General features: G+C 42.7%; 52 protein-coding genes (2 of these 52 running past the window's edge). 28 read left to right on the forward strand and 24 right to left on the reverse strand.

Translation table 11 applies throughout. The features are described from left to right. The 9 genes from ACO067_RS21630 to ACO067_RS21670 all read left to right on the forward strand — a co-directional run. Window positions 1-1,173, forward strand: the end of a protein-coding gene (locus ACO067_RS21630) for an efflux RND transporter permease subunit (RefSeq protein WP_421878112.1). The gene continues 2,220 nt to the left of window position 1, outside the view; only the last 1,173 of its 3,393 coding nucleotides appear in the window; its start codon lies beyond the left edge, outside the window; it ends in the stop codon at window positions 1,171-1,173. Window positions 1,174-1,215: 42 nt separating this feature from the next. After that, complete coding sequence (locus ACO067_RS21635; RefSeq protein ID WP_421878114.1) at window positions 1,216-2,451, forward strand: metallophosphoesterase; 1,236 nt, start codon at window positions 1,216-1,218, stop codon at window positions 2,449-2,451. A gap of 471 nt (window positions 2,452-2,922) precedes the next feature. After that, on the forward strand, window positions 2,923-3,504 hold the full coding sequence (locus tag ACO067_RS21640) for a TetR/AcrR family transcriptional regulator (protein WP_421878116.1): 582 nt from the start codon (window positions 2,923-2,925) through the stop codon (window positions 3,502-3,504). Window positions 3,505-3,515: 11 nt separating this feature from the next. Then, on the forward strand, window positions 3,516-4,256 hold the full coding sequence (locus ACO067_RS21645) for an outer membrane lipoprotein-sorting protein (RefSeq protein ID WP_421878118.1): 741 nt from the start codon (window positions 3,516-3,518) through the stop codon (window positions 4,254-4,256). Beyond that, complete coding sequence (locus tag ACO067_RS21650) at window positions 4,256-5,479, forward strand: ABC transporter permease (RefSeq protein ID WP_421878120.1); 1,224 nt, start codon at window positions 4,256-4,258, stop codon at window positions 5,477-5,479. Before ACO067_RS21645 ends, ACO067_RS21650 begins: the two co-directional genes overlap by 1 nt. A gap of 19 nt (window positions 5,480-5,498) precedes the next feature. After that, the gene (locus ACO067_RS21655; RefSeq protein WP_421878122.1) at window positions 5,499-6,710 is read left to right on the forward strand and encodes an ABC transporter permease; all 1,212 of its coding nucleotides are present in this window, start codon (window positions 5,499-5,501) and stop codon (window positions 6,708-6,710) included. 21 nt (window positions 6,711-6,731) lie between these two features. After that, the gene (locus ACO067_RS21660) at window positions 6,732-7,415 is read left to right on the forward strand and encodes an ABC transporter ATP-binding protein (RefSeq protein WP_421878124.1); all 684 of its coding nucleotides are present in this window, start codon (window positions 6,732-6,734) and stop codon (window positions 7,413-7,415) included. Continuing rightward, window positions 7,412-8,536 carry a hypothetical protein gene (locus ACO067_RS21665; protein WP_421878126.1) on the forward strand — a complete coding sequence of 375 codons (1,125 nt, stop codon included), beginning with the start codon at window positions 7,412-7,414 and terminating at the stop codon, window positions 8,534-8,536. The genes ACO067_RS21660 and ACO067_RS21665 overlap by 4 nt, the downstream gene beginning before the upstream one ends. A gap of 85 nt (window positions 8,537-8,621) precedes the next feature. Continuing rightward, on the forward strand, window positions 8,622-9,953 hold the full coding sequence (locus ACO067_RS21670) for a YihY/virulence factor BrkB family protein (RefSeq protein WP_421878128.1): 1,332 nt from the start codon (window positions 8,622-8,624) through the stop codon (window positions 9,951-9,953). Between the two features lie 2 nt (window positions 9,954-9,955). Here the strand turns inward: ACO067_RS21670 and ACO067_RS21675 are convergent, their stop codons facing one another. The 5 genes from ACO067_RS21675 to ACO067_RS21695 all read right to left on the reverse strand — a co-directional run bounded on the left by ACO067_RS21675 (window position 9,956) and on the right by ACO067_RS21695 (window position 13,761). Then, a complete protein-coding gene (locus ACO067_RS21675) occupies window positions 9,956-10,453 on the reverse strand; it encodes a hypothetical protein (RefSeq protein ID WP_421878130.1) in 498 nt (165 codons plus the stop codon). A 3-nt stretch (window positions 10,454-10,456) separates the two neighbouring features. Beyond that, the gene (locus tag ACO067_RS21680) at window positions 10,457-12,070 is read right to left on the reverse strand and encodes a sodium/sugar symporter (protein ID WP_421878132.1); all 1,614 of its coding nucleotides are present in this window, start codon (window positions 12,068-12,070) and stop codon (window positions 10,457-10,459) included. Window positions 12,071-12,204: 134 nt separating this feature from the next. Then, a complete protein-coding gene (locus tag ACO067_RS21685) occupies window positions 12,205-12,765 on the reverse strand; it encodes a hypothetical protein (RefSeq protein WP_421878134.1) in 561 nt (186 codons plus the stop codon). An 18-nt stretch (window positions 12,766-12,783) separates the two neighbouring features. Further along, on the reverse strand, window positions 12,784-13,167 hold the full coding sequence (locus ACO067_RS21690; protein ID WP_421878136.1) for a DUF1987 domain-containing protein: 384 nt from the start codon (window positions 13,165-13,167) through the stop codon (window positions 12,784-12,786). 33 nt (window positions 13,168-13,200) lie between these two features. Further along, the gene (locus ACO067_RS21695; protein ID WP_421878138.1) at window positions 13,201-13,761 is read right to left on the reverse strand and encodes a SiaB family protein kinase; all 561 of its coding nucleotides are present in this window, start codon (window positions 13,759-13,761) and stop codon (window positions 13,201-13,203) included. 463 nt (window positions 13,762-14,224) lie between these two features. On the opposite strand from ACO067_RS21695, the gene ACO067_RS21700 reads away from it, so the two are divergent. Together ACO067_RS21700 and ACO067_RS21705 are read left to right on the forward strand one after the other, a co-directional pair. Further along, entirely contained in the window at window positions 14,225-16,129 is a 1,905-nt protein-coding gene (locus ACO067_RS21700; RefSeq protein ID WP_421878140.1) for an ATP-binding protein, read from the forward strand. Window positions 16,130-16,179: 50 nt separating this feature from the next. Beyond that, a complete protein-coding gene (locus tag ACO067_RS21705) occupies window positions 16,180-17,427 on the forward strand; it encodes a response regulator (RefSeq protein WP_421878142.1) in 1,248 nt (415 codons plus the stop codon). Window positions 17,428-17,760: 333 nt separating this feature from the next. Here the strand turns inward: ACO067_RS21705 and ACO067_RS21710 are convergent, their stop codons facing one another. Continuing rightward, a complete protein-coding gene (locus ACO067_RS21710) occupies window positions 17,761-18,480 on the reverse strand; it encodes a PP2C family protein-serine/threonine phosphatase (RefSeq protein WP_421878144.1) in 720 nt (239 codons plus the stop codon). 80 nt (window positions 18,481-18,560) lie between these two features. Continuing rightward, complete coding sequence (locus ACO067_RS21715) at window positions 18,561-19,037, reverse strand: HAMP domain-containing protein (protein WP_421878146.1); 477 nt, start codon at window positions 19,035-19,037, stop codon at window positions 18,561-18,563. Between the two features lie 200 nt (window positions 19,038-19,237). Between ACO067_RS21715 and ACO067_RS21720 the strand changes: the two genes are divergently transcribed. Further along, a complete protein-coding gene (locus ACO067_RS21720; RefSeq protein WP_421878147.1) occupies window positions 19,238-19,690 on the forward strand; it encodes a DUF302 domain-containing protein in 453 nt (150 codons plus the stop codon). On the opposite strand, the gene ACO067_RS21725 is transcribed toward ACO067_RS21720, so the two are convergent. Beyond that, window positions 19,685-20,209 carry a DUF2911 domain-containing protein gene (locus tag ACO067_RS21725; protein WP_421878148.1) on the reverse strand — a complete coding sequence of 175 codons (525 nt, stop codon included), beginning with the start codon at window positions 20,207-20,209 and terminating at the stop codon, window positions 19,685-19,687. The two genes, ACO067_RS21720 and ACO067_RS21725, sit on opposite strands and share 6 nt — an antisense overlap. Before the next feature lie 120 nt (window positions 20,210-20,329). Here ACO067_RS21725 and ACO067_RS21730 point away from each other — a divergent pair, with 120 nt between their 5' ends. Continuing rightward, the gene (locus ACO067_RS21730) at window positions 20,330-20,593 is read left to right on the forward strand and encodes a hypothetical protein (RefSeq protein ID WP_421878150.1); all 264 of its coding nucleotides are present in this window, start codon (window positions 20,330-20,332) and stop codon (window positions 20,591-20,593) included. Here ACO067_RS21730 and ACO067_RS21735 read toward each other — a convergent pair. Then, window positions 20,590-20,961: a DUF3127 domain-containing protein gene (locus ACO067_RS21735; protein ID WP_421878152.1), complete on the reverse strand. Its 372-nt coding sequence runs from the start codon at window positions 20,959-20,961 to the stop codon at window positions 20,590-20,592. The genes ACO067_RS21730 and ACO067_RS21735 overlap by 4 nt on opposite strands. Window positions 20,962-21,100: 139 nt before the next feature. Between ACO067_RS21735 and ACO067_RS21740 the strand changes: the two genes are divergently transcribed. From ACO067_RS21740 to ACO067_RS21750, 3 genes are read left to right on the forward strand one after another with little or no spacing between them, the layout of a single operon-like run. Further along, window positions 21,101-21,601, forward strand: coding sequence for a DUF2452 domain-containing protein (locus ACO067_RS21740; RefSeq protein WP_421878154.1), 501 nt, complete (start codon window positions 21,101-21,103; stop codon window positions 21,599-21,601). Between the two features lie 4 nt (window positions 21,602-21,605). Continuing rightward, on the forward strand, window positions 21,606-22,448 hold the full coding sequence (locus tag ACO067_RS21745; RefSeq protein WP_421878156.1) for a hypothetical protein: 843 nt from the start codon (window positions 21,606-21,608) through the stop codon (window positions 22,446-22,448). A gap of 9 nt (window positions 22,449-22,457) precedes the next feature. Continuing rightward, window positions 22,458-23,423 (forward strand): YheT family hydrolase, encoded by a 966-nt coding sequence (locus ACO067_RS21750; protein WP_421878158.1) that lies wholly within the window; start codon window positions 22,458-22,460, stop codon window positions 23,421-23,423. Here the strand turns inward: ACO067_RS21750 and msrB (ACO067_RS21755) are convergent, their stop codons facing one another. The 4 genes from msrB (ACO067_RS21755) to msrB (ACO067_RS21770) form a co-directional block, all read right to left on the reverse strand. Further along, a complete protein-coding gene (gene msrB, locus ACO067_RS21755) occupies window positions 23,424-23,924 on the reverse strand; it encodes a peptide-methionine (R)-S-oxide reductase MsrB (protein ID WP_421878160.1) in 501 nt (166 codons plus the stop codon). Window positions 23,925-24,035: 111 nt separating this feature from the next. Then, complete coding sequence (gene lhgO / locus ACO067_RS21760) at window positions 24,036-25,235, reverse strand: L-2-hydroxyglutarate oxidase (protein WP_421878162.1); 1,200 nt, start codon at window positions 25,233-25,235, stop codon at window positions 24,036-24,038. 41 nt (window positions 25,236-25,276) lie between these two features. After that, the gene (locus ACO067_RS21765) at window positions 25,277-28,396 is read right to left on the reverse strand and encodes a WD40/YVTN/BNR-like repeat-containing protein (protein ID WP_421878164.1); all 3,120 of its coding nucleotides are present in this window, start codon (window positions 28,394-28,396) and stop codon (window positions 25,277-25,279) included. Between the two features lie 68 nt (window positions 28,397-28,464). Next, window positions 28,465-28,869, reverse strand: coding sequence for a peptide-methionine (R)-S-oxide reductase MsrB (msrB, locus tag ACO067_RS21770; protein ID WP_421878166.1), 405 nt, complete (start codon window positions 28,867-28,869; stop codon window positions 28,465-28,467). Between the two features lie 148 nt (window positions 28,870-29,017). On the opposite strand from msrB (ACO067_RS21770), the gene ACO067_RS21775 reads away from it, so the two are divergent. From ACO067_RS21775 to ACO067_RS21785, 3 genes are read left to right on the forward strand one after another with little or no spacing between them, the layout of a single operon-like run. Then, window positions 29,018-30,187 (forward strand): efflux RND transporter periplasmic adaptor subunit, encoded by a 1,170-nt coding sequence (locus ACO067_RS21775; RefSeq protein ID WP_421878168.1) that lies wholly within the window; start codon window positions 29,018-29,020, stop codon window positions 30,185-30,187. Window positions 30,188-30,198: 11 nt separating this feature from the next. Then, complete coding sequence (locus ACO067_RS21780) at window positions 30,199-33,408, forward strand: efflux RND transporter permease subunit (protein ID WP_421878170.1); 3,210 nt, start codon at window positions 30,199-30,201, stop codon at window positions 33,406-33,408. Further along, window positions 33,344-34,828 carry a TolC family protein gene (locus ACO067_RS21785; protein ID WP_421878172.1) on the forward strand — a complete coding sequence of 495 codons (1,485 nt, stop codon included), beginning with the start codon at window positions 33,344-33,346 and terminating at the stop codon, window positions 34,826-34,828. Before ACO067_RS21780 ends, ACO067_RS21785 begins: the two co-directional genes overlap by 65 nt. Here ACO067_RS21785 and ACO067_RS21790 read toward each other — a convergent pair. Beyond that, complete coding sequence (locus ACO067_RS21790) at window positions 34,822-36,120, reverse strand: D-alanyl-D-alanine carboxypeptidase (protein WP_421878174.1); 1,299 nt, start codon at window positions 36,118-36,120, stop codon at window positions 34,822-34,824. The two genes, ACO067_RS21785 and ACO067_RS21790, sit on opposite strands and share 7 nt — an antisense overlap. A gap of 157 nt (window positions 36,121-36,277) precedes the next feature. Here ACO067_RS21790 and ACO067_RS21795 point away from each other — a divergent pair, with 157 nt between their 5' ends. Together ACO067_RS21795 and ACO067_RS21800 are read left to right on the forward strand one after the other, a co-directional pair. After that, the gene (locus ACO067_RS21795) at window positions 36,278-37,570 is read left to right on the forward strand and encodes a cation:proton antiporter (RefSeq protein ID WP_421878176.1); all 1,293 of its coding nucleotides are present in this window, start codon (window positions 36,278-36,280) and stop codon (window positions 37,568-37,570) included. Window positions 37,571-37,597: 27 nt separating this feature from the next. Beyond that, window positions 37,598-38,227 carry a GOLPH3/VPS74 family protein gene (locus tag ACO067_RS21800; RefSeq protein ID WP_421878178.1) on the forward strand — a complete coding sequence of 210 codons (630 nt, stop codon included), beginning with the start codon at window positions 37,598-37,600 and terminating at the stop codon, window positions 38,225-38,227. Here the strand turns inward: ACO067_RS21800 and ACO067_RS21805 are convergent, their stop codons facing one another. Together ACO067_RS21805 and ACO067_RS21810 are read right to left on the reverse strand one after the other, a co-directional pair. Next, entirely contained in the window at window positions 38,228-38,683 is a 456-nt protein-coding gene (locus ACO067_RS21805) for a hypothetical protein (protein ID WP_421878180.1), read from the reverse strand. Then, the gene (locus ACO067_RS21810; protein WP_421878182.1) at window positions 38,680-39,777 is read right to left on the reverse strand and encodes a potassium channel family protein; all 1,098 of its coding nucleotides are present in this window, start codon (window positions 39,775-39,777) and stop codon (window positions 38,680-38,682) included. Before ACO067_RS21810 ends, ACO067_RS21805 begins: the two co-directional genes overlap by 4 nt. A gap of 296 nt (window positions 39,778-40,073) precedes the next feature. On the opposite strand from ACO067_RS21810, the gene ACO067_RS21815 reads away from it, so the two are divergent. Continuing rightward, complete coding sequence (locus ACO067_RS21815) at window positions 40,074-41,855, forward strand: glycoside hydrolase family 15 protein (protein ID WP_421878184.1); 1,782 nt, start codon at window positions 40,074-40,076, stop codon at window positions 41,853-41,855. 87 nt (window positions 41,856-41,942) lie between these two features. On the opposite strand, the gene ACO067_RS21820 is transcribed toward ACO067_RS21815, so the two are convergent. From ACO067_RS21820 to ACO067_RS21830, 3 genes are all read right to left on the reverse strand, one after another. Continuing rightward, window positions 41,943-44,117, reverse strand: coding sequence for a bifunctional alpha,alpha-trehalose-phosphate synthase (UDP-forming)/trehalose-phosphatase (locus tag ACO067_RS21820; protein WP_421878186.1), 2,175 nt, complete (start codon window positions 44,115-44,117; stop codon window positions 41,943-41,945). Between the two features lie 92 nt (window positions 44,118-44,209). Continuing rightward, complete coding sequence (locus ACO067_RS21825; RefSeq protein ID WP_421878188.1) at window positions 44,210-45,013, reverse strand: exonuclease domain-containing protein; 804 nt, start codon at window positions 45,011-45,013, stop codon at window positions 44,210-44,212. Then, on the reverse strand, window positions 45,010-45,612 hold the full coding sequence (locus ACO067_RS21830; protein WP_421878190.1) for a hypothetical protein: 603 nt from the start codon (window positions 45,610-45,612) through the stop codon (window positions 45,010-45,012). Before ACO067_RS21830 ends, ACO067_RS21825 begins: the two co-directional genes overlap by 4 nt. A 176-nt stretch (window positions 45,613-45,788) precedes the next feature. Here ACO067_RS21830 and dnaB point away from each other — a divergent pair, with 176 nt between their 5' ends. Both dnaB and ACO067_RS21840 read left to right on the forward strand, forming a co-directional pair. Beyond that, the gene (dnaB, locus tag ACO067_RS21835; RefSeq protein ID WP_421878192.1) at window positions 45,789-47,336 is read left to right on the forward strand and encodes a replicative DNA helicase; all 1,548 of its coding nucleotides are present in this window, start codon (window positions 45,789-45,791) and stop codon (window positions 47,334-47,336) included. A gap of 33 nt (window positions 47,337-47,369) precedes the next feature. After that, window positions 47,370-48,359, forward strand: a complete 990-nt coding sequence (locus ACO067_RS21840) for a zinc-binding dehydrogenase (RefSeq protein WP_421878194.1) — start codon at window positions 47,370-47,372, stop codon at window positions 48,357-48,359. On the opposite strand, the gene ACO067_RS21845 is transcribed toward ACO067_RS21840, so the two are convergent. The 3 genes from ACO067_RS21845 to ACO067_RS21855 all read right to left on the reverse strand — a co-directional run bounded on the left by ACO067_RS21845 (window position 48,356) and on the right by ACO067_RS21855 (window position 52,621). Further along, entirely contained in the window at window positions 48,356-49,663 is a 1,308-nt protein-coding gene (locus tag ACO067_RS21845; protein ID WP_421878196.1) for an ATP-binding protein, read from the reverse strand. The two genes, ACO067_RS21840 and ACO067_RS21845, sit on opposite strands and share 4 nt — an antisense overlap. Window positions 49,664-49,840: 177 nt before the next feature. After that, window positions 49,841-52,072: an ammonium transporter gene (gene amt / locus ACO067_RS21850; RefSeq protein ID WP_421878198.1), complete on the reverse strand. Its 2,232-nt coding sequence runs from the start codon at window positions 52,070-52,072 to the stop codon at window positions 49,841-49,843. A 225-nt stretch (window positions 52,073-52,297) separates the two neighbouring features. Beyond that, window positions 52,298-52,621 carry a tetratricopeptide repeat protein gene (locus ACO067_RS21855; protein WP_421878200.1) on the reverse strand — a complete coding sequence of 108 codons (324 nt, stop codon included), beginning with the start codon at window positions 52,619-52,621 and terminating at the stop codon, window positions 52,298-52,300. 77 nt (window positions 52,622-52,698) lie between these two features. On the opposite strand from ACO067_RS21855, the gene ACO067_RS21860 reads away from it, so the two are divergent. The 4 genes from ACO067_RS21860 to ACO067_RS21875 are packed head-to-tail and all read left to right on the forward strand — an operon-like array spanning window position 52,699 to window position 56,286. Continuing rightward, window positions 52,699-53,436: an electron transfer flavoprotein subunit beta/FixA family protein gene (locus tag ACO067_RS21860; protein ID WP_421878202.1), complete on the forward strand. Its 738-nt coding sequence runs from the start codon at window positions 52,699-52,701 to the stop codon at window positions 53,434-53,436. A 1-nt stretch (window position 53,437) separates the two neighbouring features. Continuing rightward, on the forward strand, window positions 53,438-54,394 hold the full coding sequence (locus ACO067_RS21865; protein ID WP_421878204.1) for an electron transfer flavoprotein subunit alpha/FixB family protein: 957 nt from the start codon (window positions 53,438-53,440) through the stop codon (window positions 54,392-54,394). Next, window positions 54,394-54,990, forward strand: coding sequence for a bifunctional nuclease domain-containing protein (locus ACO067_RS21870; RefSeq protein WP_421878206.1), 597 nt, complete (start codon window positions 54,394-54,396; stop codon window positions 54,988-54,990). The genes ACO067_RS21865 and ACO067_RS21870 overlap by 1 nt, the downstream gene beginning before the upstream one ends. A gap of 9 nt (window positions 54,991-54,999) precedes the next feature. Beyond that, window positions 55,000-56,286, forward strand: a complete 1,287-nt coding sequence (locus ACO067_RS21875; protein WP_421878208.1) for a NupC/NupG family nucleoside CNT transporter — start codon at window positions 55,000-55,002, stop codon at window positions 56,284-56,286. A 44-nt stretch (window positions 56,287-56,330) separates the two neighbouring features. Here ACO067_RS21875 and ACO067_RS21880 read toward each other — a convergent pair whose 3' ends face one another. Continuing rightward, entirely contained in the window at window positions 56,331-56,699 is a 369-nt protein-coding gene (locus ACO067_RS21880; RefSeq protein WP_421878210.1) for a methylglyoxal synthase, read from the reverse strand. 74 nt (window positions 56,700-56,773) lie between these two features. After that, window positions 56,774-57,671, reverse strand: partial view of a phosphoenolpyruvate carboxykinase (ATP) gene (pckA, locus tag ACO067_RS21885; protein WP_421878338.1) — the 3' portion only. Its footprint extends 737 nt past the window's final position; 898 of the gene's 1,635 nt are visible here — the last part of the coding sequence; the start codon falls outside the window, past its right edge — the gene reads right to left on this strand; its stop codon occupies window positions 56,774-56,776.

Here is a 57,671-nt window from a genome sequence, read left to right on the forward strand (position 1 = left end):
GTTTCTGGTGATCAATTTGCACAGCTCATTGATATTACCGAAGACATCAAGAAGACTATCAATGAATCGGGAATAGAAGGGATCGAAAAGCTGAAAACCGACCTGGAAACTGGTAAGCCTGAGATGATCGTAAACATTGATAGAGAAAAGGCAAGACGTTTTGGTTTGTCTACTAACTCAATTGCCATGGAGATAAGAACCGCTCTTTTTGGTAAAGAGATTTCCAAATACAAAGAGGGCGAAGACGACTATGAGGTACAGTTACGAATGATGGAGAAGTATCGAAACGATCCAGATGCACTGATGAGTAAGAGCATAGTCTTTAGAGATCAATCTTCTGGGCGTATAAAAAGTGTACCTATTTCGTCTGTTGCCTCTACTGAGTTGAGCTCTACTTATGGTTCAGTGAAGCGGAAGGACCTAAACCGTGTCATCACGATTAGCTCCAATGTGGAGGCCGGTTATAATGCCACCGCCATCAACAATGAGATAAAGGAATTACTCGCTGACTATGAAATGCCGGATGGATATGAATACAAATTTGGCGGTGAGCAAGAAAAGCAAGCGGAAGAAATGGCTTTCTTGAGCACTGCTTTGGGGATTGCCGTGAGCTTGATCTTTTTGATCATTGTTGCCCAGTTCAACAAGGTGACTACTCCATTTATCATCATGATGTCGGTACTATTGAGTACGATCGGGGTGTTCCTTGGTCTGGTAGTTTTTCAGATGAACTTCGTGGTAATCATGACCATGATTGGTATCATCTCGCTGGCGGGTATTGTAGTAAACAATGCCATCGTACTCATCGACTTTATTGAGTTAAGTAGAGAGCGGAGAAGGCAGGAAATGGGTGTAGATAAGCTCCCGTTTGATGAAATTGTTAGGTCCATTGCTGATGCAGGTACCACTCGTTTGAGACCTGTGATTTTGACGGCTATTACCACGGTGCTTGGATTGATTCCATTGGCACTTGGTATTAACATTGATTTCATCAAATTCCTCGGTAATTACAATGCCGACTTTTATCTAGGTGGTGACAATGTGGCTTTCTGGGGGCCAATGTCCTGGACGATCATATTCGGTTTGACGTTCGCGACATTCCTCACCTTGATCATTGTACCAGTGATGTACCTGTTCTTTGCTAAAATCAATAGAAAACTAGGAATTAGTTAAAATTCAAAACCCCGACCGTAGCGTCGGGGTTATTCTTTTCATATGAGTAGAATTTACTTTCTGGCCTTTATAGCAGTACTGTATGTTGCCTTTGATATTTACATATTTCAGGCGGTTAAAGTAGTAATTGGTGACTACTCGCTGATGACCAGAAGGAGTCTTACAGTGCTCTATTTTGGTTTGTCTGCAGTATTGTTTGTGGGTATACTGATGTACAATCAGCTGGACCCGAAGCAATTCGCCGATCTAAGGCTGTTTATCACCACCGCTTTTTTCATCACACTCATCGGTAAACTGATTGCAGCTCTTTTTGTACTCTTTGACGATGGGAGACGATTCATTACCTGGGTTGCACAGTTTATTCCTTCGAAGACAGAAGAAACGCCAGATCTTTCCCGATCAGAGTTTATTTCCAAATCGGCTTTGATTGCCGGTACCGTGCCAATCGCTGTGTTCAGCTTTGGAATCATCTCAGGTGCCCACGATTACCGTGTTCGAAAAAGAGTTATCACCTCACCGAAGTTGCCAAAGGCATTTCATGGAATGCGACTGGCTCAATTATCAGATATTCATACCGGTAGTTTTTTCAATAAGACGGCTGTGGCGGGAGGAGTGGATATGCTCCGAGCAGAAAAGCCTGATATAGTATTTTTCACCGGTGATTTGGTGAACAATCAAAGCGATGAGGCCAAACCTTATTTGGATATTTTTAATAGAGTAGCTGCACCATTGGGTGTTTACTCCACCATGGGAAATCATGACTATGGAGATTATCGCAGTTGGGCTAGTCAGGAAGCGAAGCAGGCAGATATCAAACAACTGCATGAAATGCACCGCTACATGGGCTGGGATATCTTGCTGAATGAGAATCGGATTCTTACCCAAAACGGCGAACAGTTGGCAATACTCGGATTAGAGAACTGGGGTGCCGGCCGATTTTCTAAATATGGAGATTTGGCCAAAACGTATGCGGGGACAGAAGAAGCTCCTTTCAAGATATTACTTTCTCATGACCCAAGCCACTGGGATGCTCAGGTAAGGCCTGAATTCCCAGATATCAACCTACAGCTTGCAGGTCATACACATGGCATGCAGTTTGGAATCGAAATAGGCGACTTCCGATGGAGTCCGTCTAAGTGGATGTACAAGCAATGGGCCGATATGTACCAGGCTGGTGATCAGTACTTGTACGTCAATCGGGGGTATGGCTACCTGGGATATCCGGGTAGAGTAGGGATACTGCCTGAAATTACCATTATAGAGCTAAGACACGGATAGTTCTAAGGGTCAAGCAATATTTCTGTGGGTTACGCCTTTTGAACACAATTGTGCTTGAAACAATTAGGTCATTTGATTTTAGAATATTGCATAATTCTTTAGCATTATCTTCGAGTCTAGCTCAGTACTCATAAATTCTTTAATCTTACTTTTCCATCGATGAAAAGTAAGCAAAAATCTAGGCTGCGCGCCCCGGGGCTGAGTTCATTTCTTTACGCTTTTCCAATCCAAAAATTGGCAAATAAAAGAAACTCGCCATTTCATTTCTTATCTAAATATGGTGAAGCCCAGCCTCAGACAGTCTTTTATTCGTAAATCCAATTTTATTCTCGAAAACCTAAAATGAACGAATGCCCGTCCTCAACAAATACTATTCCCCACAGGTTTTCGGATTGATCCAGTTTCTAAATGGTTTTTTGAAATGAGACAAATTTTTGTAACTTTATAATTGACCGACCGTTCAGTCAATATATGAGTCCACGATCTAAGGAACAATTTGAGGAGATAAGAGAAGCCAGTCAGCGTAAGATATTCGATGCTAGTCTGGAGCTATTTGGAACTAAAGGATATGAAGCCACCTCCATCGCTCTGATAGCCAAAAAGGCTGGGATCAGTAAAGGCTTGATCTACAATTATTTTGATAGTAAAGAAGCTCTGCTCCAGGCGATGGTCGACGATCTGGTCTCTGTAGGTGATGACATGATTGAAAAGATCTGGTCAGATGATCCGGCAAAGACATTGGAAAATCTGATTCAATCAATTTTCGAATGGTTTCGCCAGAATGAGAACCTTAATCGCTTACTTATAGGTCTTTCTACTCAAGTCGGGAAGTTTCAGTTTGTTCATGACATGGCCAAGGGAAAGATGGATGGTTATCTCATCATGCTGGAAGGCTTGCTCCAGGAGATTGGATTTGAGGATTATCAGACGGAAGCAAGAATACTTGGGACCTTGTTTGACGGAATAGCTCTGCACCACATGTTGATGAAGGAAGACTATCCTCTTGATGAAGTGGAACGCATGCTCATTAAGAAATACTGCATGAAACCTTAAAAATGAAACATATGAGAAGGCTATTTTTTTGTTTGTTAGCTGTGATGACCTTTCAACTTTCAGCCCAAACGGCTACCGAGATCATTCAAAAGGCCAATGATAAGATGCAGGGAGAGTCCAATTTTGCTGTAATGGAAATGCAAATAGTCAGGCCTACCTGGACTCGCGAAATCTCAATGAAGAGCTGGGCGCGGGGCACAGATTATAGTTTGGTATTGATCACGGCTCCCGCAAGAGATAAAGGCGCAGCATTTTTAAAGCGCGATAAGGAACTCTGGAATTGGCAACCGACCATCGATCGGGTAATCAAAATGCCACCATCCATGATGATGCAGTCCTGGATGGGATCAGATTTCACTAATGACGACCTGGTCAAAGAATCATCCATAGTTGAGGATTATACACATGAACTAATGAAGGATACCACCATTCGCGGCTATGAAGCATGGAAGATAGTCATGACTCCAAAAGAGGAGGCTGCGGTGGTCTGGGGCAAAATAGAAGCGTACATAGACCAAAAGGATTTTTTGCAATTGTTATTCAAATACTATGATGAAGACGGATACCTCATCAATACCATGGTGCTGTCTGATATGAAGGAAATGGATGGACGTGTGGTGCCTACCAGAATGGAAATGATACCGGCTGAAAATCCCGATCAGAAAACGGTAGTTATTTATAATTCCCTGGAGTTCAATACTGACATCAAGCCTGAGTTTTTCTCTATTCAAAACATGAAACGCATACGGTAATGTATTTAAAACTAGCCTGGCGAAATATCTGGCGAAATAAACGCCGTAGCCTTATTACCATCGGGTCCATCACTTTTGCAGTCTTGTTGGCCTGTAGTATGCGATCTATGCAGCTCGGCTCTTATGACCGGATGATCGAAACAGCAGTTCGCTTTTACACCGGTTATATTCAGATTCATCAGAATGGTTACTGGGAGGATCAGACCATCGACAATAGCTTTAGTTACGATCAATCGTTACTCAACCAGGTTGCTGATGTAGCGGGTGTAAAACGAGTGGTACCAAGAGTTGAGTCCTTTGCACTTGCTTCGTTTGGGCAGAAGACAAAGGGAGGACTAGTAGTAGGTATTGATCCGGAGTTAGAAGATTCACTCACTCGGTACAAAGAGAAAATCATTCAAGGTTCATCCATTGAAGCAAACGATGACGGTGCTTTGATTTCAGAAGGCTTGGCCAAATACCTCAAGGTGGCAGTTGGGGATTCTCTTGTACTGATTAGTCAGGGATATCACGGCGCCAACGCCGCAGGCATCTTCCCGATTAAAGGAATTATGAAGTTTCCATCCCCGGCACAGAATGAAGGCACTATTTTTATTTCTTTAGACAAAGCTCAGTGGTTTTATGCGCTAGGAAATCAGCTTACCAGTCTGGCATTGGTTATTGATGAAGCCAAGCACACTGACCGGATTGTTGCTGAAATAAGCAACGTAGTAGATACCAGCCGGTTGGAAGTGATGGGCTGGCGTGACCTAATGCCTGATCTGGTGCAAAGCATTGAGATAGACAGTATCAGTGGTCGAATCATGATCTGGATACTCTATGCTGTCATTGGGTTTGGGATGTTTGGGACTTTCCTGATGATGACCGCCGAGCGTATGTATGAGTTTGGAGTGATGATGTCCATTGGAATGAAACGCATGATCATGCAACTGACGGTCTTTCTGGAGATGCTGATTATGTCATCCTTGGGAGTGCTTGCCGGAATAGGAATTTCGCTGCCCTTCATTATTTATTGGTATTACCACCCAATCTATTTCACTGGAGAATCAGCTGCTGCCATTGAAAGCTTCGGTGTGGAACCGGCCTACTTTTTTTCACTGGATCCAGCGCTTTTTTACAATCAAGCCTGGGTCATTTTTATCATGGCGTTGATTTTGGGTTTTTATCCTTTGTACGTGATACGGACTCTAAAGCCTGTGAGAGCGATGCGTGAGGCGATTTGATTGATTAAATGAACTGACGATGTTACTTAAAATAGCTTGGAGAAATATTTGGAGAAGCCGTGGCAGGAGCCTGGTAGTTCTCGGTTCTATTGTAGTTGGAATATGGGCCTTAGTATCGGCGGTAGGTTTTATGAATGGCTTCATCGTGGGCTATATGGCTGATATTATCAATCACGATATTTCCAACATCCAGATACATCACCCTGAATTCAAGAAGGACAAAGAGGTGAGATTTACCATACCAAATGGAAAGCAAAAAGTTGAGGAAATTGATACATGGGAGGGAGTACAAGCGGCTACTACCAGAGTACTGGTCAACGGGATGATTGCGTCTCCAAAAAAGGCATCGGGTGTGCAGGTGCGAGGAATAATTCCTGAAATGGAATCTGCCGTGACAGAACTGGATTCATTGATCGGTGAGGGAGCTTATTTTGAAGGAATCAGCAGAAACCCAGTCCTCATTGGCAAAAAACTATCTGAAAAACTAGATGTGAAAGTCCGATCCAAGGTGGTGCTTACCTTTACTGATGCCCACTCCAACATTACTTCTGCGGCATTTAGAGTGGCAGGAATTATTGAAAGTTCCTCGATCAATCTAAACGAAGGCTATGCTTTTGTCCTTCAAGAAGATCTCATGAGATTGCTGGGAATCGATGAAGTTCATGAACTGGCCATATTGACAGGTCCTCATACCGATGAGTCGCAGATAATTCAGAAATACCAGGAGCGATATCCAAACGACCTGGCCGAATCCTGGAAAGAAATAGCTCCTGAGCTAGCATTGATGCAGGAAATGTACTCGAGCATGCTTTACGTGTTGATCACGATTGTTATGATCGCTTTAGTATTTGGTATTCTGAACACCATGCTGATGGCGGTACTGGAGCGATTCAAAGAACTAGGGATGCTGATGGCCGTAGGTATGGCCAAATTGAAGGTGTTCCTGATGGTCTTGATCGAAACCATTTATCTCGGCATACTGGGTGCTCCATTCGGTTTGGCGTTAGGATGGCTCACTATAAAATATTTCACCCTAAATGGCATTGACTTAAGCGAGTATTCCGAGGGATTGGAATCATTCGGATACGGTTCCATTTTATATCCATACATCGAAAATTCTACTTACCTGACCATTGCCATCGCCGTAATCATTACGGCATTTATTGGAGCAATCTATCCGGCATGGAAAGCGGTCAAACTGAAGCCTGTTGAGGCGCTACATAAAATTTAAAAAACCATTTAAGCAAAGACTATGAGTGTAATTAAGGCTGAAAATATTAGTAAGGTTTATAATGAAAAGACCATTCCGGTTTATGCGCTGAATGGTGTGAACCTTGAAATTGAAAAAGGTGAGTTCACGGCCATTGTAGGGCCATCGGGATGTGGAAAGACTACTTTGCTCAACGTACTCGGAGGGTTGGATAATCCCTCCACAGGCAGAGTAGTTGTGGGAGAAACAGAAATCACTAAACTAAGTGATGCAGAACTGATCGATTATCGATTGAAGCATATTGGGTTTGTATTTCAGGCTTATAACCTAATACCAGTGCTCACCACCATGGAGAACGTCGAGTTCATCATGTTACTGCAAAAGCGATCAAAGGCTGAGCGTGATGAGCGGGCCATGCAGTTGTTGACTCAAATGGGAATAGGCGATAAAGCCAAGCAGCGCCCTTCTCAACTGTCTGGAGGTCAGCAACAGCGAGTAGCCGTAGCGCGGGCACTCGCATCCAAACCCGAGTTTGTTTTGGCTGATGAACCTACAGCTAACCTTGATTCCAAAAGCACATCAGACCTTTTGGATATGATGGCGAAAATGAACGAAGAGGAGAGTGCCACTTTCGTATTTTCTACGCATGATCAGCGGGTCATTGACAAGGCGCGTCGCGTGGTGACGCTGGAAGATGGGAAGGTGATAAGTGACGAGCGCAGATGAGAAAACTACTGCTTTTTGTGTTGCTATTACCTCTAATGGCACGTGCGCAGGAGGAAGAGGATCCCAAGTTGGTGATCAAAGGATACATCAAGGATATGGTCACATTCAATTTTCCTGCTAAAGACTCCACGTTAATCGACAACCTGATACATCATCGCTTAAATTTGGCCTATTACCCCAACGATCACTTTACGGCCAAGCTAGAGTTTAGAAACAGGATTTTCACAGGTGATTTGGTCAGGCTATTTCCCAGCTACGCTTCACTGATAGATGTTAACAACGACTATTTTGATTTGTCATGGACTCCGGTAGATCGCAATGGGTTGGTTATTCATACAATGATCGATCGAGCCTACTTTCAGTGGCACAAGGAGGACTGGGAGGTCACCTTGGGGCGTCAACGCTTAAACTGGGGTGTGAATCTAGCCTGGAACCCCAATGACCTGTTTAATAGTTACTCATTTTTCGATTTTGACTATGAAGAGCGTCCAGGGAGTGATGCCTTACGGGTAAGGAAGTATACTGGATATGCTTCGGAAGTAGAGTTCGCCATCAAGGCAGCAGATAGCTTTGAGGAGATGACTACAGCCATCCGGTATCAGATCAATCAGTGGAATTACGACATTCAGTTTATAGGTGGAGTTATGAAAAACAATCTGGCTCTAGGTACCGGATGGGCTGGTAGTATAGGTGGAATGGGGTTTAAAGGAGAACTGACCTATTTGAGTCATTTAGAAATGAAAAAACAGGATTTTCTCACCAGTGTTTCGTTAGACTACATGTTTGCCAATTCGATTTACCTCAACGGGTCGGTGTTGTACAACAGTTTCGGGAAGAAACAACCCACGTTTGGCTTGGTCAATACTTCTTCTAATCTGGATATTCGCTCGATTTCACCCTATACCTGGTCTACTTTTTTGCAGGCTTCTTACCCTATTCACCCATTACTCAATGCAGGAATGGCAACTATTCTCTTTCCAACCGATGGCTCTTTATTTCTGAATCCTTCCGTGACTTATTCCATTGTCAATAACCTCGATCTGGATTTGATTGGTCAGTTTTACTTTTCAGAGTCACAGGATAGTAAAGCTCTATATCTCCGACTCAAATACAGTTATTGATTCATTCTTTCATTAATCGCTCGTGCATTGAAAGAGGTAATCGAAATTGATTAATTTCGATGGGCGACCTCAAGCGACCAAAAGAATGATTGCAACCTATATTCAAAATACCCGAAAGTTTTTGGAGGAAGATCTTTGGAAGATCAAGATCAAGAACCTTCCCAAACGAACAGCCTGGTTCTACAAGCAGATAAGAATATGGGTCATTACCATTTCTGAGTTCAACAAGGATAAATGTGGTGAAAAAGCTTCAGCACTTACTTACTTTTCTTTGATCTCTTTTGTCCCGGTTGTAGCTATGGCATTTGGAATTGCTCAGAGTTTTGGACTCGACAAATACCTTGAATCTGAGATGCAGAACTACCTGGCCGGACAGGATGATGTTTACAAGTTTGTTAAAGGATTTTCGGATAAAATGCTGGCCAATACCAGCGGAGGAGTCATCACTGGGATAAGTACTGTGTTCTTGTTTTATGCGGTCGGAAGGTTGATGAATAACATTGAAATGGCCTTTAATAGTATCTGGAATACCAAGAAAGGAAGGTCACTTAAAAGAAAAGTAACTGATTATCTCAGTGTCATATTGTTGGGACCCATTATTCTGATTTTATCCAGTTCCGCTACTGTCTATATCACCACGAGTGTTGAAACATTGACCGAATCCATCAGCGTTTTAGGCTTTTTCAAGCCCATCATTATGTTCTTAATAAAATTGATACCCTATACGCTAATATGGTTTTTGCTTTTTTTATTCTATCTCGTCTTTCCAAATACCACAGTCAAAATAAAACCAGCTCTGATCGCTGGAATTCTGACCGGGACAGTTTTTCAGTTGACCCAGTTCTTATGGTTGAAAGGACAGGTATATTTGACCACCTATAGTGTAGTATATGGTACGTTTGCTGCATTGCCTCTATTCCTCATTTGGCTTCAACTCAGCTGGACCATTCTGCTGTTTGGTGCGGAGTTCGCATTTGCAGTCCAGAGCGTGGGTACCTGGTCTTACGATAACGAAAAGTTGACCATGAACCTCAAGACCAAGCGGAAGATGACCTTGTTGGTATTAAGGAAGATCGTGCGACACTTTGAACAATACGATGATTCCATATCATTTGAACAGTTATGTGAAGAACTCGAAGTACCCAGACGATTCATTCGAGAAGTTTTGGAGGATTTGATCAATTCTAAGCTTGTCCGTCGCTTGAGCAATGAGTCTGAGGAAGAACTTTTGATTCCTGGAATGGACATCCATAAGCTGGACGTATTCACTGTCTATGACAAGTTACAGGTACTTGGCATGGACAGTTTGCCGCAGGTTGATCAAAATGAGGGATTCAAAGAAATTGAAAAGATCATCGAGGACGTAGACGAGTCCTTTAAGCATGCCCAATCCAATAAAAAAGTACTGGACTTGTAGGCTTAACTGGAACGTTGCTTGAACGACCAGGTAAATTCAAACTCAGAAACAATCGTACCATCTGCCATTTTACCTACAGTTTTGAAGGTGGCCGTTTGTGCTTCTCCTGTTTCCAGGGCTTTGTCGATCGCATTGAAAGCATTCATTCCATCTTCACAAGTAAAGTACACTCTGCCGGTAGCTTTTTTCCCAAAAGTCGCCTTGAGGTCTACAATAATAAAAGCAATAGATGGCTTATGTCCCTGGACTGCCAGGAGACAAGCAGTGGCTGTAGATAGCTCGGCAGCCATGCTCTGCACTGCAAAGTACATGCTTTTGAATGGATTCTTGGTGAGCCATTTAAACGGCACGGACGTTACACACTTTGCTGCATCAATATGTCTGAGTCGCATTCCAGCGATCAGTCCCATTGGCAGCTGAGTAAGTAAGAAAAGCCCAAACTTCCAGGGGTTAGTAACCTGACGTCTGAGCTTTTCTTGTTGTGGATTTAATTCGATCATTTATTACCAGAATATGGCATATAAAGCTGTACAAATAATCATGATGGCAAATGCGCCGATATTGAATTTTGGACTCGTTTTGAATAAGCTTGAAGTGAGCTCGATACCCTTTTCACTGTCTTGACCTTTGCCGTCAATAAAACTTACTACCGCGATTACCAGCATCGATAGCAGACAGGTCAGTCCCATTTGATTCATGAACGGAATAGATGGGAAAAACTTGAAGCCAGCAGCAATTGGTATCGAAAGTAGTGCTCCCCAGATAGCTCCGGCATTGGTGGTCTTTTTCCAAAATAGCCCAAGAAGGAAGACAGCCAGAATACCCGGACTTACTATACCCGTGTATTCCTGAATGAACTGGAATGCCTGATCAATTCCGCCAAGGAGTGGAGCCATCACACATGCCACTACCAAAGCTACCGCCGCAGACAAACGACCAACAGTCACTGTGGTCTTGTCATTAGCTTGCTTGTTGATATACTGCTTGTAAATATCCATTGTGAATATAGTAGAGGTCGAATTCAGCATGGATGCCAGCGAGGAAACTACGGCAGCTGCGAGTGCTGCAAAGGCAATGCCTTTTAATCCAACTGGAAGTAGCTGGAGTAACCACGGATATGCTTTATCAGACTGCCCGGGACCAGGTAAGTTGGTGGTTCCAAGTTCACCAAGTCTAGCCATGATTTCAGGGTCATTTACTACGACATAGGCTGCAATACCTGGAATCACTACGATAAAAGGGATCAACAATTTCAAAAAAGCAGCCATCACAATCCCTTTTTGAGCCTCTTTTAATGACTTGGCCGCAAGAGTTCTTTGTATGATGTACTGATTGAAACCCCAATAGTAGAGATTAGCCACCCACATTCCACCAATCAATACCCAAATACCTGGCAGGTTCATGAACTCAGGGTTGGATTTATCCAATATCATATGGAATCGTTCTGGAACAGCATCCAGTACCTGGTTGAAGCCGGCAATTACCCCTTTACCATCGGATAAGATATCCAATGCCAGGTAAGTGGTCAGCAATCCACCCAGAACAAGGAAGACTACCTGAACCACATCAGTCCACGCCACAGCGGATAAACCACCATACAAGGAGTAGGCAGCAGCAAACAGCGCAAGGCCAATCACTCCATACATCATTGGGATACCCATGATCGTCTCTAAAGCCAAAGCTCCGAGATAAAGCACTGAGCTAAGGTTAACGAACACATACAGAGCAATCCAGAATACAGCAAGGATTGTTTTTAATTGGGTGCTGTACCGCTTTTCCACAAATTCTGGAATGGTGTACAGGCCTTTTTCAATGAAGATGGGTAAAAAGTACTTACCTACTATCAATAGGGTAATGGCTGCCATCCATTCATACGAGGCAATGGCCAAACCACTAGCAAAACCAGAGCCTGACATCCCGATGAATTGCTCTGCCGAGATATTGGCAGCAATCAGTGATGCACCAATAGCCCACCAGGGTAGGGATTTACTAGCCAAGAAATAATCTTCAGCATTCTTTTCATGACCTTTTTTATCCCTGGATACATACAACCCAATACCCACAATGAGCAGGCAGTATCCTACAAAGACAATAATGTCCGCAGTTGAAAATTCCATAAAGATGAGTTAGTTAAAAATTGTATTTTAATGAGAACCCCAAACTTATGCAATATGGAATTGCTGAATTCGAAATTTGAATTCTAATTTTTGACAAAAACGAAATTATTCTGGAGGTGGAGTCAAGTGGAGATTTAGGACTCGCTAGGCAAGTGACCTAGCTCCTTTTTTTCTTGTTTCATGATTTTGCGCTTCTCCTGATTGAGTAGGAATGATTCCAGGCTGCCTTCGAAGAACTTCAAACCAATAGCGATGAGGAGTTTCAGTCCCAAACCGAAGTAGTCTTTGATGCTGTTTAGGAAATCACCCATATCCAGAGAGGCTACGTAAGACTGAATAGCATCTTCTACAAAGATCTCTTCCGCTAAAAATAAGATGATGGCCAAGAAAAATAGGGCAGTGGTAGCTCGTCTTCCTACCTTGGCCTCTGCCAGTTCTGAGATGGTCTGTTCCAGTTGGACGTTCTTATTACCGATCTCTTTATTTTGTTCACGAATTTGAATGTTGGCGTTATCCAGTTTCTTCTGGAGACGATCAGAAACGCGTGTAATTACTTTGGCTTGAGCAACGAGCTCTTCGTATTCGTCTGAGAAAGATTCCAAATCCTGCTTATAGATAGCATGGGTGTCCAGTTTGGACCTGAAATCCTTTAATCTTTTTATTTCCTCATGGTAAAGTTCCTTAGGTCTTTCCATTTAGTATAGACTCCTTGATCAAAATTCTTCAATTTCGAGGAAGTTGAAATCAAGGTCTAGTAAGTCTGCATAATCTTCACCAGCTTCCATCATATCCTCATCATCTTCTTCGTAATACCAGTTGATAATTAGTTCTTTGCCAGCGTCACTTATCTTGCTCAGTTTTTTGAACACGTCAAACAAACACTTGGATGAACTTGTATTAAAGTACTCAAAAGAAAAGTTGGCAGTGAATTCATCTCCACCGTCATTGACGAATTCATCTAAATTATCAATGATCTTTTGATAGAATAGAATAGAATTCTCCGGACTCGATCTTCCCTTCACTTCCAGGATTCCTTCTTCGGGATCAAAGTTTACTAATGGTGTTACCCTCGTTGGCTCTATAAAAAACTTTTCCATAAGGTTATTTCACAGCTTTGTCTGCTCAGTAGCCTATATTTCTCTAGGCAATCTTACCTGCAATGTAAAATAAGTTACATTGTCAGTAACTGGTTGAAACTTATATCTTAATTTCTGTCCTCCGGTTTTCCTGGCTATGTCAATAAATCCTAGCCCGCCGGTTCCTTTATCCGAAAATTCCTGTTCGTTCAGTGCCTTTTTGTATAGGGCACGAAGTTCATCAGGTTCTACGGAATTTATATCATCTAATCTTGATTTTATTTCCTCTACCTTCTCAGAAGGCACGTAGTTTCCCGTTTGCATACTATAAAAACGTTTCCTCGCTGCAATCAAAATCAGCGCAGATCTGGAATCATAACTGCTGATTCTTACTTCATCAGCATTGACCTCATCCAGGTGATAGTAAAGGTTTTGAATGCATTCGGTCGCCACATTGTAGAACTTCTTTTTCACCTTACGGTTTTCTTCCAGCTCTTCCAGGCGCTCCTCTAGCGTGGCAATCATCGAAGTTACTAAGTCAAAGGTCAGCTCACCCTTGTACATCAAAATGATATTTTGATCATAAATATTCTTATAACTTCTTAGGTAATCCATGCGATTTTATAGTGCTAAATCCATTCTGACTCAATCCGTTTAGTCAGCTTCGAAATCGAAAAGTAATGACTATTTATGGATTAAACCAAATGTTTAATTATTAAAATATCAAATCCTTAAAATTCAGAGAGTTATAGGTTAGGTTGCTGTAAACTCAGTTCTGATTGACTGCAATATAATGCTGATTGATGCTTTTTTTATACCAAATGGTGTGTAATTAAGATTAATGGTGTTGTGAGAGTCAGAATTTATGGATAAACTGCATGATGAATTATATTGGAATATTCACAGAAATGCGAACGTTCCAATTGATCGGTGATTTTGGATACAATCAATGCCTGGTTAAAACTGAAAGGATTAATTTTGTCTACCGAGTTTAGAAGAGCATCAGGTAGTCAAATTCAAAAATTGATTAAATTTAAGATTACTGTGATAATCCAATACTAACCAACCATTAACGAGTATGTTAAAGAAGGACCTTTACGCTATAGCCTACGTGTTGACAGCATTGATAGTTGCGGGCTCTGTAGCTTATTACATCTTCTTCGTTCAGAAAGATCTAATCGAAAACTTTAATGAAGACCCCACCGCAGTAAAGATAGCTGCTGAGCAATCTGCCATGGGCCAGCAATTAGTGAAAGCGGCCATAGGTATGGGGTATTCAACTAACGAACGAAACTTTAGTATTTTCCAGGCAGAACTTGCCAGAATTCTTCCGGCTTGGAGAAAAGGACATGAAGCGCTAATTTCTGGTGATGCAGACCTTGGTCTGAACCCGCCTTCATCCACAAGCGATTACGCCCAATTGCAAGAGAACATCAAGTTCTATTACAGTGAGATGAACACCAACTCAGGTAATTTGCTGGATATTGTTTACACAGAGAACTCCACAGATATCAATGCCCTGGCATTGAGAAGTTCGATATCCACCCTGATCAATACAGTTCGGGATTACCAAACAGCTGCAGATAAGATCACCGATTATTGGGTAGAAGAGGCTCAATCGTTCAAGACAGGTTACAGCTTGATTGAAAAGATTGTCTTTGCGGTGTTTCTTGGATTCTTGCTGTTACAGGGATTCTTTGTATTCAGACCTTTGGTGAAGTTGGCTGGTGATAATTACTTGTCAGCAAACAAAGCTTATATCAAGGTGAAGAAGTCTGAGGAGCAATTGAAGATCAACTTCCAGAAACAGAAGCTCATTAACAAGAAACTGTACCAGTCTAGAAAGGAACTGGAAGAAAACAACCAGAAGCTGCAGGATTCTGAGGCGAAACTACTCCGTTCCTCAGAGGAGCAAATCAGAATTAACGAAAAGTTGATTAAAGCACAGGATGATTTGAATGACGCCTATAGAAAGCTTCAGGAATCAGAAGAGGAAATTAGAGAACTTGCCGATAAGCAGTTGCTCGATAACGAGAAACTATTCCTGGCAGAGAAGAAGCTGAAAGAAACGCTGAAGAAAGAGCAGGAGTCCAAAGAAGAACTCAACAATGCTTTGGAATCGCTGAAGAGTACTCAGTCACAGCTGGTTCACTCAGAAAAAATGGCATCTCTGGGTCAGTTGACTGCTGGTATTGCCCATGAGATCAACAATCCGATCAACTTTATCTCGAGCGGTATGGTGTCCATTAAGATGTCCATCGAGTCACTGAGAGAGATCGCTGAAGAATACTCTCGATTGGATGATGGTGATGCAGATTTGGAAGAAGTGATTGAAAACATCAAAGAGCTCAAAGAAGAACATGAATATGAAGAAATCCTCGAGGAGCTGGATGAATTGATCAAGGACGTTAACTACGGTGTGACTCGTACAATTGAGATCGTAAAAGGTCTCAGAGTCTTCTCAAGGTTGGATGAAGAAGAAGTGAAACAAGCCAACGTCAACGAGAACATTGACGCTACCCTCACACTACTAAGAAACAAAACCAAAAACAGGATCAAGGTTTCTAAGTATTATGATGAGAAAATGCACGAAATCGAGTGTTACCCTGGACAGTTAAACCAGGTATTCATGAACATTCTGAATAATGGTATTCAGGCGATCCCTGAGGATAGAAAAGATGGAGAGATTACCATCTATACCGAAGAACTGGAAGATGAGGTGGTTATCCGATTGAAGGATAATGGTGCTGGTATTCCTGAAAAGATTAAAAATAGAATTTGGGAACCATTCTTTACTACCAAAGCGGTAGGTGTTGGTACCGGATTGGGCATGTCCATTTCCTATGGTATCATCGAAAAGCACGGTGGTAAAATCGAGTTTACCAGTGAAGAGAATCAAGGGACAGAATTTGTAATAACCCTACCGAAATCAGTGAAAAGAGCTAGCAAAGATGCCAGCACTAAAGTAGCAGAGAGTAAGTAAACCATAGATTGAGAATAGCCAACAACTAAAGAGAAATACCTAACTAAGTGATGGAAGAAGTTCAAGAGACGGCTGATGTAAAAAGAACTAAGAAAGACAAGAAGTATTCTTTGTTATACGTGGATGATGAAACCACCAACCTAAGAGTATTCAAATCCAATTTTCGGAAGTTTTTCAATGTATACACTACAGCAAGTCCCCTCGAAGCAATAGACATTCTGAGGGAAAATGAAATCCAGGTTATTGTGACTGATCAGCGTATGCCTGAGATGACCGGTACTGAACTTTTGGAAAAGATCTTGCCGGACTTCCCAGATACGATTAAGATCATCCTTACAGGCTTTACAGATATAGAGGCTATCAAAGATGGAATCAATAGGTGTGGCATCCATAAATACATCACCAAGCCCTGGAACTTTGATGAGATGAAAGGGGTGCTCGATAGAGCCATGGAAGCTTATCAGAAATCTCAGGATAGTGAAGAGCACCTCAAAGAGCTGGAAGATACCAATACTGAACTCGAAAGAAGGGTTCGAGAGCGTACAGAAGAAATCAATAAAATCAACAAGCGATTAATAGATAGCATTCGCTATGCAGGGTTGTTGCAGCAGTCTATGCTACCTAATGAGCGTTATCTCAATAGGATTTTTGCCGATCACTTTGTCATGTACCGGAGCAAGTACCTTTTCAGTGAGGAATTTATCTGGACTACTAGTTTGAACTTCAGATCTGAAGATTATACGGTGGTGGCTGTGATCGAGTTTGATGGCAAGGGTATTGTGGGTTCACTGAAAACGTTGATTGCAGATTCTGTGCTGAATGACTTGATTCAGGACAGGAAGATTTTCCACTCCGGAGATATTATCAAAGAGCTTACTCAGGAGCTTGATGCAGCTGGAAGTAAAGAGCTGCAGTGCGAATTGAAAGTTTCTGTAGCTTTGTTCGACAACAATGCACAAACGCTCCAGTTCAGTGGTATCAACCAGGACATGGTGATCTTTGATGGAGATGAAATGGTAGTCCTAGAAGGAGAATCTGCCGAGCACGCTCACGATTTAATGGCAGATAAAATAGAGATTAAACCTGATTCTACATACTATATGTTCTCCAACGGATATTACAACCAGGAGAATCAGGATGGTGTGAAGTTCTCACAGGAGAAATTTGAAGAAATGCTTAAGTCAATTCATGCCAAACCATTGAATGAACAGTACAAGTTCTTAAGCCAAACAATCGATGATTGGAAGGGTGATAGTGGTTTGAATGATGATATTTCAATAATTGGCTTTAAGCTTTAAGGATAGAGAGATAAGATATGGCAGTAAAGGCTAGCAATTTTAAGAATTGGTGTAACGAGAATATTAGTCCACAGTCGTGGACGCGAATTTGCTTGAAGTGCCTCGATCAGTTACGAGCTCGAGGTTTGAATTTGAAGCAAATGGAAGAACTACAGGAGGATGTGGATTTGGATAATGAATTGCTTACCTCTCTTAATGAAGCATTGGGGGATTTATATGAAATGTCAGTAGACGAAGAGCTACTGGTGCGATACTAACAATAGAAAGATCTACTTAAAGATAACGATAAGGACTTCACATTTGCTGAAGTCCTTTTTTTGATCCTAAACAGAGTTAGATTTCTACACCCAATACAACCACATCATCGGTTTGAGGTGTGTTTCCCCTCCATGTTTCAAATTCGGTTTCCAAAATGTCTTTGAGTTCAGACATGGATCCTCTGGCTGAGGATTCTATAAGCTTCTTGAAGTTCTTGCTCATGAATTTCTTGTCATTTTCACCTCCAAACTGGTCCTGATAACCATCAGAAGACAAGAAGAGCTTATCACCTTCCTCCAGCTGAATGGTTTGTTTCTCCAATTGCTCCGATACTTCTTTTTCATCACCTTCTATACCGCCAACCATCATTTTAGGACTCTTGTAAGTTTCCAAATCTTCTGAGCCTTTTTTGATTAGATAAAGTGGAATACCTGCTCCGGCAAACTCCATGGATAGATCATCCAGGTTGATGACACAAATACCAATCTCCATGCCATCTCTACTGTGTTTCTGATCGTTTTCGTCTCGCTGTAGTTCAAACTTGATAACCTTATCTAGTCTGGCCAGAATTTTTACCGGATCCAGGTAGTTTTGATAATACACGATGTTAGTCAGCTGATTACTTCCCATTATGGACATGATTGCCCCAGGCACTCCATGACCAGTACAATCCGCACACGCCACAATCAAGTATTCGTTTCTGCCTTGTCTCACACGCTCGAACCAGTAGAAATCGCCACTAACCACATCTTTAGGTTTATAGATGACAAAAGCATCCTTTACGAGTTTGGACATCACATTGAGCTCCGGCAGAATGGACCTTTGTATGCGCTGAGCGTAGATGATGCTGTCAGAAATCTGATTATTAACCTCTTCTATTTTTGCTTTTGGATGTGAATTTCGTCTTTCTGAGCTTCTAACGTTTCGTTGAGTTTGCGCTGCTCCGATAATCTTGAAATCAAGCCTTTAGATGCTCTGTTTAGGTTTTCGGCTAGTTTGCCCAGTTCGTCATTTGAGTTGACAGGTATTTCAGCTTCCAGGTCACCAGCGGCTATTGATTCAGCGGCTCTGGTGATCGTCAATATTGGTTTTACGAACATATTGGCCACTACCAAAGCCAGAGCTATTGATCCGACAATAACGGCCAGGATGGTCCAAATAAGCTTTGATTGAATTTCGTCGATAGTTGATTGTACAGTGGTGGCGATGGTACCTGAATCATTAGCCATAGCTTGGATCGCCTCAGCTCCAAAAGCTTGCTCCAGCTCCATATTCACCAGAAAGTAAACAATGGATGAGGTAATCACTACTAGTACAACGCAGAGTAAGGTAAGTTTGGCGTATATATTCATGTGGTCGTTTGCTGATTAATGAACAAATGTAATTGACTTTAACCAAGCTAATTAAACTAGGCCAATTGTTCTGAATTTTTCTCTTGATTTCGGTAATTCTATGTAAATATTAAGTTGAATGGGACTTTTTCTTATATGAATCCTTTCTTACCACTACAATATTTAGTTTTTTAGCAGTTGATTCACCGTCAACGAGATATATGCTTCGATACTTAATATTCATTTTACCGATTTTGGCGACGTTTTCTGAAGCCTTTGGACAAAATCTAACAGTTTACAAAAGTGAGAAAAGTGTAGATGAAACGGTCGCTAAGATTATTTCTATTATAGAGAGCAATGATGACTTAATGCTTTTTGAAACAGTAGCTCATGATTCAATTGCCAAGGCAAGAGGCTTGGAGTTGTTGCCTACCAGGAGCATCCTTTTTGAAGATCCAGATCTTACCACTGCACTTTTGCAGTGCCAGCCAACAGCCGCCCTGGATTTGCCTTTGGAGATTATCGTTTGGGAAGAGTTTGGAGATATCTACATTGGGTTTATGGACCCAAAATTCATGCGTCGGAGATTCATGATTACTGACTGTGAGGATACGCTAAATCAACTAACATCCCTCATGACCAAAGTGACGATGGATGCTCTTCGAGAGTTATAGATCCGTAGTAATGGCCAGCGAATAAGAGAGTTCTTCCCAATCAAACCTTAAAGAGCTGTCTTCAAAGACAAACTTCATACGCTCATCAAAGCTGGATTTCTGTGGAAATACCTGAATTCTAAACACATCATTCTGTTCGCTATAGTTATAGGCTCCCCACTGATCCCAATCTTCATTGAAGATGACCGTCCAGCTGGAATCTGACGGAATGGTGAAAATGGAGTAACGTCCAGTAGGTAAGTAATGACCTTCTATTTCTATGTCTTTGTTGGTAGTCAGGTAAGTAGCTTTATTTGCTCCGGTTCGCCACACTTCATCATACGGCACTAACTCACCCCAGATTTTTCGTTTGCGCACGGATGGACTGCTATACTCAATGGTGATCTTGGTATCCCCAATGCTCACACTATCTGCAGTCAAAGGAGAAGGTCGTTTTTCTTTTTTCCCTGAGCAGGATGCGCCACAGCAGGCGATACAAATGATAAGAAGTAGTGTTGTGTGCGGTCTAAATTTGAACATAAACGTGTTCTTAATCGGTCACAGTCTATAGTGGCTAAATCCTTTAACTTATTGATTTAAAGATGATTATATAAAAGGGTATATTTTTTGTTACGTAAGATATATTAAACTGAAAGACTTATGGGAATTATTGGAATTGAAATCCCTCAACTAAACGAAGAACAAGACATTGAGGTTGAGGTAAGAGTAAATGGAATCAAAAAGCAGTACAACTACCGCGTGGAGATATTCCATTGGGACGAATGTCCATACCCGACTGAAGATAGGGTAGAATGCATTCGCCAGTTGGTAAACAACTATGACAAGGAATGGGACCTGGCTCACATCGGTTTACCAACTGACGAGTATATACCTATCACGTTCAGGAAAAAGAGAAATATTTAGAACGGCAGATCCTCATCTGATGAAAAATCCTCTTTCATCCACTCATCAGATGGGGGTGGTGGTGTTTCTGGTGCAGCACCTTGAGCACCTGATTTCTTCTCCAGTCTCCAGGCCTGCAAACTGTTAAAGTATTTAGTCGTTCCACTTGGATCGGTCCATTTTCTCCCTTTTAGATTGAAGGAGATAGACATCTCGTCTCCAATATTGAATCCGTCCAGTTGCTGGCAGTTAGTTTGGATCAATTCAAACTTGAGGTATTCGGGATACTGAGGGTTCTCAGCATACTCTACCACGAATTCTCTTTTTTTGAAACTGTTGGTTACTTCCTGTGTTTCTGACTTCTCTATTAATTTACCGTCTATCGTCATATCTTCTTTTAAAACTATTGCTCAAATTTGCAGTTCGATATTAGGATATGAAAAGATCAAAGAAGATTTTTTTAATTGTAGCGGCTATTTTTCTGATAATTATGATCATCATAGGGTATGATATTAATAGCAGAACCACTTGGCCAGGTGCAAAAAAGAATTTGAAAGAGCGAATTACGGAGGATTGAGTAATAAAATAGACATCAGCAAAATTGATCTGGAGAAGGAAAAGGAAAAGATCACTGATCTACCTGGCCTAATAGAGTATGCACACACTGTAGGCGGTGCCTTGATCAAACCTGAGGACAAAGGTAAGATCAAGGGGCAAGCCATGTCTGCCATGCAGGATCAAACGACTCGCCAGTTTGATCAGATCTTCGGTCAGATGAAGACCCTGCTGGATCAAGCCAATCAATTGAAGAAAAGAGTGGAGATCTCTGAGCGTATTTATCAGAGTGAAATGGGGTTCTCACCGGTAATTGGCCAACACTACCATTTGTATGCCAGGGATAATGGAACTGATTTTCTTTCTATGATCGCACCATTTGAGTGGGGTCGGAGTAAAAAATGGTCGGCATATATTGGCAGTGTCAAACTTCTTTCTGATCACACCTGGGAGTTGTTAGCAGAAGATGACTAGATCGATGCGCTTGTTACTTAAGAACCTAACTACAAATTACCTCGATTTAATAGCAGTGAAAACCTTCTTGTTTACTGCACTAGTAACACTTTTGCTCAGCTGTTCTTCCGATAAGGAGGTGTCTCCAGACTGCACCGAGAGTGATTTAGCTATACAACTAAGTGAGACAGTGAATGTGGATTGCAGCTCAGCAGGAAGTATAGAAGTGACCGCTACAGGTGGAGCGGGGAATTATTCCTTCAGTATCGATGGGGTGAACTTTCAAGCTATGAATACCTTCGATGGACTTTCTGCTGGGAGCTATACCATTTCCGTGAAGGACAACAATGAGTGTATAGCAACTATTTCAGCAACCATTTCAGCACAGTTAGGTAATGTCTCCACCACAGTGGAGCAGTTGAGCGTCTCTGGTTGTGATTCTTCTAATGGAGCAGTAATGCTTACAGCCTCAGGAGGAGTCGGTGCTTATCAATACGCTGTAGACGGTAAGTCGCTAACCGATCAAAATACTTTTGACGGACTGGAAAGTGGAGCACATACTTATCTGGTTCAAGATGAGGAAGGGTGTACTGACGAAGGGGATTTTAAGGTGTTGTCAGGTGTAAGTTTGGAGACTGACATCATGCCTATAATCATGGAAAACTGTGCCACAAACAGCTCTTGTCATGGTGCTGGAGCCAGCGGTAAGCCTGTTTTTGAAACCAAGACAGCTATTATTTCAAATGCAGGAAGGATAAAGATACGCACCTCAGCACGTACCATGCCTCCACCAGAAGAAGACCCGCTCTCCAATGAACAAATTGCTCGGATTAGCTGCTGGGTAGATGACGAAGCTCCTAATAACTGAAATCCGTAGATGCCACTAATAGCCACCTCCAGGTATAAAGCACCTCCATTTTATATGTTTAATGAACATTGGGAGACAGTAATCCCTTCCTTGTTTTTTAAGGTAAGGGATGAGTTGTATACCCGTGATCGGATAGAGCTGACGGACGGAGACTTTATCGATGTTGATTGGGTCCGAAATGGTTCGAACAAATGCATGGTCTTATCTCATGGTCTTGAGGGGGATGCCAACCGTTATTACATGAAGCGTAGTGCCAAATATTTTGCTGAATTGGGCTGGGATATAGCTGCCTGGAATTGCAGGAGCTGCAGTGGGGAAATGAATCGACTCCCACGATTTTACCATCATGGAGATACCCCCGACCTTCATACTGTAGTGAAAAGCGTGTTGGAGAAGGGATACCAAGAGGTGTTCCTAATGGGATACTCAATGGGTGGAAGTATGGTACTCAAATATCTGGGAGAGCAGACTAGGCCTGCAGAGATCATTGGAGCAGCAGTATTTAGTGTGCCTTGTAACCTACGCGATAGCGCACTCCAACTGAGAGTTCCCAAGAACAGGTTCTACGAACAGCGATTCTTAAAGAAACTTATCGCCAAAATAAAGATCAAGGCCGAGCAACATCCCGATAGAGTGGATGCCTCCAAAGTTGATGAATTGCATGATTTTGACGAGTTTCATGACCGCTATACAGCACCACTTCATGGCTTTACATCCAAGGAGGATTTCTTTGATCAAGCTACGTGCGACCAGTACCTACATGTCATTGATCGGCCAGTGCTTATTGTCAATGCAGCGAATGATCCTATGCTTGGCGAGAAGTGCTATCCGTATGAAGCAGCAGAAAAGAGTAATAGTGTGTTCCTTGAAGTCCCTGCAAAGGGTGGTCATGTTGGATTCACGCTGAAAAGAAAAGGCCCCAGCTATATCGAGCAAAGAACCTATCAATTCTTAAAAGAGCAATTTGGTCATTAGCTACTCTTCTTTTTCAAAAGACAGGGAAACAGAGTTTATACAATAACGCAAACCGGTTGGCTTAGGGCCATCCAAGAATACATGACCCAAATGACCTCCACATCGCGCACAATGCACCTCCGTTCTTACCATGCCAAGAGAGGTGTCTTTCTCAGTGGCCACGTTGGTGTCATTTATTGGTTCATAGAAGCTGGGCCAACCTGATCCAGATTTGAACTTAGTTTTGGATTGGAAGAGTGGTAACTGACAAGCTGCACAGAGGTAAGTTCCTTTCTCCTTGTTGTCCCAGTACTTACCTGTGAAGGCTCGCTCTGTGCCTTGTTCCCTCAAGACGTAGTATTCTTCTGAAGTCAGCTTGGCTTTCCATTCTTCAGGCGATAACTGGATGGGGGTAATGCTTCCATTCTCTGTTATTGCATTTTTTTTGGAGGATTCTTTGTTACTCTGTGCACAGGCTCCAAGGGTGCTAGCAAGCATCATGAATAGGATAAACTGTTTCATCGTGACCATATCAATTGATTTTTTAAGTAGTACATTAAACTACTTACGACTCCCAAAAGGTTTTGAGATTTAGGTCTTTCTTGATAAAACGTCCTCCAAATGACGCATTGATTACTTATCAAAACGCTTTAATGCCAGTTCGGCAACATGCTTGCCGATGGATAAGGAAGAAGTTGCTGCTGGACTAGGGGCATTACCAACGTTGATCACTTTATCGGCTTCCAGAATGAGAAAGTCGTCAATAAGTCCACCATTTTTATCACATGCCTGGGCTCTAACACCAGATCCGCCGGGAACCAGATCACTCTTTTGAATGTCAGGCAGTAACTCCTGTAATGCTTTGGTGAATGCTGATTTGGAGTATGATCTATAGAATTCACCCAAACCGGTTTTCCAATATTTTCCAGCCACTTTTCTAAAACCTTTCCAGCCGATAGTTCCAGCTAAATCTCCGAGACTTAAATCTGTTTTAGTATAGCCTTCACGTTTGTAGGCTAGCACCGCATTAGGGCCAGCCTCTATTCCGCCATTGATCATTCTGGTGAAATGCACACCAAGGAATGGGAAGTTTGGATCTGGAACCGGATAGATGAGATTCTTTACCAGATATTCTTTTTCCGGTTTGATTTTAAAGTACTCTCCTCGGAAAGGGATGATTCTATAGCTTACAGGTACTCCGGTGAGTTTGGCTATTTTATCAGAAAAGAGCCCGGTACAGTTGATGACCAGCCGAGAAGTTAGCGTTTGTCGGTTGGTCACAACTTGCATGAAACCATTAGTTTCCTTGATGTCGATCACCTTGTTGTCAGGAAAAATGTCTCCATTGAAGTGGCGTATTTTCTCCGCGTATTTGTGAGCTACCGCATTGTAGTCAATGATGCCAGTCTGAGGTACGTAGATCCCCTGGACTCCATTGACATAAGGCTCGTAGGTCTTCAGCTCATCTCTCACAAGCTTCTTCATGCCTGTAAGGCCATTCTGAACACCTCGTTCGTACAGCATGTTCAAGGTCTCTAGTTGTGACTCATTGGTTGCCACTACCACTTTACCACACAGCTCGTAGGGGATTTCTTCTTCATCACAGAATTTGATCAACTCATTGTAACCGTCCACGCAGTTTTTAGCCTTTAGACTACCAGGCTTATAGTAGAGACCAGAGTGAATTACACCGCTGTTATGACCTGTTTGATGCATGGCCAGGTCTTTTTCTTTTTCTACTACTGCCACGCGCAGTTTGGGATTGGCTTCTTTGATCTTTAGCGCAGATGCCAGACCTACTATTCCGCCACCGATTATAACAACGTTATACATGATGAATTCCTGTGTTTGCACACAAATATGGCTATTTTCATCTATTCATCTAGCTCAATCAACTGAATTTTGTTGTCAATTATTGACTGATTGATTTCAGGAAGATCAGTATTGAAAATTTCATAAAGTTTGGTCAGTTCTGCATCAATCTGACCAATGATTTCTTGTTTGAAAATAAGGGCCTGCTCAGTGGGAGGATTGTCTCCATAAGAAGCTAAGGCAGCCAGGTGACCGAGTTTGTTATTCAACCGTACCGGAAAATTCAGCGGATCCTGACGGCTTTCATTTTTGGTTTGGTATAGCGCTTTTTCTATTTCGGTCATCTGTTTGACCACCTTTTTTGACCGGTCTATCAGCTCTTTGTGTGTTTCCTTATCCATCAGTTTGACGACTTCATTGATTTTTCCTCTGGCTTTACGGATATTGGTGATGGCCTGATGAGTTTCACTAAGCTTATCTCGGGTTTCAATCAGAAAGTCGAACTGTGCCTGCAAATCTTCTTGTGTGGCGCTGCTTCTTGGATCCTTGATTAGGTCAAATGACTGTTTCATAGATTCTCCATTTACAGTGAGCGCTACCTCGTAAGTCCCGGGAGTTGCCATAGGCCCACTAGTTTTACTCCACCAGAGAATCATTCCGTCAAATGTCTTAGCATCCTGATATATCATGTCCCAGTTAAACATGTTCAGTCCCTGCTTGAAGGTTAGTTTTTCTTCATTAGCCTCCTTGTTTGGGTAGTTGGAGTAGGCTTTGATTACATCTCCATCGGGTTCCATGAAAGCGAGCGATACTGTGTCGGTTTTGGACGTGTCGGCCAAATAGAAATAGGTCAGAACGCCTCCTGGGTGATTGGTACCTGCGGTTTTGGAAGTATTTCCATTTCCTCCGCCTAGTCGGTAAGAGTCCATTGGTTTGAATAGGTAATACCTGGAATTAACCACCTGGTCAGTTAGCTGATGGAGTGTCGTTAGGTCATCGATTATCCAAAAACCTCTCCCCTGAGTAGCTGCTATGAGGTTGTTGTTTTTAATGGTGAGATCAGTAATAGGAACCATAGGTAAATTCATCTGGAACGGCTTCCAGGATGTACCATCATCAAAGGAAATATACATGCCTGATTCGGTGCCCGCATAGAGCAATCCTTTGCGCTCTGGGTCAGCTCGCACTACTCTTGTGAAATGATCATTGGAAATTCCATCAGTGATTTTTGTCCAGGTAGCTCCGTAATCACTCGTCTTATACAAATAAGGTTGATAATCCCCTAGCTTGTAGCGAGTGCCTGCAAATAGCATTCCGCCTTGATTGAACGGGTCCACTTCAATACTATTAATCATGGTCCATTTTGGCAGGGAAGGAGGAGTGACATTGGTCCAGTTTTCACCTCCGTCTTTTGTAAGGTGGATGAGGCCATCATCTGAACCAGTCCAGATAACACCTTCTTCATCCTGGGATTCCGCTGCAGCGAAAATGGTGCAATAATATTCTACGGATGTATTGTCCTTGGTGATAGGTCCTCCTGATGGTCCCAGCTTGGATGTATCATTGGTGGTAAGGTCTGGACTTACCAGCTCCCATGATTGACCGCCATCAGTTGTGGCATGCAGATGGTTGGATGCGGCGTATAACTTTTTGGGGTTGTGCGGAGAATAGAATATCGGGAAGTTCCATTGGAAGCGGTACTTCATTCCTTCAGCACCCCAACCCATTGGATTATCCGGCCAAACATTTACGGCTTGGGTTTCTTCGGTTTCGTGATTGTACCTGGTGAGGAATCCATCATAGCTACCTCCATAAACTATGTCATTGTTTGTTGGATCTACGGCAATGTGTGCACTCTCTCCACCTGCTGTTGATTCCCAGTCACTTTCACCGATGTACCTTCCTGACGTACGATGCGCTATCCGTACGGTAGAGTTGTCTTGTTGGGCGCCATATATCCGGTAAGGGAAAGCATTGTCTGTGGTCACTCGGTAAAACTGTGCTGTTGGTTGATTGTAATAGGTAGACCAGTTCTCTCCCGCATCGAAGGAAACCTGCGCTCCTCCATCATCACCGATGATCATGCGTTGATTGTCCTCTGGAGCAATCCACAGGTCGTGATGGTCTCCGTGGGGTGCATTGCTGGTCTTAAATGTCTGACCTCCGTCAGTAGATACATGATAGTTGACATTGAGGACATAGACCATGTCTTCATCTTGTGTATCGGCATAAATACGGGTGTAATACCAGGCCCTCTGTCTCAGTGAACGACTACTGTTAGTTTTTCTCCAGGTTTTTCCGGCATCATCGGATCTGAATACACCACCATCTTCATTTTCAATAATGGCCCATACACGTTCTGAGTTCACAGCAGAAACTGTAATGCCTGAGATTCCCCAAATACCACTGGGCAATCCATCGTTTTTAGAAATGTTCTTCCAGGTATCGCCTCCATCTGTGCTTTTCCAGATGGCAGAGCCTTCGCCACCACTCTCCAGGCTATATGGTGTTCTTCTGATTCTCCAGCTGGATGCGTATAATACACGTGGGTTATTTGGATCCATTACCAGATCGACAAATCCTGCATTTTCATTAGCGAATAGTATTTGCTGCCACGTATTACCACCATCTTTTGATCGGTAGATCCCTCGTTCGGAAGTGGGCTTGTACAAATCACCCATAACAGCCGCATAAACCAGGTCTGGGTTCTTTGGATGGATTTTGATGCGTGGAATATGTCGTGTGTTTTTTAACCCAACGGATTCCCATGTTTTGCCAGCATCTACGGATTTCCACATTCCATAACCGTATGAGACATTGCCTCGAACAGTTTTTTCACCACCACCTACGTAGATCACATTGTTGTCCCAGTCACTTACCGCCACAGCGCCAATGGAACCTCCAAAATACCCGTCGGAGATGTTTTCCCAGGTATTGCCAGCGTCCGTAGTTCTCCAGACCCCTCCGCCGGTAGAGCCAAAGTAGAATAGGTTTGGTTTGCCAGCCACACCAGTAACGGCCGCTGATCGGCCACCCCTGAATGGACCTACATTTCGCCATTCCATACCGGCATAGAGCGCTTCAGGGTATGAGGTCGTTGCAGTGTTCTTCCGCTTTTGTGCAGAGGATGAAAAGGTAATGGCCAGTAGGCCGAAGATCAGAAGGAATAAGTTGGATTTCATATAGGTTAACTATTGGATTGAATGTCCAATAAAACTATCCAACTTTTACTCGAACTGAAAAGCTAGTTTTATGAACGGTCGGATAAAGGCGTGAACTTTAACGCGCCACTATTCATGCAAAATCGCTCACCTGTGGGAGGGGGACCGTCATGAAATACGTGACCAAGATGTCCTTCGCATTGACCACAGGTGACTTCCGTACGAATCATGCCGAAGGATTTGTCCATGTGATAGTTTACGGCATCTTTTCGGATAGGTGCAAAGAAGCTAGGCCAGCCACACCCAGAATCAAATTTGGTATCAGAAATAAACAAGTCGTTGCCACAGCCAGCACATGTGTACTTGCCGTATTCCTTGTTTTCGAGTAAGTCACCGGTCCATGCTCGTTCGGTCCCTTTCTCTCTTAGTATTCGATATTGTTCAGGAGTTAGCTCCTTTTTCCACTCTTCGTCTGTTTTTGTGATCTTTTCCATTGGTGTAAATATGGTGCCTTGTGTCAATACAATAGTACTGTTCGCACACGGATATTGCCCGCTTATCAATAATCTACGTTTTTGCGCAACAAAAAATTCCAAAATCCATTAAATCACAGGACTTTTTATAAAAATCACAATCTGACTCATGAATAAAAGGCAATGGATTATCCTCGGTAGTACTGCCGGGATATTGGTGTTGGCAATTGCTTTGGCCAAATTTTTCGCATCACAAAAAGAAGCTCCAGAAATAAAGAAGCCTCCAGTGGCGAAGAAATATGTACAAACAAAGCCTGTGGCTTATGAAGACATTCAGACCTATGTAACAGCATTTGGAAGAGTAGAGACTGCTCAATCACTGGATCTGTTATCTGAAGTATCCGGTAGAATGCATCAAGGAAATATTCGACTAAAGGCGGGAGAGAACTTCAAAAAAGGAACGCTACTCTTCTATGTAGACGATACGGAAGCCTCGTTGAACCTCAAATCGCAAAAAAGCAATTTTCTACGGGACATTGCAGCTATACTTCCAGACTTAAAGATTGATTACAGTGACAATTTTAATGCTTGGGAAAAGTACTTCGGCAGTTTGGATATTGAGAAAAATCTGCCCGAACTCCCAGAAGCCAAATCAGATAAAGAAAAGACATTTCTTGCCACTAAAGGCGTTTTTTCTACATACTACACGATCAAAAGTGCTGAAGAACGCTTGAGGAAGCATCGATACTATGCGCCATTTGATGGAAGCATTTCTGAAGTAGCCATGGAATCCGGTGCATTTATCAATCCTGGAACCAGAATTGGCACTATTATAAGAACAGGGCTTCATGAACTACGAGTTTCGGTGGAAACCAGAGATATTCCGTGGGTACAAGTTGGGTCACCAGCTGAGATCTACTCCAGTGAAACTCAGCAAAAGTGGATTGGTGAAGTAGCTCGCATTAGTGATTTTGTCAATCAAAACACACAGTCAGTAGATGTGTATCTAACCATCAATCCGGGTAAACAGAAAATCTATGACGGTCAGTTTTTGCAGAGTGCCATTCCGGCAAGTGAGGTCAAAGATGGCATGATTATCCCTAGAAATGTACTCTACAATTCCAATGAAGTATTTGTAGTAGAAGACACTCTGCTAAAGGTAAAAGAAGTATTTGTGCACCGCACAATGGATGAAAACGTGATTGTGAGTGGTTTGTCTGAAGGTGCTGACCTGGTGGTGGAGCCTTTAGTCAATGCCCACAACAACATGGTGGTGTACAAGTCTGAGAAAAAAGATATCAATCTGGAGCTTAGTAGCAACGCTGCGGCTTCTAACTAAAACTGACCTACATGAATTCAATTAAAGGTTTAGTCGCATATTTTGTTAAGTATCCCATCTTAGCGAACATCCTGATTGCCCTGACTATCATTGGTGGGGTGGTGAGCTTTTTAAATACCAAAATGTCCTTTTTCCCGACGGCAAAGGATCGAGTAATCAACATCACTGTAGCTTATCCGGGAGCATCTCCTGAGGAGATGGAGGAGGGGGTGACCACTAAGATAGAAGAGGCTCTGAAATCCACTGCTGGAATCGATGAGTTGACCTCCACTTCATCTGAGAACAGTGCCAATATCAGCATTCTCACACTAGACAACTACGATATAGATGAGATCTATACTGAGGTGAAGAATGCCGTGGACGGGATTTCCTCTTTCCCGGCAGGTGCAGAGAAGCCCATCATTTTTAAGCAGCGCCAAAGATCCACTGCGCAGTGGCTTGGACTGACAGGTAATGTGAGTCTGAAAACACTTAAGCAATATGCAGAGTCGATTGAAGATGACTTGCTAGCTACTGGGGTGATCAGTCAGGTGAATATCAGTGGATTTCCACCTTTGGAGATTTCTATTGAAGTATCAGAAGAAACGCTAAGAAGGTATAACCTGACTTTTGATCAGGTGGTGAACGCTGTTCGATTGAACAACAGAGATATTTCTGCTGGTTCTATCAAGTCCAGCAGTGAGGAGATCTTGATCCGATCAAAAGCCAAGCAAACCGAAGCAGATGAGATTTCGGAGATTGTGGTGCGAAGCAACACAGACGGTACCAAGCTGAGATTGCGTGATATAGCAACGATCAAAGAACAATTTGCTGATCAGCCTAGTAAAGCGCTGCTGAATGGTGAAGAAGCTGTGTTTTTGGAAGTTAGAAAGCTGGAAACCGAAGACTTAACACAAATATCCGAGACGGTCACTGCCTATGTTCAAACCTTCAACGAGCAAAATGATGCAGTGAAGCTGACAACTACTTGGGATTTCAACAACATGCTGAATCAGCGGTTGGATCTACTCACATCTAATGGTGTAGTAGGTCTTTTACTCGTGCTGCTTTCCCTGGGTTTGTTTTTGAGCTTGAGACTGTCATTCTGGGTGGCGTGGGGTATTCCTTCGTCATTTCTGGGGATGTTTATTCTAGGCTCGTTTGTTGGATTAACGATCAACATGATTTCACTATTTGGTATGATCCTGGTCATCGGGATTTTAGTGGATGATGGAATTGTGATTGCTGAAAACATCTACTCTCATTTTGAAAAGAGCAAAAATCCAATTCAAGCTGCAGTACGTGGCACACTGGAAGTAGTGCCAGCGGTGTTTACTTCTGTATTGACCACCATTGTGGCGTTTTTACCCTTGTTGTTATTGACCGGAGGATTTGAGTTTTTGAAAGATATGGCATTTGTGGTCATATTCAGTCTGGCTTTCTCCCTGTTAGAAGCTTTTTTCATCCTGCCCGCACACCTTGCCAGTAAGAAGGTATTGAGTGTGAAAAAAGAGGATACACGAAGCTACAAGATTCGAAAGGTGCTGAATGGCTTCATTGACTACATGCGACTGAAACTATACGGTAGAGTGTTGCATTATGCCATGCAGTACCGCCTGGTTTCTCTGGCAGTGCTTACCGGATTTGTGGTGGTGATTGTTGGGTTGCTCGCAGGGGGACAGATCAAGGCTACCTTTTTTCCTCAGATTCCATTCAATAGCTTCAACATCAACATTAGTTTCAAACCAGGTGAGCGAGAGCAAAAAGTAGAGGCTTACCTGGCCCGGTTTGACGATGCGGTGTGGAAGGTGAATGATGAACTGAAAGAGGAACTTGTTATTGAAAATGACATCATCACCTACACCTTTACCAATGTCGGTTTTTCGGGTGATGGTGAAAGTGGATCACATGCGGGTAATGTGAATGTGATGTATGACGAACTGGATCCATATGGTATCAACCAGTTCGATCTGATATCGAAGATTCGTAAAGAAATAGGGCCGGTCACGGAAGCAGAGAAGTTTAGCATTGGCGGAGGCAACCGCTGGGGTAAACCTGTATCGGTCATGCTGCTGGGTAAGAATTATGACGAATTGCGCAATGCCAAGGAGTTCTTAAAAGCAGAATTAGCCAACATACCTGACCTAAAGGAGATACAAGACAATGTGCCAATCGGTAGGAGAGAGATGCTATTCGATTTAAGACCAGAAGCCTATTTCTTAGGACTTACTCACGACAATATCACCAGACAAATGCGTCAGGGATTCTTTGGCGAAGAAGCTCAGCGATTCATGAAAGGTGACGATGAGTTGCGCGTTTGGGTAAGATACCCACAAAGCGATCGTCAGAGCATCAGCCAGGTAGAGGATATTAAGATCAAAACAACAAATGGGCAAGAGTTTCCTTTGAATCAGGTGGCTGATTATCGAATCGAAAGAGGAGTAAGCGGAATCAAGCATTTCAATTCCTCCAGGGCAGTGACCGTAGAAGCCGATCTTCAAGATCCGTTTGCAGAAGTACCACCGATCTTACAGAAGATTCAGAATACGATTATTCCAGAGTTGAAAGCCCAGTTCCCAACGGTGACTGTGGATTACGGTGGTCAGTCAAAGGAAAGTGCCAGAGCCGGACAAGAAATTGGTCTCTACTTTGGGGGTGCCTTTTTACTGATCTTCTTCATTTTGATGATCACATTCCGATCATTCTACCAGGCATTCTTAATTGCTTCCATGATTCCACTAGGCTGGTTTGGAGCCATGTTTGGTCATGGTGTGGAGTCGTGGATCAGTGGACGAGAATTGCCTGTATCATTGCTCTCCGTTTGGGGAATGGTGGCCCTGTCTGGGGTTATTATTAACGATGCGGTGGTATTCCTTGCCAAATTCAATTCTTTGGTGAAAGATGAAGGAATGACTGTTTACCAGGCTGCTTATAATGCTGGTCTTGCCAGGTTTAGAGCCATCATGTTAACCTCATTAACTACGGTATTGGGACTTTACCCGTTGATAAAGGAAACAAGTTTCCAGGCGCAGTTCTTGATCCCCATGGCGATTTCAGTGGCTTATGGGGTGTTGATCGGTACCTTCATCATCCTCGTGTTCTTCCCAGTCTTGATCTTGTTCTTCAACGACGTGCGCAGAGCACTCAAATGGTTCTGGACAGGTAAAAAGCCATCACGTGAAGAGGTGGAGCGAGTGCTCCTGGACGAACAGCGTCTGGAAGAGTACCGCGAATCAGCCTAATCAATTTTTTAACTACAAAGACTATAAACAAGTGAAGTTTTACACTTTAGGAATACTTTTATTTTTGGCTACTGGGACTGCTTTGGCCCAGCAGCCGCTTTCATTGTCGGATGCTATCGCAATCGGGTTGGAGAAAAACTATGACATACGTATAGAGCGGAAGAATGTCATTACAGCAGAAAACAACAATGACTGGGGTGCTACAGGTATTTTACCTTCAGTTCGATTGGACGTCCAAAGTCAAAATAACATTCGAAACCAGCAGTCTGATAATCAGTTTTTCGGAGGTCAGTTGTTTCCAGGTTTTGAGTTAGATGATCAGCGATCTTATGGTCTTACGCCTTCTTTGAATGTGAACTGGACCATATTTCAGGGCAACAAAGCCATTATTTCCAAACGAAGATTGGAGCAGTTGGAAGCCGAGTCTATGCAAAATGCTGATGTGGTTATTGCCAACACACTTCAGGCGATTATTCTAGCTTACTACAATGCAGTCCTTGAAAAGGACCGGCTGGATGTCTTTGAGCAGCAGTTGGCTTTGAGTAGAGATGTTTACAGCTACACTGAAACCAAATATGATATGGGTAGTGCTGTCACATCTGATTTGCTTCTGGAAGAGAATAATTACCTAACGGATTCTACCAATTATATCAATCAGATGTTGGCTTATCGCAATGCAGTAAGAACACTCAATGTGTTGCTTGTAAATGAGGATTTAAATAATTCATACGAATTTGCCGATTCACTCTTTTTCGAAAAGCAACAATATCAGTTTGAAGACCTCAAACAAGCAATGCTTGCTGAGAATGTGGATCTTAAAAAGATATACATCTCACAGTCTATTTTGGAATCTCAGGTGAAACAAAATAGATCGGATTTATTCCCAACCTTAAGTGTGAATGGTGGATATCAATGGAATAGAAACGTATCTGATTTAACCAATGCCACTTATGATGGCCCAAATACCAACTATCAAAACCCGCCAGAGCCACTTGTTTCTAAGACCGGGACTTACTTTGCCAACTTCACTTTAAGTTTCAATCTATTTGATGGAGGGAGAGTAAATCGCGCCATTCGCAATGCGGTGGTTGCAGAAGATATTGGCAATTTGCGCATTGAGCAACTGGAAACCAATCTGGACAGAGACTTGTACGAAGCTTATGAGAGGTATGAAGTAAGAAGACAATTGTATGGTATTAGTGCCAGAAGTGAAGAAGCAGCAAGAACCAACCTGAGTATCTCTGAACAAAAGTTTAAAAGTGGAACGATCAATTCATTTGATTTCCGTGTGGTTCAAAACAACTACTTATCTGCTTCAATTGTCAAATTACAGGCATTATACAATCTCATGGATTCTAAAGTAGAGCTAATGCGATTGACTGGTGGGTTGATTGCAGATTACGGCGATACCAATCAATAATTGTCCCTGATCTTTTCTAAGACTTTTTGCATTTCAGCTTTTACCTCATTCACTGGAGTGAGGTAATTGTTATTCATAAAGGAGAAAATTAACTTCCTGCCTGAGTTGGTAACGATAAATCCACTCAGGCAATGATTGTTGCTCAACGTACCAGTTTTAGCAAACACATAAGGTTGATCAATACCGGGATACCAGTTCTTGATTGTGCCGGATTTGCCTCCATTGGGGAATATCCATTGAATGGTCTGCCAATCCACTTCTCGATATATATAGTTGAGCACTTTGACGATGGCTCTGGGTGTGAACAGGTTATATCTCGATAAACCTGACCCATCTACCCATTGCAGCTGATCTGATAGCTGCCACGCATGGAGTAGCCGATTTCTGAAAGCATCCTGATTCTCATATCCTTTTGCTCTTCCTGCAGTGATGAGTAATTGCTCCGCCAGAAAATTATCACTGCGCTGCATCATCAGAGCCAGAGTAGGGATGGTGGCTTGATTGTACACGGTTTTCTCCTTGACCAGTAGCGGGCTGTTGGTAGTGGTGGTACTGGCTCCAATGGTGTCTGCCATCAATATACTCAGCAATTCATTGCTGACTTGAAAAGGGATTTTGCGTTCGAATGAAGAGGAGTCGTCCTCCATCCAGATATTGAATAGGTTGTAAGCAAACTCTCGGTATACAAAACTGCCTGGTCGCTCACCTACATAGAGATCGATGTAGTCTTCAAAAAAGTCAGGGATCACATGAAGTGTGTCAGAGTTAAAGATTCGCACTTCATTGGCGTATATTGGCATCCAAAAGCGCTCAGACTGGAAGCTGTATTGGTAGTCATCCCACGCCCAGCCTGGTCCAAAAGCTTTGATCGGTCGCTCTGGAAGGTGGACAACCGTGGGAGTGCCCATGAGAGGATAGAGTGCCGGTTGTTCTGGAAAGTCTGGATGGAGTAAGGTAGGATCTCCGTATGGCTCAATATGTACTACCGAATCAATATGAGCTAAATCATAGGTAGGAATGGAATCTCCGAAAACCTGCAAACAGGCTGCAGTGGTAAAAATCTTGGTGTTAGATGCTGGTGTAAAATTCAGGTCAGCATTCCATTCTTTTAGATAGACGTTTGATTGCGGATCATACAGTAAAAACCCGGTGAATTGATTGGTGAAAATTTCGGATTTTTTGAACGACCTGTTAATGCTGTTGCCAGCGAGTGTTTGCTTGATAGATTGGCATCCTGTGATGGTCACAAAAACCCAAAATATTGCAATAAGCGTGAATTGACTGATTTTCATATTGTATGAAAAAAACCCGTTTTATTTGAAATATGCACTGATTATGGCCGAAATGGAGCTATAATAAAAGTTAAGCATTATTTTTTTAGTAATATTATTGTACTTATTTTGGCAGCGCCTTAAAGGACTTATTTTAATTGAATTATTCATTCATCGCATGAGCATTCTCGACCTAATCACCTTACTCATTTTCTTAGCCGCAGTATTTACGCTAATTAACATCACAGTTCTCAAGTTACCAAGTACTATTGGTTTAATGGCTATTGCCTTGATGATGTCTGTGTTCATTCTCATTTTGGGGTATGCATTTCCAGCTGTAACAAGGGGTGCTGAACACATTGTTGAGGAGTTTGATTTTAAGGAAGTACTGATGGGTGTCATGCTGAATTTTTTACTCTTTGCGGGAGCGCTATCGGTAGACCTGAGGAAGCTCCTTGAGGAGCGGGTAGCTGTTCTAATTTTGGCTACTGTTGGTACTTTGTTGTCCACTTTTATAGTGGGTACGTTGGTATTTTACATCTTCCCGTATTTAGGTGTAGAAATTGACTACATCTTTTGTCTACTATTTGGAGCCCTGATCTCACCTACAGATCCTATTGCGGTGTTGGCACTTATTAAGAAATTTGGCCTTTCTAAAAACCTGGAGATTAAGATTGCTGGTGAGTCCTTGTTCAATGATGGAGTAGGCGTAGTGGTTTTCCTTACGATCCTGGGTATTGCGCAAGCCACTAATGGTGGAGCAGAGGCTGCTCATGGAGCACATGGTGGTGGCGAAATTACCGCAGGTAGTGTGGCATTGCTATTTGGTCAGGAAGTAGTTGGTGGAGTATTCCTGGGAGCTATTTTCGGGTTTCTTGGATTTAGACTGCTGAATTTTATTGACAATGACCATGTGGAGTTGGAAGTGCTGGTGACGCTTACCCTGGTAATGGTCGGTGGGCGTGTGGCTGAGTTTCTGCACGTGTCAGGACCATTGGCAATGGTAGTCATGGGATTATTCATTGGAAATGAAGGGCGCGACGAGAAATTAGCCAATGCAACTGGTGAATATGTGTTCAAATTCTGGCATTTGCTTGATGAAGCATTGAATGCCATCTTGTTCATTTTGGTGGGGCTGGAGATGATCGTAATCGCCAATACCTTCTCGCCTAGCAGTATCCTGGTGGGGATTGTAGGAGTGTTGATTGTATTGTTTGCGCGCTTGCTTGGTGTATCTATCCCAATAGGCATCATGTCTACTTATCGTAAATTTGAACCAAAGACCATTGCCATTCTCACCTGGGGAGGATTGCGAGGAGGTATCTCCGTGGCATTGGCTCTGTCATTATCAGAATTTACGTGGATCGAGGGATCTATTAAAGAAACTATACTTTTTGTTACCTATTGTTGCGTAGTTTTCTCAATTTTGGTGCAAGGTTTAACAATGGGACTATTGTTAAAGAATAACTAAAAGGATAACAAACCACAACGAACCAGTATGAAAATTAGCATCGCAGAGGGTCTATACCTAATAGCGCTTGATGATGAAGAAGGAAGATTACTAGCAGCAGCTGAAAAGACAATCGTACCAGGGTTGATCAGCGCTTGTATTCTGGAATTGCACCTACAGAAAAAAGTAGAGTTGCATGACAGTACAATCACCGTTTCAGATACGACCGGAACGGGGAATGGCATCTTGGATAATGTGTTGAAGAAACTAAAAAGCGGGGTATCTCTCACCGATACCATCGAAAACCTCACTCACCACTTTAAGGACATTCAGGAAGATTTGAATCAGCTGTTGATACAGCGGGGTATCTTGAAAAAGGAGGCTACAAAATTGATGTGGATTCCACTTTCTGAACGAATGGACAATGCCAATTATGCATTCGAGCAGCAGATTCGCGACTCAATGTTCAATATTGTCTTCAAGAGTGCCAAACCTACTCCTGGATTTGTAGTATTGATGTCTCTTATCTATGACTGTCAGATACTCAATGAGGTGTTTAAGGACAAAGATGAACTGATTGATGCAGTGAAAGTAGCTAAGGACATAGTGAACTCACCGATGATCACTGATGAGTTGTCTCAAGCTCTGAAAAACTTAAAAGCCTATTTCGGAAACTGATTATTCTTCAGTTTCCGATTCGAGCACTCTTTTTGAATCAAGATCGCTAGACTCCAGACTTTGGAGTTCTCTTACTTCTTCATTCAGGTGGAAGAGAAGCAGTTCATCAACTTCTGCCTGGACATCCTCTAGTTTTCTACCAGAAGCAGCAGCATATATTCTTGTTTGCAGGTCATTGATCGTCTTGACATAAGCCATCATGGTATCATGTTTGGCCATCAGTTTGTTGGCTCGGAATGCCATAAAGCCGAACCCCTCGTGCGGGTTGTTGTTGTCTTTTTCCAGAATGAGGTATTCAATACCATCAACAGAGATCTTATCGAAGTGAAAACTGATGTTTTCATGGATTTCTCGCGGCTGGAAAGCCTCACCTTCGTTGATATCCCTATTTTTACAGCCATCTACCAAAGCCATACTGAGTACGGCCAGGATCAATCCCACAGGTCTTTTCTTCATGATTGCTTTTGTTTTTCTCTAATGTACCCTTCGTTCACGTGGAAGGCTCGTCTAATTAGTTTGAATGCTTTACCGTTTAGAATAATAATTAAGTAATCCCCTGGAGCAATTTTCAAGTCGCCGAGTGGGTTTTTGATCAGCTTCTTGTTACCAAATTTATCACGCTTAGTGATACCTATGAGCACGCTGTTGTACTTGCTTTTTAACTCAAAAAATGCTTCCTGGTAAGGTTTGCCCACATAAGGATTGTTTGGTGTAACCAAAAATTGCTTGATGTCATAGTCTGAATCTCCTCTAGCAAATGACATGATGGATTCGCTGTAGGCTGCTACGTCCGGTTCAAACATATAAGAAGCCAGAAGCTTTGAGGATAATTCATGCTTAGATATGGTGTTGGTCACTCCGGCACTAACAAATGTGTTTTTAAGATCACCATTTTCTAGGGTTACCACATACTCCAGGTTAGGAAACACTTTCTTCAGGTTAAGAATATATACCAGTTTTTCCGTGTCATCGTCTAGGTTGACAAATACAATGGATGATTGCTCCAGATTGCTCTTTTTTAATAGCTCATGCGCATTGAAGTCCGAGTACAAGATGAAAATACTCTTGCTATGAGGGTATTGATCTCTGATCAGCTCAATGTCCTCTTTTTTGTTAGTGACAATAGCCACATGTTTACCTACTCCAATCAGCTGGTCCAGAACCATTTTACCAAATTCATTCCAACCAATAATAATGGCATGTCCTTCCATGCTTGTTCCGTTGTAACCAAGTTTTTTGTTTTCCTTGATAGTAGCCATAAGATTCGTGAATTGACCAATTAAAATACCATAAATACCGACGCTCATTAGGATAAAGACATATCCGATCGCTCTTCCATAAACAGTAGCCGGGAAGAGGTCTCCATAACCCACTGTAGTAAGTGTGACCACCGAATACCATATTGCATTGGTATAATCCTTTATGGCAGATTGACTGCTGTCTTTTTCAACATATATGAGCGCAGTGATCAGAAGATAATATATAAGAAATCCGAAGAGTATCTCCAGACTGATCTTGAGAGTCTTGTTCTTAAAAAGATCTTGAAACATGTGTTAGTCAGGTGAAAACCAAATATAATGAAAGGAATTGATGTGTGAATAGGACTACCTCATTTATGTGTGTGTCGGAGCCAATACCATTAGGTTACCTCATGTTATTTTAGGATGGTTCACAGGCGTCTTACCCACACTCACCAGTATTTATATTTAGGGATTTAGAAAATTGTGGAATTTTCTAAAAATAGAATTATCGTTTGCTTTTATTATAAAATAATATCCACTTAATTTATGAATTGTTAAAAAAATAGATGATTCATTTAAAGTAAGTATCACCAAATAATTCATACATGCGAAGACATACCTACGATTTTGGTGTAATCGGCAACTGTGCATTTACCGCTCATATTCATAAGAATACCAACATCTCCTGGATGTGTTGGCCCCGTTTTGATAGTAGTTTTATCTTCGGAGGACTATTGGATGAAGAGAAGGGTGGAGAGTTCTCGATTAAGCCTTTAGAGCCTGAGTTCGATAGTAAGCAGTATTACATAGAGAATACCAACATTCTATGCACTGAAGTGGAATCGGAAACAGGCAAGTATCGTGTCACAGACTTTGCTCCTCGCTTTTATCAGACAGATAGATACTATCGACCTTTAATGCTCATACGAAAAATCGAGCGTCTGGAGGGAAATCCTCGATTAGTGGTCAAATGTAAACCAAAGGGCGACTATGGGAACGTAACTCCTCAGTCTTCGATGGGTAGCAATCACATTCGATTTCTGGGACTGGAGGCTCATTGTAGACTTACTACAAACATTTCGCTCAATTACGTGCTGGGCGAAGAGAGTTTTGTGCTGAATGAAACCAAGTATCTGGTGATGACTTACGGACCACCACTGGAAGCTTCCCTGGAGGAGACTGTGGAGGTGTTCTTGACTAAAACGAAAAACTACTGGAGAAACTGGATCAAGACTGCTGCTATTGTCAACTTTTATCAAAGAGAAGCGATCCGCTCAGCCTTAATCCTGAAAATACATCAGTACGAGGATACTGGGGCGATCATAGCTGCAGCGACTACCAGCTTGCCAGAATCACCCGGCAGCACCCGCAACTGGGATTATCGATACTGCTGGATGCGTGATACGTTCTATACACTCAATGCTTTTAATAACATCGGGCACTTTGAGGAATCAGAGAAATACTTCCACTATATCCTCAACACGACTATTGAAGAATCAAACCGATATCAGCCACTATATGGTATCAGTGGTCAGAAACGACTGACGGAGAAGGAAATAGCACTGAATGGCTACATGGGAAATCAGCCCGTACGCATTGGAAATGACGCATATACGCACATTCAAAATGACGTTTATGGCCAGGTGTTGATTTCATTGCTTCCTCTCTATGAGGATAAGCGGATCATATTTACAGAGCGTTTTGATTCATCCGAGTTGGTGACTAAAACGCTCGATATGATTGAGAAGACTTTTGATGAGACTGACGCGGGATTGTGGGAATTCAGGAACTTGAGCCAACACCATTGCTATACCTACTTGTTCCATTGGGCGGGTAGTAGTGCAGCGGTGAAAATTGCTAAAGTGATCGGAGACTCCAAAATGGGGGAAAAGGCTGTAAGACTCAAAGAACGATCTCAAAAAATGATCGAGAAGTGTTTTGTTCCATCCAAGAAAGCCTACGCACAAGCGGTAGGTGTGGATCGGATGGACGCCAGCACGCTCCAGCTGATCATGATGAATTACTTTGGGGGTAATGAACAGGCTGCCAGAGATCACTTGTTGGGGATGGAGAAAGAACTACATGCCAAAGGAGGGCTATTCTATCGATACAAGCATCAGGATGATTTTGGTGAACCAGAGACTACTTTTCTCATTTGTGCATTTTGGTATGTAGAAGCTCTGGCTTGTGTGGGAAGACTGGATGAAGCAATCAAGTATTTTGAAAACCTCATTTCTTATTCCAATCACGTTGGGCTGTTGAGTGAAGACGTGAACGAAAAGGATGGCAGCATGTGGGGAAACTTTCCTCAGGCTTACAGTCACGTAGGCTTGCTCAACGCTGCTTCGAGAATTGCCAGAAAGCTGGATAAGCCAGACTTTTTATAATCAATTTATAGCTACAAATAAAAAAGAGCCATTCGAACAATGGCTCTTTTTTAATTTGGCGTCACCTATGAATAGGAGAATAACCTGTCAGTTGATTAAACTTTTCAAGATATCTCGGATTTCTGTGTGATCAGTCACCCGATATCTCGCAGCAGATGATGTACTACCGACTTTGATGCTATAGGCATCTTTTGGCATGGCCTTGAAGGTGTCTTCGTCGGTCCAATCATCACCACAGGCCATCACAAAATCAGATGGATACTTGTTGAGCCATACTGCGGCTGCACGACCTTTGTCGATCTCTGAATTTTTTATTTCCACTACTTTGTTTCCTTCGAGAACTTTCAAGTTCCTGTCGATGGTGATGTATTTCAAGTGACTGGTCAGTTCTCGGGTTCTTGCTTCACCAAGTCCGGTTTCTACTTTGCGGTAATGCCATACCAATGAGTAATCCTTCTTCTCTATGAAACTTCCCGGCGTTCGATCTACATAGCCGTCCAATACTTTTTGAATTGGTTCTTTCCAATTGTCGCTAAGCGTGGTAAGCGTTTTGAACTCCTGATCGCGTTCCTTGATCCATACACCATGCTCAGCGATAATTTCTAAATGATATTCCTTGAGCCATTCAGCGAGCGTTTCTCGTCCTCTTCCACTGATCACTACCACACGGTTTCGCTTGTCATCCGTGAGTTTTTTAAGGATCGTTTTCAATTCTTTGTCCGGTTTGGAATCATTGGGATCACTAAAGAAACCAACTAAAGTGCCATCATAGTCCAAAAAGATAAGCCGCTTATCTGCAGTATCGTATGATGTCTTGATTTCGCTTCGAATGTCCTTATCCACAATCTGTGTCTCCAATGCTTTTTGTTCATTTTTGATGAAGCTTAGACGCTCCATAAAGATGTTTACCCAATGGTGGATGTTGTACCGCTGCAGGGATCGCTGCATGGTGGTCATGGCCGCCATTTGCTTTTTCACAGGCATGGTCAAAGCTTTCTTCAGTGCACTGACCAACTGATGAATGTCGTTCGGGTTGATCAACAGGGCATCCGATAATTCTTTAGACGCTCCAGCCATTTCACTCAATATCAAGACACCTTTTTTGTCCAACTTACTGGCAATAAACTCTTTACAGACCAGATTCATGCCATCTCGCATTGGGGTGACGAGTGCTACTTCTGCCATGCGATAAAATGCGGACAAGGCATTGAGGGGAAATGACCTATAGAAGTAGTGAATGGGTGTCCAGTTGAGTCGTGCATGTTTACCATTGATCCTACCAACCAGAAGATCCACTTCTTCTTTCAATTCTTTGTATTTGCCCACTGAATCTCTAGATGGAACAACTACCATCAGCAAAGATACTTTTTCACGGTACTCCTCATTCTCTTCCAGGAATAGTTCAAAAGCTTTCAATCGCTGTGGAATTCCCTTAGAGTAGTCTAATCTGTCAATGGATAACACAAGACGCTGGTCACCTACTGAAGTTCGGTATCGTACTTCTCTTGCCAGGGTTTCGGGTGAAGCCGCCGTGCTGGCATACTTTTCATAATCGATTCCCATTGGTAGGGCATCCACCATGACTTTTCTGTTGTCTACATTGATTTGTCCGTTGCTGTTGCCCAATCCTGCCAATCTATTTACGGATGATAGGAAGTGACGCATGTCGTCATAGGTGTGAAATCCTAAGAAATCTGCTCCCAACATGCCGTTGAGAAGCTCTCGTCTCCAAGGCAGCAGCCTGAAGGATTCGTAAGAAGGAAAGGGGATGTGCAGGAAGAATCCGATGCTTGCCTTGGGGGCGTGCTGTCGCAAAAGTTGGGGAAGAAGTAGCAGCTGGTAATCATGGATCCAGATCGTATCCTCTGGTTCCAGTACCTCCTCAATGGCTTTGGCAAATTTCTTATTGACCTTTTGATAGGCTCGCCACATCTCATCATCGAAAACTATGTACTGATTGAAGTAGTGGAAGTTTGGCCAGAGCGTCTCATTGCTAAACCCTTCGTAGAAATCCTCAATTTCAGAAGCTGTGAGAAACACTGGCTTCATGCTTTCCTTTTTCAGGTTTTTAGTGATCTCTTTTTGGTGATCAGATTTGGAGACTGGCATTCCTGGCCAGCCAATCCAAATATTGTCTCCTTCTTTGTAAATGGAGCCCAAGCCGGTTGCTAAGCCTCCTTCACTTGGTTTGTACTGGAACTTACCGTCCTCTTGAGATATTTTTACTGGTAGTCGATTAGATACGATGATCGTTTTGGCCATAACTAAAGGTTTACAATAAATATACAACCCTCATTTCATTTTGTTAGATCGGGTTGTTTTAAGTTACTATTAGTTCTTGATGGGCCGGGGTTTTACCCAAAAGTGTTCCTAAGTCTTATTTGAGTCAGTTTGCGCTTGGTGTCTAGCGGGAAGTCTCCCTTCATCATCCAATCATAAAAGCTAGGTTCTTTTTGTAGGATATCATTAACAGGCTTGCCGCGGTGTTTGCCAAAATTGAATACTTCCACTCCGTCGTTGTTGAAGACAATTCGCCCAGCCAGATCAACCATTTTTTGGTTGGTGAGTTCGTGCAGGGTGCCCATGTCATTTTCGATGATTCCGATCTCCTCTCCGAGCAAGTTCTGCACTTTTTCACCGTCGTATTTCTCTATTTGAGACATAAGTACCTCATAGGTGGCCTGGGTGTCGGCAAGAGCACTATGAGCATTTTCGAGGGTTTTACCGCAGTAAAATTTGTACGCCGCACTGAGGTTTCTTTTTTCCATCAGATGAAAGATCTTCTGAGCATCCACCAATTTTCGATGGTCCACATCAAAGTCAATGTTGACTCTGAGAAATTCCTCCACTAGCATAGGCACGTCAAATTTGAGAATATTGAATCCCGCAAGATCACAACCCTCCAGCCAAGTGGCCAGGGACTTACCCACTTGCTTGAAGGTAGGCTCATCTTTTACATCCTCATCATAGATCCCGTGGATCAAACTTGTTTCCAGGGGGATGGGAATGGTAGGATTGATTTTACGACATTTCTCTTCAACAGTGCCGTCCGGCATTACTTTGATAAGTGCCATTTCTACAATCCGATCACGTGATATGTTAGTGCCGGTTGTTTCCAGGTCAAATACTACGAGAGGGTTCTTCAGGTGAAGTTTCATGAAAAGGACTTTAGAGCTTCGAAGAACTGAGCATCCGATACACCAATGCGGTTGAGCAGTGCTTTAGCTGCTGCTGCATGTTTCGGAAATCGCTTACTGGTGGATTTTACATGGATCTTTTCCGAACCATTGATCACCTGATATCCGTCTTCTAGTTGTTCCGTTTTTAGTTCCGAGTACTCGATATTTTTGATGTCTTCACGCTCTTTTTTGCCCATCAGTGTGGCTACATTATCACCTTCAAAAAAGAGGAAAGTGCCTGCTTTTGGAAGGTTATCGGCCAATAGTTCAAATTGGGCAATATACTCCTCGAACGATTGGTAAGGGGCCGGTACATCTTCGTCAATCCGGTGGATGAGCAATATGTGAATGTCCAGTTGATGGAATAACGCTTTACCATCTGTCAGTTCATCACCTCCTTTGATCAATACGATTGGAGCATCACTAGGTGTAAAGTCTTCACCCACTGAGTAATAATCAGCGGGTTTGCCAATAACCTCCAATACATGTTGCACAAGACCGTAGATCTTGTTTACTCCGTGGTTTCCACCTATATATATTCTTTGCTTATTCTTTAATAGGTCAGTGTTTATCTGCATGGGTTGTTACGTATAGCTCAAAAATAAAAGAAAAAGGGGGGGAGCCAAACTTTTGTGTGAGAATGAGCCGTTTTGTTGATGAGGATTTATCCACATCAAAATAGTTAGTAAGATGTCTGTAAGTTTTTACGAGGTTATAAAGACATCAACTAGGTTTGCTTTGAGAAAAATATCACATGGAAGGAACAAACCCATCAACAGTAAAAGGCGGATCAAAAACTAGACGGCTAGCAGTCTCGGACTTGTCGAGGCAACTTGGCAAAATGCCACCTCAAGCTATAGAGTTAGAAGAGGCCGTTTTGGGGGCTTTAATGCTGGAGAGGGATGCTTTGACCAATGTGATTGAAATTCTGAAGCCAGATAGCTTCTACAAAGATGCCAATCGGATGATCTTTGAAGCGATCGTTCACCTATTCAATAATAGTGAGCCGGTGGACATCAAAACAGTAGTGCACCAATTGCGCAAAGATGGGAATCTCGAAATAGTAGGAGGTGCTTACTACGTGTCTGAGTTAACTACCAAAGTTAACTCAGCTGCTAACATCGAATACCATGCGCGGATCATTGCGGAGCAGTCCATCAAACGTCAGCTTATTCACATATCCTCCATTATCCAGCAAGATGCTTATGAGGATACGAAAGACGTATTCGATCTACTAGACAAGGCACAACAGTCTTTGTTTGATGTATCTGAGTCTCATATTCGCAAGAACTTTGATCAGATGAGCTCGCTGATGCATCAGGCGATTCAGGAGATCGAAGAGCGCAAAAATCAGAAAGACGGATTGACCGGTATTCCAAGTGGGTTTACCGCTTTGGACCGAAACACATCAGGTTGGCAGCGTTCGGATTTGATCATTATTGCAGCACGACCGGGTATGGGTAAGACGGCTTTCGTCGTATCAGCACTTCGCAATGCCGCGGTTGATTTTAAAATACCAGTGGCTATTTTTTCTCTGGAGATGTCCTCAGTTCAGCTAGTTCACAGGATGGTTTCTGGTGAGGCGGAACTGGAGTCAGACAAATTGAGAAAAGGAAACCTGGAAGCCTATGAATGGCAGCAGTTGATCAGCAAGACCAGCCGTTTGTCTGAGGCTCCAATATTCATTGATGATACACCTGGTCTAAGTATCCTGGAGCTTCGGGCCAAGGCAAGAAGACTCGTGGCTCAGCATGGTGTCTCCATTATTGTCATTGACTACTTACAGTTGATGTCGGGAGATCAATCCAAAAACTCTGGAGGTAACCGTGAACAGGAAATTGCATCCATCTCCCGGGCATTGAAAGGAATAGCCAAGGAGCTAAACGTTCCAGTCATTGCACTTTCACAGCTGAGTCGTGCTGTGGAGACCCGTGGTGGAGACAAACGACCGCAGTTATCGGATTTGAGGGAATCAGGATCTATCGAGCAGGATGCAGATATGGTGATGTTCCTTTACCGTCCAGAGTACTACGGCATTACTCAGGATGAAAATGGTATGCCACTCCAAGGTGTTGGTCAGGTGATCATTGCTAAGAACCGTCATGGCAAGCTGGAAGATGTGCCATTGAAATTCATTGGCAAGTTTACCAAGTTTGAAGATCTGGATGCTCCGATGAGCGGTGGTGATAACTATGGCCAGTCATTTCCATCCTCTGGTGGTGGTGCAGGTAATTCTGATTTTACCATTACGCTACCAAGTAAGGCCAATAAGAATGATAATGATGAAGGAATGCCCTTCTAGTCTTCCTTGTTGAATCCAAAAATTTTGAACCCCATGAAATCTTTAGTAATACTGGCCAAAGATTCCAACTACTCCTTGGCACTTGTCAATAAGGCACAACCACATGTTACAGATGGATACTGTTTGGTGAAACTTAAAGCTGCAGCCCTAAATAGACGGGATTATTGGATCTCAGTAGGTAAATACCCTGGAATCAAAGATGGAATTACGCTTGGGTCTGATGGATGTGGAGAAGTGACTGATGGACCTGCGGAGTGGATTGGCAAAGAAGTGCTCATCAACCCCAATGTCAACTGGGGAGATAATCCTGAAGTACAAGCTGCCAACTATACGATTCTTGGCACTCCTGAGAACGGTACTTTAGCAGAGTATATAGTAGTGCCGGAAGATCGACTGATTGAAAAACCAACGCACCTGACCTCAGAGCAAGGAGCTGCATTGCCTCTGGCTGGTCTGACGGCTTTTCGTGCCACATTCACCAAGGCTCAGGTATGCAAAGGAGATCGAGTTTTGATCACAGGTATCGGCGGTGGGGTGTCTCATTTTGCCTTGCAGTTTGCTAAAGCTGTGGGAGCAGAGGTCTATGTGACGAGTAGTAAGGAGGAAAAACTTCAGAAGGCTTCCAAACTGGGAGCCAAGGCTGGTTTCAACTATCGTGATAAAGACTGGGTAAAACAAGCAGCGGCCCAGGTTGGCAAGTTTGATGCGATTATCGACAGTGCCGGAGGTGATGCCATTAATGACTACCTGAAACTCATCAAGCCTGCTGGTAGAATAGTGGTGTACGGTAGCACTACCGGCAAGACGCAAGGGTTTGATCTGTTTAGACTGTTTTGGTCACAGGTATCTCTGATGGGATCTACCATGGGCAATGATGCAGAATTTCAGGAGATGGTACGTTTTGTCTCTAATCATCAGATCATTCCTGCAGTGGATAAGATTTACCCTTTTGATCAGTCAGTGGAGGCTATTCAGTCCATGGCTACCACCGATCAATTTGGGAAAATCGTACTTTCTTTTTAGGCAATCATTCGCGTGTTAACGGAAATTTTTTCGATAAGGTCTTGTGGCTTAAATGGTTTGGCCAGATAATCATCCATACCTGCAGCATAGCATGCCTCAATATCCTCCTTGAGAATGGAAGCAGTCAGAGCGATAATCCGTGTTTCATGGTTAGGCACATCATGGCTTTTGGTGATGAATCGAGCTGCATCCAGACCATTCATAATTGGCATTTGTACATCCATGAGTATGATGTCATATGTCTTTTTATAGATGGCGTTGATGGCTTCCTGACCATTTTCCACAATGTCGAGCTCCACATCCATATCTTGTAGTAGTGACTTCACCACCATTTGATTGATCAGGTTGTCTTCAGCCATTAAGATTTTGATATTCGAGAGTTGGTCTATTGAAACAACCTTTTTCGATTTTTTTACCGCGACGGCTTTGTCTAATTGAACATCAAATTGAAAACTGGAACCATCGCCGAGTTTACTGGTGACATTGATGCTGCCACCATAAAGATCTACCAATTGTCTGACAATGCTCAACCCCAGGCCTGTACCTCCATACAATCGTGCAGTTTCATTACCCGCCTGATCATAAGGATTGAAAATGGTCGGTAGATTCTCACTCGAAATACCACGACCTGTATCGTTCACTTCTACCTGTAGGCGGTATCCATCATCGTTCGATTCCATTTTTGCAATGACATCTACTCCTCCTGTATTGGTAAATTTCACTGCATTGCTCACAAGGTTAGATATGATCTGTGAGAAACGTACGGGATCCCCAATCACTTGTTCGTTTACAGAGGGGTGCATGAATGATCGAAGCTGGATGCCTTTTTTCTGTGCGTTGGACTCAAAGGTAGTTAGTAGTGACTTGATGGTTTCGTACGGGTTGAAGTCAGTCTTTTCGAGCGTGAGTTTACCTGCATTGATTTTTGATAAATCCAAAATATCGTTGATGAGCAAATGGAGGTTGCTGGCAGAGTGATTGATTGCTTCGAGGTACTCTCGCTGTTTAGGAGAGAGATCTGTGGTCAGAAGTATTTCTACTAACCCGATTACCCCATTCATGGGAGTACGTATCTCATGACTCATATTAGATAGGAAGCTGTCCTTTTCTTCTATGTCTCGCTTGGTTTTATACTCCAGCGACTCCAGTTGTTTTTGGAGTTTGTAACGTTTTTTCCAAGCTGATTTGTTCTCAAGAATCCTTCCCCACAAATACATGGTGAACCCTATAGTTGAAATCAGTAGGAGCAGCTGTAATCCATTTAGAGTAAATGTTCCGATCAATTGGTTGAATAAATCAGTCATTAGCGTAGTGGTTTTGGTAATACAAATTTGGTGCAGGGACCAAAACCATACACGAGCGTACTACTTCAATTAAAAATCGCGTGATTTACATGTCGAAATAGGGGATTTACCTAAAACCTAAAAAGTCTTCAATCAAATTGATTCAAGACCTTTTAGAAAGCAGTTATTGAACAGTATTTATGGTTTGATGCCCATAATTAAGATGTCTTCTGTTTGAGGTTGTGTACCTTTCCAGCCTGCATATTCCTCACCAATAAGCATTTTCTGATCTTTCATGGATCGAGCGGCATTTTGCTCCAGGAAGTCTCGGAGCTGCGTGGTTGAATACCGTTTCCCACTTTCATTTAACTGGTTCGCAAATCCATCAGAGCAGAGGAAGAAAGCGTCCCCCTTACTGTAGTCGATTTTTACTCGTTCGAACTTTCTGGCACCATTACCCAATGGAATGTCAATGCCCTTGTGTTCCTGCAATGCTTGCTCTAATTTCTTTACATAAAGCTTGATTCCAGTGCCTGATGCTGAATAGTAAGCAGTGCGTTTGTTGTTGTCCACGACCAGAATACCTATTTCCAAACCGTTAGCATTTTTGGCCGAACCACTAGACTGAAGTGCTAAACTGATTTTATCATCTAAAATGGTCAGTATTTTCTCAGGAGGTAGAATCTTTTTGATTCCCACAATTTCGTTGAGTTGAGATACTGTTAATGCGGAAATAAACGCATTGGATATATCCGGATCATAACAGGAGGCCGCTACTGCTATGCGGTACCCTTTTTCTTTTCCATGCCAGTAAAAATCACTAGAAACCTTGCCTTTGGCCTCTAGTATGACAAAGGAATTTGGGAAAACGCTTATAATGCTGTGATCTTCCCCAAGGAGTATGTCTTGCAAACTGCCAATCACGTTTTCTCGCTCCTTGAACAAAGTCAGTTCTACCAACTCCTCCTGCGATTTACCCTGATCTCGTTGCTGTTCAATGACCCCTGAAAGGTATCTGACCGCTTCAAGTGTCGGCACTTCGTTGCCTGACTCATCCAGGTATTGAACACTTTCTGTGCGGATAAGACCTACACGTGTTTCCCTGGGCAAGTTTAAGTATTCATTGACTTTGAAGAGGTTGTAAGAGCTTTCTCCCATTCTCACAGATACCTGACTGACGGTTTTCTCCAGTTCATTTTCTATGAGCAAATCTTCCTGCTTCATCCCAAAAACAGCTCCGGACTTTTCCTCCATAGGCGAAAGTCTAAGCCCAAAAGTGAATTTAATAATGTAAAAAACAGCAAAGGCAGTAGTGACAGTAAACGCGATGCAAACCACTACCCCAATGGACTGGACACCAAGTTGTGTCCATCGGCTATGAACCAGTAACTCTTCCTGACCAAATAATGCGACACACAGTGTACCAAACACGCCTCCAAAGCCATGAACAGGAATGGCACCAACAGGGTCGTCAAGTTTCCACTTTTCGGAAATGAGAATGTAGGCCAGGTTATGAATCAAGCCAGCAAGAAGACCAATGACAATGCTATTTATTGGTGTGACTACATTGCAACATGCCGTAATGGCGACAAGTCCCGTAAGTGAGCCTCCGATGACCTTCTCAATCAGATCTTTATTTTTTTGAGCAAATTTGGCATGCAGGTATGCGCTTAGACAGGCAGCTGCAGCAGCGAGATTGGTGTTTAGTATGATGATAGGTACAGAGGTGTCAAATCCGAGTGTACTACCTCCGTTGAACCCCCACCAGCCTAGCCAGAGGATCATCAAACCAAGGACGCTATATGCATAGTCAGAGGCTTTTACAGGTTGAATTGTTCCAAGAGCGTTGTACCTTCCTAATCTGGGACCTACGAGCCCAATCCCTACCAGACCTACCCATGCTCCTACAGAGTGAACGACCGTAGAGCCAGCAAAGTCCATAAAACCTAAAGAAGCCAGCCATGGTTCGTTGCTCTCAATCAACAAGTTGCCCCAGGCCCAGTGACCAAATACCGGGTAGACAATAATTGCAGTAAATAACGAAGCAACGAAATAGGGGCCAAGGGCAGTACGCCCAGACATGGCTCCAGAAACAATCGTGAGTGCCGTTCCGGCGAAAGCCAACTGAAAGATGAAAAAGACATAGGTGTAGCCTTCAGTGAAATCACCTAACAACATGGTTGTGCCAATGAGGCCACCTGATGATTCGCCAAACATCAGCCCAAAGCCGATGAGAAAGAATGCCAAACTACCAGCGACCCAATCCATTAAGTTTTTGACACCTATACCCGAACGATGCTCGGTTTTGACTAATCCGGTTTCTAATACTTTAAATCCGGCTTGCATGAAAAATACGAGGGCAGCAGATATGAGAATCCACAGAGTGTCGACATTGCCAAATGCCTCACTAGATGGTGCAGAAGGTTCCATTGTGATTGTTGGTTGGTTAAAAAATCACGTTAAAGTTATAATGGAAATGCTTCTAATATTGTTAAAAAGGATATTGGTATTGTAAAAATACAATAATTTAAAAATTCATGAGGAATTTTTAAGAAGTGATGAAAATGTAGTTATAAAATTAGGTAAAAAATGTATTTATCAAAATAATAAATTGAAAAATGATTTATTGTAAAATATAATACTGATAAATAGCTCTTAATCATTCTCAAACTGAAAGTTGAGGTAAGCGGAGTTAAGTTCACGCAGTGCGTGAGCTTCATTCAAAGATTCTGCTTTGGCAATTCCTTTTTGATAGATGCTTTCAGCACGGTCCATATGACCCAACTCGGAATGAAGTGCGGCGGCATGATAGTAAGTGCCTATGTAGTCTGGATGGTTTTCTAACAAATCGTCAAACAATTCGCTGCTTTTAGCTTTATTAATAGGAAGGTATTCCAGTGCCAACGCATATTTGGAAAAAGCGTCATTCGGGTCTTCTTGAAGGAACTTTTCTAGTTGTTTGATTCGGTCTGGATTCATCGCGCTGATTTTTATTTATTTGATTATTGGCTAACTTCGAAAGCAAATTTAAATAAGCAATTTTTCCCTGAAATTTTATGAAAATACTTGTTTGTATAACGCACGTTCCGGATACAACGTCAAAGATTTCTTTTACGGATAACAACACCAAATTCGACAAAACTGGGGTGCAGTTTATCATCGGCCCCTATGATGATTATGCACTTGCCAGAGCGGTGGAACTAAAGGAGGCTAGCGGAGGCTCCATCACGGTGCTTAATGTAGGAGAAGCAGAGACAGAACCTACTATTAGAAAGGCCCTTGCAATAGGTGCTGATGATGCCATTAGAGTGAATGCATTTCCTACAGATGCTTATTTTGTGGCTAAGCAAATCGCTAAGGTAGCCGAAGAAGGTGAATATGATTTGATCTTGATGGGACGTGAGTCTATCGACTTCAATGGAGGTCAGGTTCACAGTATGGTTGGCGAACTTATGGGCTTACCGTCAGTATCTCCAGTGATGGTTTTAGATGTAGAGGGAACTACAGCTAAAATCCAGCGGGAGATAGAAGGTGGTAAAGAATACATGGAACTGGAGTTGCCATTTGTGGCGGGATGCCAGGAGCCAATAGCCGAATGGAAGATTCCGAACATGAGAGGAATCATGTCTGCTCGTACAAAACCCCTAAACGTAGTAGAGCCAACTGGCGATGAATCCCCAGTAAAATCAGAGAGTTTTGAGATGCCACCTGCCAAAGGCGATGTAAAACTCATCGATCCGGATAATCTGGATGAACTAGTAAACCTATTGAAGAACGACGCAAAAGTATTATAAGATGTCAGCATTAGCATTTGTAGAAATAGAAGAAGGATTAGTTAAAAAGTCATCACTGGAAGCAGTTAGCTATGCTTCATCAGTGGAAGGTGAGGTTACAGCTATCGTATTTGGTGCATTGAACGATGGTGAAGCTGATAAGATTGGCGCCGCTGGAGCCGCCAAAGTACTTCATGTATCGGATGATGAATTGGCCCAGCCAAACATCATGGCCTATGCGTCAGCTATTGCTGAAGCAATGGAAAAAGAAGGAAGTAGTCTGCTGGTACTGGCCAAATCGTCCCTTGGAGACCCGGTATCAGCAAGAGTAGCTATCAAGGTCAACGCATCACTAGCCACCAACGTAGTAGATCTTCCAGACACCTCGGATGGATTTAAAGTGAAATGTAGCATTTACACAGGCAAGGCTTTTGCCATCAATACCTTGTCTGGAGATAAGAAAATCCTTGGGTTGAAGAAGAATGCCGTGGCTGTAAAAGAAGATGGAGGATCTGCATCCTTAGAGAACTTTGCTCCAGCTAAAAATGAAGCTGATTTTAAAGTAAAAGTGACCAACAGAGAAAAGGCAACAGGCGAAATATTGCTTCCAGAAGCTGATCTGGTAGTGTCTGGTGGTCGGGGTTTAAAAGGTCCTGAAAATTGGGGAATGATTGAAGAGTTGGCTAAAACTATCGGTGCGGCAACTGGGTGTAGCAAGCCTGTGTCTGATATGGACTGGAGACCACACCACGAACATGTTGGCCAAACGGGTGTGAAAGTGAGCCCTTCTTTATACATTGCAGTCGGTATATCTGGAGCGATTCAGCACTTGGCTGGGGTGAACTCATCGAAATACATTTTAGTAATAAATAAAGACCCGGAGGCACCATTTTTTAAAGCTGCAGATTATGGAGTAGTGGGTGATGCTTTTGAGGTAGTACCTAAACTAACTGAAGCTATCAAAGCACAGCAAGGTTAATGGCAGATAAAATTAAACTAGAAATACTCGGACTTTCTTCAAGTCAGTCACAATCGGGCTCATTCGCCCTTGTTTTAGGAGAAGTAGGCTCCAACAGGAGACTACCGATTATCATTGGTATGTTCGAAGCTCAGGCTATAGCTATTGAGATAGAGAAGATCACCCCTAATCGTCCGATGACACATGACCTATTCAAGTCATTTGCCTTTAATATTGGCTATGATATCAAGGAGATTTATATCTCTGACTTGAAGGAAGGAGTATTTTTTGCCAAGATTCTATGCGAAAGCAATGGTAAAGAGTTTGAAATTGATGCAAGACCATCAGATGCTATAGCCATAGGTCTTCGTTTCAATGTGGATATTTACACCAATGAGTCGATCTTGACTGAAGCAGGTATCGTGCTTACCGATGAAGAGGAGGAGATTACCGATGTGAAGCAAAAATCCAGTCAATCGAGTAAGCCAGAGCCAGTCGCTAAGAAAATGGAAGACCTTCCATCTGATCAGCTAAATAAACTATTGGATGAGGCATTAGCTCAAGAGGATTATGAGCGTGCAGCCAAGATCAGGGACGAAATCAATCGAAGAAACTAACATTTGTTCATGGATATTGTAAGGGCTGCAATTGGCCTCATTTTTATCGTTGGGGTTGCATTTGCCTTTTCTCTTAACCGAAAGTCTATCGACTGGAGACTCGTAGGTACAGGCATAGGATTGCAGTTGATTTTCGGTATTCTTATAACACAAATTAATTTTGTGAGGGCTGCGTTTAACTGGGTAAGTAACCAGTTCGTGGTTCTTCTGAGTTTTGCTGATGAAGGATCCAATTTCCTTTTTGGTAGTTTAATGGATACTGAGAATATGGGCTTCATATTCGCTCTGAAAGTACTACCAACAGTCATTTTCTTTTCCACCTTAACATCCGGTCTTTATTATCTGGGTGTATTGCAATGGATTGTCAAAGGTATAGCCTGGGTAATGGCCAGAACCATGAAACTATCTGGTGCAGAATCATTATCAGCCGCAGGTAATATCTTTTTGGGTCAGACGGAAGCCCCATTGCTGGTAAGACCTTTTGTTCCCAATATGACCCGTTCAGAACTGATGTGTTTGATGACGGGAGGTATGGCTACTATCGCTGGAGGTGTACTAGCGGGATATGTAGCATTTCTAGGAGGAGGCGATCCGTCTCAGCAAGAGAAGTTTGCAGCTTACCTGTTGAGTGCCTCTATTATGAATGCACCGGCAGCCATTGTGATGTCCAAAATCATGCTTCCGGAGCTTTACAAAGACCAAATCAATACTGACCTGACAGTGTCTACTGACACCATGGGAGTGAATCTGGTCGATGCGTTGGCAAGAGGGGCCAGTGATGGGCTGAAATTGGCGCTGAACATTGGCGCTATGTTGCTGGCTTTTATAGCCATTATTGCTGCAGTGAATTACTTGCTCATGGCCATCGGAGACTTTACAGGACTGAATGCACTTATAGTATCTTCAACTGATGGAAGTTTTGATGGATTTTCATTGGAGTATCTTCTCGGTCAAATCTTCAGAGTTTTCGCCTTCATGATCGGTGTGGAATGGGATCAATCCTTACAGGTTGGAAGCCTTCTTGGACAAAAGGTTGTGGTGAATGAATTTGTGGCTTATCTAGGTTTGTCTGAGTTTGTTGCTGCTGGGGTGTTGGACGATAAGTCAGTAGTCATTGCCACTTACGCGTTGTGCGGGTTTGCCAATTTTAGTTCTATTGCCATTCAAATAGGAGGAATAGGAGGTATGGCACCAACCCAGCAGGGCAATATCTCTAAGCTTGGTATGCGCGCATTGGTAGCAGCTACTCTAGCTACCATGATGACTGCAGCTATAGCCGGGGCTCTGATGGGCTAGCTATCCTTATACAGCTAGTTCATTTACCGCTGCAGCTTGCCTAATTAGAAAGATTTGAGTTTACTATCCATCATCAGCTGCGCTGCAGCCGGGTTGGTGGCCAATGGAATATTATGCACATCGCATATTCGCATAAGCATTTGTACATCTGGTTCATGTGGGTGTTTGTCCATTGGGTCTCTAAAGAAGATGACCAGATCAAGCTTCTTCTCGGCAGCTTCAGCTGCTATTTGCGCATCACCCCCAAGAGGTCCTGACAGGTATTTATGCACCTTTAAACCTGCTTTTTCGGCATGAGAGCCTGTTGTTCCCGTGGAAATCAATTCTACTTTTGCCAGGTGCTCTTTATAGTTCAATAAAAAGGCGACCATATCGGCCTTTTTTCCATCGTGAGCTATGATTGCTATTTTCATGCGGTAATTTTACACAAAAAAATGAGGACACCCTACTAGGTGCCCTCATTTGCTCTACTAATCTGCTATGAAAATTAGAGTGTGGATTCTTCCACGAAAGCCAGGTTAGGTTGAGGCTCTCCACTTAGTATTTCATCATTGGCAAATTCTCTGAACTGATCAAAGTTGGCTTTGAATTTATCAGCCAGCTGATTCGCTTTTTCATAAAATGCCTTATCATTTTGCCATGTTTCTTTCGGACTAAGAATCTCGTTAGGAACACCAGGACACGTGGTAGGCATTTCAGCTCCGAAGATGGAGTGGTTTCGGTAACCCACATTATCCAATACTCCTGAAAGTGCTGCTGTGATCATGGCTCTGGTATACTTCAAGCGGATTCTGCTACCAACACCGTACGGGCCGCCAGTCCATCCAGTATTGACCAACCAGACATTCACTTCATTTTCTTCCATTTTCTGACCCAGTAGCTCTGCATATCTGGTAGGATGCAATGGCATGAATGGTGCCCCAAAACACGCTGAGAATACCGGCTGAGGTTCTGTTACTCCTGCTTCTGTTCCCGCGACTTTTGAAGTATAGCCAGATATGAAGTGATACATAGTCTGACCCTTGGTCAATCTCATGATTGGAGGCATCACACCAAAAGCATCACAGGTGAGGAAGAAGATGTTTTTAGGAACTCCACCAATAGATGGCTTAACAGTATTTCGAATGTGATCTATCGGATAGGATACCCTGGTATTCTCTGTTACCTCCGTATTGGAGAAGTCAACAGTACGCGTATTTGGTATAAACCTGGTATTCTCCAGAATGGCGCCATACTTAATTGCATTCCAAATATCGGGCTCATTTTCTTCTGTAAGGTCAATTACTTTGGCATAACATCCACCTTCAAAGTTGAATACGTTCGTTTTAGTCCATCCGTGTTCATCATCACCTATGAGAAGTCTGTTTGGATCGGCAGATAGAGTG

This window comes from Marinoscillum sp., from assembly GCF_965229915.1.
Lineage (GTDB): Bacteria > Bacteroidota > Bacteroidia > Cytophagales > Cyclobacteriaceae > Marinoscillum.

What these genes read in the sequence shown, in the direction of transcription:
- ACO067_RS21635 (WP_421878114.1), top strand. Translation starts at nt 1,216, where the DNA reads ATGAGTAGAATTTACTTTCTGGCCTTTATAGCAGTACTGTATGTTGCC.
- ACO067_RS21640 (WP_421878116.1), top strand. Translation starts at nt 2,923, where the DNA reads ATGAGTCCACGATCTAAGGAACAATTTGAGGAGATAAGAGAAGCCAGT.
- ACO067_RS21645 (WP_421878118.1), top strand. Translation starts at nt 3,516, where the DNA reads ATGAGAAGGCTATTTTTTTGTTTGTTAGCTGTGATGACCTTTCAACTT.
- ACO067_RS21650 (WP_421878120.1), top strand. Translation starts at nt 4,256, where the DNA reads ATGTATTTAAAACTAGCCTGGCGAAATATCTGGCGAAATAAACGCCGT.
- ACO067_RS21655 (WP_421878122.1), top strand. Translation starts at nt 5,499, where the DNA reads ATGTTACTTAAAATAGCTTGGAGAAATATTTGGAGAAGCCGTGGCAGG.
- ACO067_RS21660 (WP_421878124.1), top strand. Translation starts at nt 6,732, where the DNA reads ATGAGTGTAATTAAGGCTGAAAATATTAGTAAGGTTTATAATGAAAAG.
- ACO067_RS21665 (WP_421878126.1), top strand. Translation starts at nt 7,412, where the DNA reads ATGAGAAAACTACTGCTTTTTGTGTTGCTATTACCTCTAATGGCACGT.
- ACO067_RS21670 (WP_421878128.1), top strand. Translation starts at nt 8,622, where the DNA reads ATGATTGCAACCTATATTCAAAATACCCGAAAGTTTTTGGAGGAAGAT.
- ACO067_RS21675 (WP_421878130.1), bottom strand. Translation starts at nt 10,453, where the DNA reads ATGATCGAATTAAATCCACAACAAGAAAAGCTCAGACGTCAGGTTACT.
- ACO067_RS21680 (WP_421878132.1), bottom strand. Translation starts at nt 12,070, where the DNA reads ATGGAATTTTCAACTGCGGACATTATTGTCTTTGTAGGATACTGCCTG.
- ACO067_RS21685 (WP_421878134.1), bottom strand. Translation starts at nt 12,765, where the DNA reads ATGGAAAGACCTAAGGAACTTTACCATGAGGAAATAAAAAGATTAAAG.
- ACO067_RS21690 (WP_421878136.1), bottom strand. Translation starts at nt 13,167, where the DNA reads ATGGAAAAGTTTTTTATAGAGCCAACGAGGGTAACACCATTAGTAAAC.
- ACO067_RS21695 (WP_421878138.1), bottom strand. Translation starts at nt 13,761, where the DNA reads ATGGATTACCTAAGAAGTTATAAGAATATTTATGATCAAAATATCATT.
- ACO067_RS21700 (WP_421878140.1), top strand. Translation starts at nt 14,225, where the DNA reads ATGTTAAAGAAGGACCTTTACGCTATAGCCTACGTGTTGACAGCATTG.
- ACO067_RS21705 (WP_421878142.1), top strand. Translation starts at nt 16,180, where the DNA reads ATGGAAGAAGTTCAAGAGACGGCTGATGTAAAAAGAACTAAGAAAGAC.
- ACO067_RS21710 (WP_421878144.1), bottom strand. Translation starts at nt 18,480, where the DNA reads ATGTCCAAACTCGTAAAGGATGCTTTTGTCATCTATAAACCTAAAGAT.
- ACO067_RS21715 (WP_421878146.1), bottom strand. Translation starts at nt 19,037, where the DNA reads ATGAATATATACGCCAAACTTACCTTACTCTGCGTTGTACTAGTAGTG.
- ACO067_RS21720 (WP_421878147.1), top strand. Translation starts at nt 19,238, where the DNA reads ATGCTTCGATACTTAATATTCATTTTACCGATTTTGGCGACGTTTTCT.
- ACO067_RS21725 (WP_421878148.1), bottom strand. Translation starts at nt 20,209, where the DNA reads ATGTTCAAATTTAGACCGCACACAACACTACTTCTTATCATTTGTATC.
- ACO067_RS21730 (WP_421878150.1), top strand. Translation starts at nt 20,330, where the DNA reads ATGGGAATTATTGGAATTGAAATCCCTCAACTAAACGAAGAACAAGAC.
- ACO067_RS21735 (WP_421878152.1), bottom strand. Translation starts at nt 20,961, where the DNA reads ATGACGATAGACGGTAAATTAATAGAGAAGTCAGAAACACAGGAAGTA.
- ACO067_RS21745 (WP_421878156.1), top strand. Translation starts at nt 21,606, where the DNA reads ATGCGCTTGTTACTTAAGAACCTAACTACAAATTACCTCGATTTAATA.
- ACO067_RS21750 (WP_421878158.1), top strand. Translation starts at nt 22,458, where the DNA reads ATGCCACTAATAGCCACCTCCAGGTATAAAGCACCTCCATTTTATATG.
- msrB (WP_421878160.1), bottom strand. Translation starts at nt 23,924, where the DNA reads ATGAAACAGTTTATCCTATTCATGATGCTTGCTAGCACCCTTGGAGCC.
- lhgO (WP_421878162.1), bottom strand. Translation starts at nt 25,235, where the DNA reads ATGTATAACGTTGTTATAATCGGTGGCGGAATAGTAGGTCTGGCATCT.
- ACO067_RS21765 (WP_421878164.1), bottom strand. Translation starts at nt 28,396, where the DNA reads ATGAAATCCAACTTATTCCTTCTGATCTTCGGCCTACTGGCCATTACC.
- msrB (WP_421878166.1), bottom strand. Translation starts at nt 28,869, where the DNA reads ATGGAAAAGATCACAAAAACAGACGAAGAGTGGAAAAAGGAGCTAACT.
- ACO067_RS21775 (WP_421878168.1), top strand. Translation starts at nt 29,018, where the DNA reads ATGAATAAAAGGCAATGGATTATCCTCGGTAGTACTGCCGGGATATTG.
- ACO067_RS21780 (WP_421878170.1), top strand. Translation starts at nt 30,199, where the DNA reads ATGAATTCAATTAAAGGTTTAGTCGCATATTTTGTTAAGTATCCCATC.
- ACO067_RS21790 (WP_421878174.1), bottom strand. Translation starts at nt 36,120, where the DNA reads ATGAAAATCAGTCAATTCACGCTTATTGCAATATTTTGGGTTTTTGTG.
- ACO067_RS21795 (WP_421878176.1), top strand. Translation starts at nt 36,278, where the DNA reads ATGAGCATTCTCGACCTAATCACCTTACTCATTTTCTTAGCCGCAGTA.
- ACO067_RS21800 (WP_421878178.1), top strand. Translation starts at nt 37,598, where the DNA reads ATGAAAATTAGCATCGCAGAGGGTCTATACCTAATAGCGCTTGATGAT.
- ACO067_RS21805 (WP_421878180.1), bottom strand. Translation starts at nt 38,683, where the DNA reads ATGAAGAAAAGACCTGTGGGATTGATCCTGGCCGTACTCAGTATGGCT.
- ACO067_RS21810 (WP_421878182.1), bottom strand. Translation starts at nt 39,777, where the DNA reads ATGTTTCAAGATCTTTTTAAGAACAAGACTCTCAAGATCAGTCTGGAG.
- ACO067_RS21815 (WP_421878184.1), top strand. Translation starts at nt 40,074, where the DNA reads ATGCGAAGACATACCTACGATTTTGGTGTAATCGGCAACTGTGCATTT.
- ACO067_RS21820 (WP_421878186.1), bottom strand. Translation starts at nt 44,117, where the DNA reads ATGGCCAAAACGATCATCGTATCTAATCGACTACCAGTAAAAATATCT.
- ACO067_RS21825 (WP_421878188.1), bottom strand. Translation starts at nt 45,013, where the DNA reads ATGAAACTTCACCTGAAGAACCCTCTCGTAGTATTTGACCTGGAAACA.
- ACO067_RS21830 (WP_421878190.1), bottom strand. Translation starts at nt 45,612, where the DNA reads ATGCAGATAAACACTGACCTATTAAAGAATAAGCAAAGAATATATATA.
- dnaB (WP_421878192.1), top strand. Translation starts at nt 45,789, where the DNA reads ATGGAAGGAACAAACCCATCAACAGTAAAAGGCGGATCAAAAACTAGA.
- ACO067_RS21840 (WP_421878194.1), top strand. Translation starts at nt 47,370, where the DNA reads ATGAAATCTTTAGTAATACTGGCCAAAGATTCCAACTACTCCTTGGCA.
- ACO067_RS21845 (WP_421878196.1), bottom strand. Translation starts at nt 49,663, where the DNA reads ATGACTGATTTATTCAACCAATTGATCGGAACATTTACTCTAAATGGA.
- amt (WP_421878198.1), bottom strand. Translation starts at nt 52,072, where the DNA reads ATGGAACCTTCTGCACCATCTAGTGAGGCATTTGGCAATGTCGACACT.
- ACO067_RS21855 (WP_421878200.1), bottom strand. Translation starts at nt 52,621, where the DNA reads ATGAATCCAGACCGAATCAAACAACTAGAAAAGTTCCTTCAAGAAGAC.
- ACO067_RS21860 (WP_421878202.1), top strand. Translation starts at nt 52,699, where the DNA reads ATGAAAATACTTGTTTGTATAACGCACGTTCCGGATACAACGTCAAAG.
- ACO067_RS21865 (WP_421878204.1), top strand. Translation starts at nt 53,438, where the DNA reads ATGTCAGCATTAGCATTTGTAGAAATAGAAGAAGGATTAGTTAAAAAG.
- ACO067_RS21870 (WP_421878206.1), top strand. Translation starts at nt 54,394, where the DNA reads ATGGCAGATAAAATTAAACTAGAAATACTCGGACTTTCTTCAAGTCAG.
- ACO067_RS21875 (WP_421878208.1), top strand. Translation starts at nt 55,000, where the DNA reads ATGGATATTGTAAGGGCTGCAATTGGCCTCATTTTTATCGTTGGGGTT.
- ACO067_RS21880 (WP_421878210.1), bottom strand. Translation starts at nt 56,699, where the DNA reads ATGAAAATAGCAATCATAGCTCACGATGGAAAAAAGGCCGATATGGTC.